This window comes from Cellulomonas carbonis (assembly GCF_014636275.1).
Taxonomy (GTDB): domain Bacteria; phylum Actinomycetota; class Actinomycetes; order Actinomycetales; family Cellulomonadaceae; genus Actinotalea; species Actinotalea carbonis.
Map to the genome: position 1 here is coordinate 56,326 of NZ_BMEB01000007.1, position 57,671 is coordinate 113,996.

A 57,671-nucleotide genomic window follows, 5' to 3' on the forward strand; every position below is an offset into this window, starting at 1 on the left:
GACGGTGAGGACCGTCGCCTCGGGTCCCACCCCGAGGGCGCCCGCCGCCGCCTCGCGGCTCGACTCGAGCACGAGCGCGTCGCGCGCGACGACGTCCGGGGCGCCCGTGGGCTCGGCATCGGATCCCGCCACGAGGTCGACCCGGTCGCCGGGGCGCAGGATCGCCGCGACGGCGGGGTCGGCGAGCCGCACCGGGACCACGACGCTCCCGTCCGGCGCGTCGACCGCGAAGCGGTCACCGGCCAGGAGGCCCTCGACGACCGCCAGCCCGGCGGGGACCGCGACGGCGACCTCGGAGCCGACCAGGGGACCCGGCGCGCCGCTCGCGCCCGACGGGACCAGCGCGCGCGGGACGCGGGCGACACGCAGGTCCGACGCGGTCAGGACGGTGCCGGCCGCGAGGTCGCGCGCCGCGACGACGGTCGGCAGCGTCGCGGGGGCCGGTGGGGCGGCGGCCCGTGCGACACCGAGGGCGACGAGCGCGAGCGCGCCGAGGAGGCACAGCCGTCGGATGCGCCACAGCACGATGCGGGCGCGCAGCAGCACGGGGAGGCGGGTCATGCCGGGACGCTAGGCACGATCGTCCCGCCGGTGACACCGCGTGCCGCCGAGCCTGTGGACGACGGTGCTGCGGCTCCCGGTTCTGGAGACCGGGTGCTCGAGACCGGGGTGCTGGAGACAGGGGTGCCGGCGACCGGGAGGCGGTGGACCGTGGTCGGGTCAGCCCGCGGCGGCGGCGCTGCCCGACGAGCCACCCGACGACGAGCCCGAGCCCGACGACGAGCCCGAGCCCGACGACGAGCCCGAGCCCGACGACGAGCCCGAGCCGGACGCCCCGGAGCCGCCGGACGAGCCGCTGCCCGAGCCGCTGCCCGAGCCCGAGCCCGACGAGCCTGAGCCCGAGCCCGACGGCACGGACGCCGTCGTCGACGACGAGCCCCCGCGCGAGTCGGTGCGGTAGAAGCCCGAGCCCTTGAAGACCACGCCGACCGAGCCGAAGAGCTTGCGCAGGCGGCCCTGGCACCGCGGGCACTCGGTGAGCGCGTCGTCGGTGAAGGACTGCTGGGCGTCGAAGCGGTGGTCGCACGCGGTGCAGGCGTAGCTGTAGGTGGGCAACGGGTCCTCCCGGGTCGTCAGTCCTGGGCGGGGCGCGTGACCTCGCGCGCGAGGCTGGCACTCGTCCCCACCGAGTGCCAATGGTAGGGGGACCGTGCGGTCGCGCGCACCACGGGTAGCCTCGCCACGTGCACCGTCGTCGTCCCCTGCGCTCAGCCCTCGTCGGCGTCGCCGCCGTCCTCGTGGTCCTTCTCGTCGCCGCCGTGGCGCTCGTCGGCACGGTCGTCCGGCGTCCGCTGCCCGACCACGGCGGGACCGCGACGCTCGACGGGCTCGAGGGTGAGGTGACCGTCCTGCGCGACGCGCGGGGCGTCCCCCAGCTGTACGCCGACACGGCCGAGGACCTGTTCCGGGCGCAGGGCTACGTGCACGCGCAGGACCGGTTCTTCGAGATGGACCTGCGCCGGCACACGACCGCGGGCCGGCTCGCCGAGCTCGTCGGCGGGGACGAGGCCGCGATCGAGGCCGACGCGGTCATCCGCACGTTCGGCTGGCGCGACGTCGCCGAGCAGGAGTGGGAGCTGCTCGACCCGCAGGCACGCGCCTGGCTCCAGGCCTACGCCGACGGCGTCAACGCGTACGTCCACGGCCGCGCCGTCGAGTCGCTGGGCGTCGAGTACACGCTGCTCGGCCTCCGCGTCGACGTCCCGGCGCCCGAGCCGTGGGACCCGGTGGACTCGCTGGCCTGGCTCAAGGCCATGGCGTGGGACCTGCGCGGGAACTACGACGAGGAGCTCGGACGCGCCGTCGTGCACGCGACCGTCCGCGACGTCGCGCGCGTCGAGGAGCTGTTCCCCCGCTTCCCGGACCGCGAGCGCGCCCCGATCCTCGGCGGCGTCCCCGAGCCCGCCTCGGCCGCCGTCGCACCGGCCCTTCCAGGCACGGGACCCGACGACGCGTCCGGTGCGGGCGCCGCACACCTGCTGGGTGAGGACCTCGAGGACGCGCTCGAGCGCACCCGGGTGGCGCTCGAGGCGGTCCCGCACCTGCTCGGCGAGGGCGAGGGCATCGGCTCCAACTCGTGGGTCGTCTCGGGCGAGCACACCGCATCGGGCCTCCCGGTCCTCGCCAACGACCCGCACCTGTCGATCTCCGCGCCGGGCATCTTCACCCAGGTGGGGCTGCACTGCCGCAGCGTCGGGCCCGAGTGCCCGTTCGACGTGGCCGGCTACTCGTTCGCCGGGTTCCCGGGCGTCGTCATCGGCCACAACGCCGACCTCGCGTGGGGGCTGACGAACCTCGGCGCCGACGTCACCGACTTCTTCCTCGAGCGCACCGACGCCGAGGAGGGCACCTACGAGCGCGACGGCGAGCAGCTGCCGCTGCGCGTCCGGACGGAGGTCATCGAGGTCAACGGCGGTGAGCCGGTCGAGATCGAGGTGCGCTCGACCGAGCACGGTCCCATCGTCTCCGACGTCCTCGACGTGGGTGGCGTCCGCTCGACCCCGACGGCCCAGGGCGCGCGCCGGTCGACCACCGAGGTGTCGCTCGCGTGGACCGCGCTCGAGCCGGGCCGGACGGCCGAGGCGGTGTTCGCGCTCAACACGGCGGCGACGCCCGAGGACGTCGCCGCGGCCGCCGCGCTGTTCGAGGTGCCGTCGCAGAACATCGTCTTCGCGACGACGGACGGACGGATCGGCTACCAGGCGCCGGGGCGGATCCCGCTGCGCGCCCGCGTCCCCGAGTCGCCGGTGCCGACCGACGGCACGTGGCCCCGCCCGGGCTGGGACTCGCGGTACGACTGGCAGGGCTGGGTGCCGGCCGCCGAGATGCCCGCCGTCGTCGACCCGGCCGAGGGCTTCCTCGTGGCGGCCAACCAGGCCGTCACGCCCGCGGGAGCGGGCCCGTTCCTCGCGCACGACTGGGACATGGGCTATCGCTCGCAGCGCATCCGGACCCTGCTGCAGGAGGCGATCGCGGCCGGCGAGCCGATCGACGTCGCCGCGACGCAGCGCATGCAGACGGACGACTGGAGCCCGTACGCCGAGGCGCTCGTCCCGTCGCTGCTCGCCGCCCCGGTCGGCGACGACTTCACGCGCGAGGGCGTCGAGCTGCTCGCGGAGTGGGAGTACGACCAGGAGCCGGACTCACCCGCTGCCGCGTACTTCGCCGCCGTCTGGGCGACGCTGCTCGAGCTGACCTTCTGGGACGACCTGCCCGAGTCGCAGTGGCCGAGCGGGGACAGCCGGTGGCTCGCCGTCGTCGAGGGTCTGCTCGAGGCGCCGTCGAGCCCGTGGTGGGACGACCGCCGCACCGTCAACGTGGTCGAGAGCCGCGACGAGATCCTGGCCCGCAGCCTCGAGACCGCACGCCTGGAGCTGACCGTCGAGCTCGGCAAGGACGCGGACGACTGGTCGTGGGGGAGGCTGCACACCGCGGCCCCCGAGCACCTGATCGGCGGCGAGAGCGCACCGGCGCTGGTGCGGAGGCTCGTGAACCCGGCGCCCCTGGGCGTGCCGGGCGGCTCGTCGATCGTGAACGCGACCGGCTGGGACGCCGCGTCGGGCAGCTTCGCGGTCACCACGGGTCCCGCGATGCGCATGGTCGTGGACCTCGGGGACCTCGACGCCTCGACCTGGGTCAACCAGACGGGCAGCTCGGCCCACCCGGGGAGCGTGCACTACACCGACCAGTTCCGGGCCTGGGCCGAGGGCGAGTACTTCCCGTGGCCGTTCACGCGCGCGGCCGTCGAGGAGGCCGCGACGCGCGAGCTCACGCTCCGGCCGTTGTCCTGAGGCGCTGCCAGCCGGAGGGCGTCGCGACGAGCGGCACCGTGACGTCGTGCGGCTCCTGCGGCAGCGGCCGCTCGTCGGCGTCGTAGAGCTCCTCCGCGAAGACCATCGCGACCAGGGGCGCCTCGGGGTCGGCGTGCGCGAGGACACGGTCGTACCACCCGCCGCCCTGACCGAGCCGTGCCCCGCGCGTGTCGACCGCGAGCGCGGGGACGACGACGGCCTGCGCCTGCGCGACGGCCTCCCCGCCGAGCGTGGGACCCGACGGCTCGGGCGGGCGTCCGGGGGCGCGGACCTGGAGGTCCTCGGTGCTCGTGTACCAGGCCCAGTCGCGCTGGAGACCCGCGCCGAGCACCGGGAGCAGCACCCGCACGCCACGTTGCGTGAGGCGCTCGACGAGGGGCACGGTTCCCGGCTCGGTGGGCCGCGAGACGTAGCACGCGACGACGTCGACGTTGCGCAGCTGGGGCATGTCGCCCACCACCTGGGCGAGGTTCTGCGCGGCGTGCAGCAGGGCCCGCGGCGAGCGCTTCTCGCGCTCGGCCCGGATCGCCCTGCGGAGCTGGTCCTTCGCCTCCGCGGGGCCCAGCCCGTGGGCCGACGGGAACGGCTGGACGATTTTGCTCATGGTCACATCATGGCAAAGGAACGGTCGAGCGCGCGGTACCGACAGGCGCCCGGCACGCTGCCATGATGGGCGTCCTATGAGATCCGTCCACGACCAGCTCGCCGCCGTGCTCGCGGCGGCGCGCCCCGTCGCACCCCTGGACGTCGTGCTCGGCGACTGCGTCGGGTGCGTGCTCGCCGAGACCGTCTCCGCGCCGTCCGACGTCCCGTCGGCGGACGTCGCGACGTGCGACGGCTACGCGGTGCGCACGGTCGACGTGGGGCTCGCGCCCGAGGCCCCGGCCGGTGGCGACGCGCCCGCCGACGCCGTCCTGCCGGTCGTCGAGGACGCCCCCGTGACGGCGGCGGCACCCGTGCGCCTCGTCGCGGGATCCGCCGTCCACGTCGCGTCCGGCGCCCCGCTCCCGCACGGCGCCGACGCCGTGGTCCCGCTCGAGCGCACCGACCGGGGGCGTGCGCGCGTCGTCGTCCGCGGCGGTGCGCGGCCCGGTGAGCACGTGCGCCGCGCCGGGCACGACGTCGCCGCGGGGCAGGTCCTGCTCGAGGAGGGCACCCGGCTCGGCGCGCGGCACCTCTCGGTCGCGGCGACCGCGGGGCGAGCCCGGCTGCGCGTGCACCCCCGCCCGCGCGTCGTCGTCGTCACGGTGGGCGACGAGCTCGTCGAGCCCGGGCGCCGGCGCGACGACGGCGGCGTGCACGACGCCGTCGGCAACGCGCTCGCGGCGGGCGTGGCCGAGGCGGGTGCGACCGCCGTGCGGGTCGGCCCCGTCGGCGACGACCGCGCGGCGCTGCGCGAGGTCATCGAGGACCAGCTCGTGCGTGCCGACCTGCTGCTCATCGCGGGTGGCCTGAGCACGGGCCCGTGGGACACCGTGACCGACGTGCTCGCGCCCCTCGGCACGGTGCGCTTCGACCACGTCGCGATGGTCCCGGGGGACCGCCAGGGCTTCGGCACGGTCGACGACGTGCCCGTGCTCGCGCTCCCCGGCAGGCCGGTCGCGGCGCTCGTCTCGTTCGAGGTGTTCGTCCGGCCCGCGCTGCGGGCCATGGCCGGCCACGCGGACCTCTTCCGCCCGTCGGTGCGCGCCGCGGTCACGCACCCGTGGCGCTCGCCCGCCGGCCTGCGGCAGTTCGTGCCCGCGACGGTCGCCGGCTCGCCGCTCGACGGGTACACGGTGACCCCGCTGGGGCGCGACGACGTCGCGCTGTCCGACGTCGCCCGCGCGAACGCGCTCGCAGTGGTCGGCGAGGACACGACGGTCGTGCGCGCGGGGGACACCCTCGCGTGCCTCGTGCTGGGGGACTGACGATGGCAGCGGGCTGGCCCGTGGTCCTGCGCGACGGCGAGGTCGTGCTGCGGCCCCTGCGGCGGTCGGACGGGCGCGCGTGGCTCGGGCTGCGCGTCCGCAACGCGGCGTGGCTCGAGCGCTGGGAGGCCACGTCGCCCGAGCCGGTGCCGGGGGCGCCGCCGACGTTCGGCCAGTTCGTGCGCGCGCTCGGCCAGCAGGCGAGGGCCGGCTCGGCACTGCCGTTCGCCGTCGAGTACCGCGGCGACCTCGTGGGGCAGCTCACCGTCGCGACGATCGTGCGCGGCTCGTTGTGCTCGGCGAGCATCGGGTACTGGGTCAGCGAGCACGTCGCGGGTCGGGGCATCACCCCGACCGCCGTCGCGCTCGCCGTCGACCACTGCTTCGGGCCGGTGGGCCTGCACCGTGTCGAGGTCAACATCCGGCCCGAGAACCATGCGAGCCTGCGCGTGGTCGAGAAGCTCGGTCTGCGCGACGAGGGTCTGCGCGAGCGCTACCTGCACATCCAGGGCGAGTGGTGCGATCACCGGACGTTCGCCGTCACGGCCGAGGAGGTCCCCGACGGCCTGCTCGCGCGGTACCGCGCGGCTCGCGACGCGAGCGCCTGACCCGCCGGGCGGGGCCCGGTCCGACCCGACGCCGACACGCCGTCCGGGCTGCGAGGACGCGGTGGTGGCCTCCCCTACCGTCGTTGCGTGAACCATGCGGGCGCCGTCCTCCTCGCGGTGGCGGCCCTCTGGATCGCGTACCTCGTGCCGCACCGGCTGCGCTTCCGGCAGCAGCTGCTCGAGTCACGCGCCGACGACCGCTTCTCCGAGGGGTTGCGGGTGCTCCGCGTGGCACGGCCCGCCCGGGCCGACGCGAGGCGAACCGAGCAGTCCACCCCGCGGGTGCTCCTGCACCCGCGACGAGCAGGAGGAGGCGGTCCCATGGACCGGCCGCACGGAGCCACGGACCGCGTCGTCGCCGACGCCGCGCGCCGGGTCGCCGCGGAGCGCGCGCACCGCGTCGCCCATCTCGCCCGCCGCCGTGCCGCGGCACGCCGTCGGGGGCTGCTCACCGCGGCCCTCCTCGTCGTCGCGGTCGTCACGTGGGTCGTCGTCGGTGTCGCGAGCGCCCCGGTGCTCGTGGCGGCCGCGCCCACGGCGGCGCTCGCCGGCGTCCTGCTGCTCGGCCGCCGCGCCGCCGTGCAGGCCGCGGCCGCCGACGCGGCGTGGGCCGAGGGTGCCGCGACCCGGGCCTCGCTGCCGTCCGTGACGGCCGGTGCGCGCACCGTCGGCCGGGCGGTCCGGCCGAGCGACGCCCAGACCGAGGTCATCCGCCGCGTCCCGTCGCGGCCCGCCTCGCGCAGCGACGCGCGCCTCGCCGACGAGCGCTCACGGCCCGCCGGGCGGACCGCGCCGCGGCCCGCCGCGGCCCATCCGACGGGACGCGACGCGCACGCGCCGGCCGCTCCCGACCGCGCGCCGTCGGCCACGCCGTCGGGCGCACCCTCGGTCCCTGAGCCCTCGGCGCCCTCGGCGCCCTCGGTGCGCGCCGCGTCGGCGACGACCGAGGCCGCGACGCCCGCCCCGGCGGGCGAGGCCGTCGCGCCGTCGCCGGCGACCTGGTCGCCCGTCCCGGTCCCGCGACCCGCGTACACGCTCAAGCCCTCCGCGCCCCGCCGCGAGCCCGCACCGCTGCCCGAGCCGACGCCGGCGACGGCAGAGCCCGCAGCGGCCCCGGCAGCAGCGACCGAGGACGTCGCGCCCGTGACGCGCGCCGACGCCGCGCCGGTCGCGCTCGACCTCGACGCGATCCTCGCCCGGAGGCGCGCCGCGGGGGAGTGAGCGGTCGTCCGGAGTGCAGGAGCACTCCGGACGGGTGCTACTCTTGTGCCCGCTCGAGGGGCTGTGGCGCAGTTGGTAGCGCGTCTCGTTCGCAATGAGAAGGTCAGGGGTTCGAATCCCCTCAGCTCCACCGAAGGACGGCCGGTCTGCATCCGCAGACCGGCCGTTCGCGTTCCCGCACCGTTCGTGGCGCCGCACCCTCCGCCTCCGCACTGCGCCGGACCGCGCTGCCGGACCGGGCTGCCGGACCGGGCTGCCGGACCGGGGCGGCGTCCCAGCACGTGGGAGCGCTGTTTCGGGGCTACGCTCTGGCCGACCCGAGCCGCGCGCACAGACCGGAGACCCGTGGATCCGCTCGGTGCACTCCCCGCACCCTTCGCCGTGACGCAGCACGCCGGCCGTGGCTTCGCCCTCGGCGCCGACGTCGAGGTCACCGTCGACGACGACCCCGCGGCCGTCGGCGTCGCCGTGCTCCTCGCCGAGCACCTCGGTCGCGTGACCGGGACGCCGGTCGCCGTGCGGCAGGACGGGGCCCGCACCGGCACGATCTGCCTGCGCCTCGTGGCCGCCGACCGGCTCGCGCTGCCGGGCCGGGCGGACGCGGCGTCGACCGCGGAGGCGTACCGCCTGGCCGTGGGCGCGACGTCGGTCGAGGTGCTCGCCGCGGGGCCCGCCGGTCTGGGTCACGCCGTGTCGACGCTCGTCCAGGCCGTCGAGCGTCGCCTGCCGGGGCCCGTCGTCCTGCCCGCCGTGACGGTCGTCGACCACCCGCGGCTCGCGCACCGCGGCGTCGTCGTCGACGCGGTCCGGGACGGGCTGGGACCCGACCGGCTCAAGTCCGTCGTCCAGGTGGCGGCGGGTCTCAAGCTCGACGTCGTCCGCGTCCGGCTCGCCGACGCGGGGACGTGGCTGCTGGAGGTCCCCGGCCGGCCCGGGCTCGCCGTGGCGGGAACGCCCTGGACCCAGGAGGCGTGGCGCGACCTCCTCGCCTACGCGGCCGCGCGCTGCGTCCAGGTCGTCCCCGAGCTCGACGTCGCCGACCACGCCGGGTGGGCCGGGCCCGACGCGCTCGGCGCCGTCGCGACCCAGATGCGCGGGGGCCACGTGCACGTCGGCGGCGCGCTCGCGCCCGGCGCGGACCCCGATGTCACGCGGGCGCTCGTCGGGATGGCCGCCGACGAGGTCGTCGCCGCCGGGGCGACCGTGATGGTCCACGAGGACGCCGCCGCCGCGCTCGCGGACGGGCGCGCCCCGGGGCACGTCGTCGAGGTGCATGCACGGCCCTCCGACGCGGCGGGTGGCCGCACCAGCCGGTTCGACCCCGACGCGCGCCTCGTGCTGGTGCTCGACGCGCCCCGCGCCACATCGCCCACCGACCCCTCGCTGCGCGGTCTCGTGGCGCACGACCTCCTGGCGGGGTCCGCGTGGCCGGATCGTGTCGGGCCGTCGGACGTGGCGTCGGGACGCGTCGTCGGCGCGGAGCTGGCGCTCGACGCGCGTGCCGTCGACGGCGGCCTGTCCTACGGGAGCCTCGCGGGCCTCGCCGCGGCGGCCGAGGCGTTCTGGTCCGTCCCGGGCGGGGCGGTCGACTCGTTCCCCGACCGGCTCGCGGCCGAGGTCGAGCGCTGGGCGGCCGCGGCACCCCTGGGCTGACCGGCCGCTCGCGGCACGTCGGACCGGTCGACCGCTCGGGACCGCCGGACCGGAGCCGTCAGACCCAGCCCGGCAGCCACATGTGCAGCTGCCAGAACCGGAACGGCACGACCTGGCCGGTCCACAGCGGCAGGAACCACGCCGAGACGCCCAGCACGACGACGAGCAGGCCCACGACCACCGCCCGGCGCACCAGCGGAGGGTCGGCGTCAGCGTGGGTGACGTGGGCAGTACGGGCACCGAGGGGACCGTCGGCGGGACCGCGGGCGCGCGTCGCCTCGCGCGCCACGTGCACGAGGCACAGCACGAGCCACGGGAGCACCACGACGGCGTAGAACGTGAAGATCGTGCGGTGCGCGTAGGCGAACCACGGCAGCCACCCCGCGGCGATGCCGGCCAGGGCCGCCAGGGCGACCTCGTCGCGCCGTCGCACGACCCACCAGGCGCACACCAGGACGGCGGCCGCGGCGAGCCACCACAGGACGGGGTTGCCGAGCGACGTCACGGTCTGCGAGCAGCGGTCGGCCGCGCACCACTGCTGCGCAGGCTCGGGCGACTCGTAGAAGAACGTCGTCGGGCGGAGCTGGAGGAGCCAGCCCGCCGGGTGCGCCGCGTAGGGGTGCTCCGCGGTGAGGCCCGTGTGGAAGCCCCACATGTCCTGGTGGTACTTCCACAGCGAGCGCAGGCCCTCCGGGAGCCACGTGACGCCCTCGCCCGGGTGGTCGCCGGCCCAGGTCCGGCCGTAGCCACCGGTCGTGCGCAGCCAGCCCGTCCACGACGCGACGTAGACGACCGCGGCGAGGCCCACGAGGGACGCGAAGGCCACGGGCGCGTCGCGCACCAGCGCGCCGGCCCACCACGACCGCACGCCCGCGCGGCGGCGCGCGAGCGCGTCCCAGCCGACCGAGAGCAGCCCGAGCGCGGCGACGAAGAACAGGGCAGACCACTTCGTGCCGACCGCGAGCCCCAGGAGCAGGCCCGCGACCAGGCGCCACGGCCGCACGCCGAGGCCCGGCCCGAGCGTCGTCGGCGCGCGCGGTGGCCCCGTGCGTCGCGCGAGGAGCGCGGCCGCGGCGTCCCGGTCGGCGACGAGCGCCGCGAAGGCGCCGAGCAGCAGCGTCATGAGGAGCCCGTCGAGGAGCGCGGTCCGCGAGTGCGCGATCGCCGAGCCGTCGACGGCGAGCAGGAGCGCGGCCGCGGCACCCGCCCACGTCGACCGCAGCAGCCGCCGCCCGACGCGCACCAGGACGAGCACCGCGACGACGCCCGCGACCGCGGTCGCGAGCCGCCACCCGATGGGCGTCCCGGCGCCGACGAGCCGCATGCCTGCGCCGATGAGGAGCTTCCCGACCGGCGGGTGGACGACGTAGCTGCCGCGCTCGTCGAAGCCGTCGACGTCGCCGGCCTCGAACGCCGCGTCCGCGCCGTCGGGCCACTCGCCCTCGTACCCGAGCGAGACGAGGGACCACGCGTCCTTGACGTAGTACGTCTCGTCGAAGACGAGGACACCGGGGCGGTCCAGGCCCGGGAGCCGCAGGGCGGCGGCGAGCGCGCCGACCAGCGCGGTGAGGGGCAGCGCGAGGCGACGGTCGGCGGCGCTGCCGTGCGGGGGGACGAGGCTCGCGAGCCACGTGGTCGCCGGCCCGGCCACCGCGTGGCGCGGGGAGGGGGCGACCTCGGCCGTCTCCGTCGACCCGGCGGGCGCGCCCTGCGGAGCGTGGCCGGCGCTCGCGGCCTCCTGCACGGGATCGAGCGGGGAGGTGTGCTCCCCGGTGCTCGCCACGCCGTCATCGTAGGTCGGCCCGCGTAGCCTGACGCGCATGACAGGTCGGGTCGTCCTCGCCGCCACCCCGATCGGCGACCCCGAGGACGCGTCGCCCCGCCTGCGTCGCCTCCTCGAGGAGGCCGACGTCGTCGCGGCCGAGGACACGCGGCGCCTGTCGGGCCTCGTGCAGCGGCTCGGCGTGCGCACGACCGGCCGGGTCGTGAGCCACCACGAGCACAACGAGGCCGCGCGCGTCGACGAGCTCCTCGACGTCGTCCGGGGTGGCGGGACGGTGCTGGTCGTGTCCGACGCGGGCATGCCGACGGTCTCGGACCCGGGCTTCACGCTCGTGCGGGCCGCCGTCGCCGCGGGCCTGCCGGTGACCGCCGCGCCCGGGCCGAGCGCGGTGCTCACCGCGCTCGCGGTGTCCGGGCTGCCGACAGACCGGTTCTGCTTCGAGGGGTTCCTGCCGCGCAAGGCGGGCGACCGCCGGCGCGCGCTCGAGGCGCTCGCCCGCGAGGAGCGCACGACGGTGTACTTCGAGGCGCCCCACCGGCTCGCCGAAACCCTCGCGGCGATGGCCGAGGTGCTCGGTGCGGACCGACCGGCCGCGGTCTGCCGCGAGCTCACCAAGACGTACGAGGAGGTCGTCCGCGCGCCGCTCGCCGAGCTCGCCGCGTGGGCGGCCGATCGCGAGGTCCGCGGCGAGGTGTGCGTCGTCGTCGGCGGGGCGCCGTCCGCGGGCCCGCGCGACGTGGCCGCGCTCGCGCCGGAGGTGCTCGCGCGCGCCGACGCGGGGGAGCGGCTCAAGGACGTCGTGGCCGACGTCGCGGCCGCGACGGGTGTCTCACGGCGCGAGCTGTACGCCGCGGCGCTCGACGCCCGCGCCGGCGGCTGACGCTCAGATCTCGCTGGACAGGACGACCTGCGCGCCCGCGGCCGTCATCGCGTCGCGCGCCGCGGCGCCGGACTCCACCGTGACGGGCACCGTGAGGTCCCTCAGCACGCGGGTCCGCAGGCCGGCCCGGATCGCGTCGAGGGCGGTCGCGCGCACGCAGTGCGACTCGGCGATCCCCACGACGTCGACGTCGGTGATGCCGGCGTCGTGCAGGAGGCTCGCGAGGTCGCGGCCCGACGCGTCGACGCCCTCGAAGCCCGAGTAGGCCGCGGCGTACGCGCCCTTCTTCACGCTCACGTCGGGCGCGAGGTCCGCGAGCGCGGGGTGGAGCTCGGCCTCGGGCGTCCCCGCGACGCCGTGCGGCGGCCACGTGTCCACGTAGTCGGGCTCGGTGCTGAAGTGGTCGCCCGGGTCGACGTGCCAGTCCTGCGTCGTCACCACGAGCGCGTAGTCGTCGCGTCGCGCCGCGGCGAACGCCGCGATCGCGTGCGCCACCGCGTCACCGCCCTCCACGGCGAGCGCGCCGCCCTCGCAGAAGGTGGGCTGCACGTCGACGACGACGAGGGCGCGGCGCTCGGGTCGGGTGTCGCTCATGGTCCCAGCGTAGGCACCGCGCACGACGTCGTGGCGGTCGCCGCGTGCGCACCGCGGTGTCCGGTGCGAGGGTGCTGGGGGTGCGGGTGGCGCCCGCGGCGAGGAGGAGCATGGCCGAGCGGATGCGGCGACGGCCCGGGTCGTGGGCCTGCTGCGCCGTGCTCGCCGCCGGGGCGAGCCTCGTCGGCTGCACGAGCCCCGAGGCCGGACGGACCCCGCAGGTCGTGACGCCGTCCGGGAGCGCCACCCCGTCGAGCCCCACCCCGTCGAGCCCCACCCCGTCCGGCGAGCCCACCCCCTCCGAGGAACCGACCCCGCCCGGCGTCCCGGGTCCCGCGCTGCCGGAGGCGACCGCCGAGCCGCAGGACGTGCTGACGGGCCTGGCGGCGCCGTGGGACCTGGCCTTCCTTCCGGGCGGCGCCGTCGTCGTCACGCAGCGCGACGCGGCCCAGGTCCTCCTCCTCACGGCCGACGGCGTCCGCACGCTCACCGGGCCCGGCGCGGACGAGCTGGTGGCGACCACGGCGACGCGCGGCGAGGGCGGCCTGCTGGGGGTCGCCGTCCCGCCGGACGACGCGGCGACGCTCCTGCTGTACCGGACGACACAGGGCGGGAACGAGGTCGTGCGGACGGCCCTGGACGCCGCCGCGGGGACGCTCGGGCCGCTCGCGCCCGTGCTCACGGGCATCCCGGCCGCCTCGAACCACGACGGCGGCCGGATCGCGTTCGGTCCCGACGGGATGCTGTACGTCGCGACCGGCGACGCGAGCGTCCCCGGGGCCGCCCAGGACCCCACGTCGCTCGCCGGCAAGATCCTGCGGGTCACGGCCGACGGCCGGCCCGCCCCCGGCAACCCGACGCCCGACAGCCCGGTCTGGAGCCTGGGTCACCGGAACGTCCAGGGTCTCGGGTGGGACGACGACGAGCGGCTCGTCGCGAGCGAGTTCGGCCAGAACCGGCTCGACGAGCTCAACGTCGTGGTGCCGGGCGCGAACCACGGCTGGCCCGAGGTCGAGGGGGCAGGCGGTGCGCCGACGTTCGCGGACCCCGTGGTGACGTGGACGACGGACGAGGCGTCGCCGAGCGGCCTCGCCGTGACCACCGGCTCGGTGTACGTCGCGGCGCTGCGCGGCGAGCGCCTGTGGGCGGTCCCGTGGGCCGACGGCGCGCCCGCGGGGGACCCGGTCGCCCACCTCGTGGGCGCGTTGGGCCGGCTCCGGCACGTCGCCGTGGGGCCGGACGGCGCGCTGTGGGTCCTGACGAACAACACCGACGGGCGCGGCGACCCGCGTTCGGGGGACGACCGGCTCGTGCGCCTGCTGCCGCCGTGAGCCGCCGTCAGGGGGCGAAGCGCTCGACGTAGCGGCGCTGGAGCAGCGTCTCCACGGCTCGCGGGTGGTAGTGCGCGCGCACCCAGGCGACCGCCGTGTCCGGCGGGACACCGTCCAGGACCGCGAGGCACGCGAGCGCCGTGCCCGTGCGCCCCCGGCCGCCCTGGCACGCGACCTCGACCCGCTCGCCGTCGGCGCGCCGCCACGTTTCGACGAGCGCGGCGTGCGCGTCCGGGCGGTCGGCCGGCGGCCGGAAGTCGGGCCAGCGGACCCAGCGCGACGGCCAGGCCGGTGCGGCGGACCCGACGGGCTCGCGAGCGAGCAGGTAGAGGCCGAACTGCGGGTCGGGCCCGGGGGGCGTGGGCCTGCGCAGACCTCGACCGCGCACGAGCCGGCCGCTCGGGAGCACGAGCACGCCCGCCCCGGTCCCGTCCCACGCGGTGTCCACGCGTCATGCTAGGCACGCCCGGTCGGCACCGGCAGCGCCGGGGTCCTCCGGCCGGCCGGGACGTCCGCCGGTCGGCGGGGACCCGCCCGCTCACTAGGATCGGGGCCCATGGCCCACATCCTCTCGGCGGTCGCGTGGCCGTACGCCAACGGCCCCCGCCACATCGGACACGTCGCCGGCTTCGGCGTCCCCTCGGACGTCTTCAGCCGGTACATGCGGATGGCGGGCCACGACGTCCTCATGGTCTCGGGCTCCGACGAGCACGGGACCCCCATCCTCATCGCGGCCGACGAGGCCGGTGTCACGCCGCAGGAGCTCGCGGACCGCAACCACCGCCTCATCGTCGAGGACTTCGTCGCGCTCGGCCTCGCCTATGACCTGTACACCCGGACGACGACGCGCAACCACCACGCCGTCGTGCAGGAGCTCTTCCGCGGGGTGCACGCCAACGGCTACGTCGTCGAGCAGACGACGATGGGCGCGATCTCGCCGTCGACGGGGCGCACGCTGCCCGACCGCTACATCGAGGGCACGTGCCCCATCTGCGGTGCCGAGGGTGCGCGCGGCGACCAGTGCGACACCTGCGGAAACCAGCTCGACCCGCAGGACCTGATCGACCCGCGCTCGAAGATCAACGGCGAGACCCCGCAGTTCATCGAGACGCAGCACTTCCTGCTCGACCTGCCGGCGCTCGCGCAGGCGCTCAGCGGGTGGCTCGACGAGCGCGAGGCGACGGGACTGTGGCGACCGAACGTCATCCGGTTCAGCCAGAACATCCTCGAGGAGATCCGCCCGCGCGCGATCACGCGCGACATCGACTGGGGCATCGCGATCCCGCTCGAGGGCTGGCGCGAGAACCCGAGCAAGAAGCTGTACGTGTGGTTCGACGCGGTCGTCGGCTACCTGTCCGCGTCGATCGAGTGGGCGCGGCGCATCGGGGACCCCGAGCGGTGGCGCGACTGGTGGAACGACCCCGAGGCGCTGTCGTACTACTTCATGGGGAAGGACAACATCACCTTCCACTCGCAGATCTGGCCCGCGGAGCTGCTCGCGTACGCCGGGCGCGGGGACAAGGGCGGCGAGCCCGGGACCTACGGTGAGCTCAACCTCCCGACCGAGGTCGTCTCGTCGGAGTTCCTCACGATGGAGGGACGCAAGTTCTCGTCCTCCAAGAAGGTCGTCATCTACGTGCGCGACATGCTCGCGCGCTACCAGGCGGACGCGTTCCGGTTCTTCGTGGCGTCCGCCGGCCCGGAGAACCAGGACTCGGACTTCACGTGGTCCGAGTTCGTGCGCCGCACCAACGACGAGCTGGTCGCGGGCTGGGGCAACCTCGTCAACCGGACCGCGAGCCTCGTGCACAAGAACTTCGGCGAGATCCCGCCCCTCGGGGAGCTCGAGCCCGCGGACGCCGCACTGCTCGAGCGCGTCGAGGGCACCTTCGACGTGGTCGGCGGGCTCATCGCCCGCAACCGCATGCGCCAGGCGGTCGGCGAGGCGATGCGCGCGGTCTCCGACGTCAACCGCTACGTGTCCGACACCGAGCCGTGGAAGCTCAAGGGCGAGGACGAGCGCGAGCGCCTCGGCACGGTGCTGCACGTGACGGCCCAGTGCGTCGCCGACCTCAACGTCGTGCTGTCCCCGTTCCTGCCGTCCTCGGCGAACGCGGTCGACGTCGCGCTCGGTGGTGCCGGCGACGTCCAGCCCATGCCGCGGATCGAGGAGGTCGAGGACCTCGACGGCGGCGCGCCGTACCCGATCATCACGGGCGAGTACTCGGACGCGACCCCGTGGCGTCGTCGTCCGCTCGTGCCGGGGACTCCCGTGGGCAAGCCCGTTCCCGTCTTCACCAAGCTCGACGCAGCGGTCGTCGAGGAGGAGCTCGCCCGGCTCGAGGGCGCCGGGGAGGGCTGACGTGGCCCGTCCGCGCGACCGCTCGTGGCCGCCGGCCCCCGAGCCGCTGCCGCACCCCCTCGTCGACGACCACACGCACCTCGACCACGCGGCGCCTGAGGCGGGCGGGTTCGACGGCGGGCCCGAGCCGCCGACCCTCGTCGAGCAGCTCGAGCGTGCCGCGTCCGTCGGCGTGACGCGCATGGTGCAGATCGGGTGCGACCTGCCCGCGGCGCGCTGGACGGACCGCGTGGTCCGCGAGCACCCGCAGCTCCTCGGCGGGGTCGCGCTGCACCCCAACGAGGTGCCCCTGCACGCGGGCGTGCGCGAGGTCGCGCCCGACGGGCTCGAGCCCGCCCCGCGGGAGCACCACGCCGTCGCGCTCGACGAGGCGATGGCCGAGGTCGCGGCGATCGCGGCGGGCAACGACCGGATCCGCGTGGTGGGGGAGACCGGCCTGGACTTCTTCCGTGCGGGCGACGAGGGGCGCCGGGTGCAGCGCGAGGCGTTCCGAGCGCACGTCGCGCTCGCGAAGGAGCTGGGCCTCGCGCTGCAGATCCACGACCGCGACGCGCACGACGACGTGCTCGCGGTGCTGCGCTCGGACGGGGCGCCCGAGCGCACGGTGTTCCACTGCTTCTCGGGCGACGCCGCGCTCGCGCGCGAGTGCGTCGCGGCCGGCTGGTACCTCTCGTTCGCGGGGACCGTGACGTTCGGCGGGTCGCGCGCGCTGCGCGAGGCGCTGCACGAGGTGCCGCTCGACCGGCTCCTGCTCGAGACCGATGCGCCGTACCTGACGCCGCACCCGTACCGCGGACGGCCCAACGCCCCGTACCTCGCGGCCGCGACGGCCCGCGCGGTGGCCGCCGAGCTCGACGTGGACCTCGCCGACCTGTGCGCGACGGTCTCGCGCACGGCCGAGGAGCTCTACGGGCCGTGGTGACGACGCGACACGCCGCGGCCCGCGGGTGAAACCGGGACCTGCCGACTACCCGTCGTCGTTGCAGTTCCGTTACCGTCGTCGGGGCCCCCGGGTGCCGACGCGTGCCGCGTCGCCGCCCAGGACGCCCCTCCTGCCCCCGACGGACGGACCCACCGTGCACCTGGCCTCGGCGCTCGCCCGCGCACCGCGCTGGTCCGACCGTGGCCGCCCCGTCGCACAGCTGGCCGTGCTGTCCCTCGTCGTCGGGGCGACGACCGCGTTCGCGGGTCTGCACAAGACCGTGACCGTCGAGGTCGACGGCGAGGCGACGACGGTGACGACGTTCGGGCGCACCGTCGGCGACGTGCTCGTCGCCGAGGGCGTCGAGGTGGGCGAGCACGACCTCGTGGTGCCCGCGCCGGGTGCGCTGGTCGCGGACGAGGGCGAGGTCGTCGTGCGGCGCGCCCGCGAGGTCGTCGTCGAGGTCGACGGTGAGGAGCGGACCGTCTGGACCACGGCCGAGACCGTCGGTGACGTGGTCGCGGAGCTGGGCCTGCGCGGCGAGATGCGGACGTCGGCGTCCCGCTCCGCGGCGCTCGGCCGGGCGCCCGTCGCGGTCGCGACGCCCAAGACCGTCCACGTGGCCGTGGACGGCACGACCACCGAGGTGCGCACCTCGGCGCTGACCGTCGCGGACGCGTTGCGGGAGGCCGGTGTCGTCCTCGGCGCCCACGACCGGGTCTCGGTGCCGCTCGACGCCACCGCGGTCGACGGGCTCGTCGTGGCGGTGGACCGCGTGGTGACCGAGGTGCGTTCGGAGCGCACGACCCAGCCGTTCGAGACGGTGCGCGAGGAGGACCCCCAGCTGCTCGTGGGCGCGGAGGTCGTGCGCAGCGCGGGCGTCGAGGGCGAGCGCATGGTGACGTACCGCGCGCACCTCGTCGACGGCGTCGAGGTCGGGCGCACGGCCCTGCTGGAGACGACGCTGCGCGAGCCCGTCCCTCAGGTCGTGCGGGTCGGGACGATGGTCGCGCCGCCGCCGTCCGCGGCCGTGGACCCAGGGACCGCGCGCGCGATCGCGCTCGAGATGGTCCTGGCCCGCGGGTGGGGCGAGGACCAGTTCTCGTGCCTGGACTCGCTGTGGATGAAGGAGAGCGGCTGGCGCGTCACCGCCGAGAACCCGTCGAGCGGGGCGTACGGCATCCCGCAGGCCCTCCCGGGCACGAAGATGGCGACCGCGGGCGCCGACTGGCGCACGAGCGCCGCGACGCAGATCACCTGGGGCCTGGGGTACATCTCGGCGCGCTACGGCACGCCGTGCGCCGCGTGGGCGCACTCGCAGGCACGCAACTGGTACTGACGCGTCGCGTCCCGTCCGTCCCGTCCCGTCCGTGTGACGTCCGCCACGACCCTTGGCTAGTGGTCACGAATGGGTTACGGTCGCATGTCGCTCCACCAGATGTGGGCCCCCGTGCGCTAATGCGCACCACATCCGGTGACGCGTCCGCCGACGGCGGGACACGGAGCGACGGCCGGCCCCCGGGCCGGTGCTGACGGCCGGATCAGGGACCGGACCCGGCGACGCCCGCCCCCGTGGCGGACGACGCCGAGCCGGGGTGGTGACCCGCAGCGCGGATCGCCCGCCTCGCCGCTCCCTGTGCCCGGGTAGGACGACGTCTGGAACCCCGTGACCTTCCCCTCCCTCGGCCGCGACCCGCGGCAGCAGACCACCCAGCAGACCTTCGAGCCCGTCTCGCGGCCCGACCCCTCGGGCGCGGGCCCCGCTGAGCCCTCAGCGCCCGCAGCGCCGGCAGCGCCTGACGTGCCCGCGGCCACCACGCCCCGCACCGCGCGCGCCCGCCGCCCCCTCCTCGTCGGAGGCCTGGCCGCGGCCCTCCTCCTGACCGGCGGCACCGTCGCGGTCGCCACCGCGCACAAGACCGTCACGCTCGACGTCGACGGCGCCACCACGCAGGTGTCGACCTTCGCGGGCAGCGTGGAGGGCGTCCTCGCCGAGCACGACCTCGAGCTCGGCCCGCGCGACGTCGTCGCCCCCGCGCCGGATGAGGCGCTGGCCAGCGGTGACGAGGTCGTGGTGCGCCGCGCGCGCCAGGTGGTCGCGCTCGTCGACGGCCAGGAGGACCACGTCTGGACGACCGCGCTGAGCGCCGACGAGGCCCTCGTGGCCCTCGCGAGCCGCGGGCAGGACGTCCGGCTCGTGGCCTCGCGCTCGGGCTCGCGCGCCGAGATCCCTGTCCAGCTCGACCTCGAGGGTCCCGTGGACGTCGTCGTCGACGGTCGGACCGAGCAGGTCGAGGACGGCTCCGCGGGCGTCGACGACGTCCTCGACGGCCTCGGCATCACGCTCGGCGACCTCGACCGCGTGTCGGTGCACCGCGCGACCGCCGACGGCGGGACGCGCGTGACCGTGACGGTCCAGCGCGTCGTGGCGCAGGAGCAGCCGACGGTCACCGAGATCCCGTTCGAGAGCACGAACGAGGAGACCGACGAGCTCTACGTCGGCCAGCGTCGCACCGCCGTCGAGGGTGTCGCCGGGGAGCGGACCGTCGTCCACCGCGTGATCCTCGTCGACGGCCAGGAGGAGTCGCGCGTGCAGCTCAGCGACACCGTGACGCGTGCCCCGGTCACCGAGGTGGTCCGGACCGGGACCAAGGAGCGGCCCAAGCCGGTGCCCGCCCCCGCGCCGCGCGCGTCCACGTCGTCCGGGTCGTCGTCCTCGCCTGCGCCCGTCGCGTCGACCGTCGGCGGTGACGTGTGGGCCGCGCTCGCGCAGTGCGAGTCCGGCGGCAACCCGACGATCGTCTCGAGCAACGGCCTCTACCACGGGCTGTACCAGTTCTCGGTCGGCACGTGGCAGTCGGTCGGCGGCTCGGGGCTCCCGTCCCAGGCGTCGCCGGACGAGCAGACCATGCGCGCGCAGATGCTCCAGGCCCGCTCGGGCTGGGGCCAGTGGCCCGCCTGCTCGCGCAAGCTCGGCCTGCGCTGACCGCTCACCCGGGCGCGTTCCCGGGCGAGCAGGACCGATCCACCCGCCGCCGCGGTCCCTCCGGGGGCCGCGGCGGTCGGCACGGGTCGGCACGGGTCGGCATCGTGGCGGCGGTTAGGCTCGCCCCCATGACAGACGCCCTCCTCGGTCCGGCCCAGGTCCGGGACCTCGCGGGGCGTCTCGGCATCCGCCCGACCAAGACGTGGGGGCAGAACTTCGTCGTCGACGCCGGGACGGTGCGCAAGATCGTCCGGACCGCGCGCGTCGAGCCCGGTGAGCGCGTGGTCGAGGTCGGGCCCGGGCTCGGCTCGCTGACCCTGGGGCTCCTCGAGGTCGGCGCGCACGTCGTCGCCGTCGAGATCGACCCCGCGCTCGCGCGGCAGCTGCCGTCGACCGTGGCCGAGCGGCTGCCCGAGGCGGCGGACCGGCTCGAGGTCATCGGCGCCGACGCCCTCACGGTCACCGAGCTCCCCGGCCCGCCCCCGACCGCGCTGGTCGCCAACCTCCCGTACAACGTCGCGGTGCCGGTCCTGCTGTCGTTCCTCGAGCGCTTCGACTCGCTCGAGCGCGTGCTCGTCATGGTCCAGGCGGAGGTCGCCGACCGGCTCGCGGCACCGCCCGGCTCGCGGACCTACGGGATCCCGTCCGCCAAGGCCGCCTGGTACGCCCATGCGCACCGCGCGGGCTCGATCGGCCGTGCCGTGTTCTGGCCCGTCCCGCGGGTCGACTCGGCGCTCGTCGCGCTCGAGCGGCGCGACCCGCCGACGACGACGGTGACCCGCGAGGAGGTGTTCCGCGTGGTCGACACCGCGTTCGCGCAGCGGCGCAAGACGCTCCGGTCGGCGCTCGCGGGGCTCGCCGGCTCGGGCGACGCGGCCGAGGCCGCGCTGCGGGCCGCCGGCGTCGACCCGAGCACGCGCGGTGAGCGCCTCGACGTCGTCGCGTTCGCCCGGGTGGCCGAGGCCCTCGCCGCGACGCGCGAGGCCGCGGGCGCGTGACGGCCCCGTCGAGGCGGCGGCGCGGTCGTGGCAGGGTTGAGCCGTGAGCCGATCCAGCAGCGAGGTCGTCGTCCGCGCGCCAGGGAAGATCAACCTGGCCCTCGGCGTCGGCCGTCGGCTGCCTGACGGCTTCCACCCGCTCGCGACGGTCTTCCAGGCCGTCTCGCTGCACGAGGAGGTCACGGCGCGCCCGGCGGACGGGTTCTCGCTCACGGTCGACGGCCTGCACGCGGACCGCGTGCCCACCGACGCGTCCAACTTGGCGCTGCGTGCGGCGCACCTCCTCGCCGATCACGTCGGGATCGACGACGGCGTCGCCCTGCACGTCCACAAGGGCGTCCCGGTCGCGGGCGGGATGGCCGGCGGGTCGGCCGACGCCGCGGCGACCCTGCTCGCGTGCGACGCGCTGTGGCGCACCGGGATGTCGCGCGACGAGCTCGGCGAGCTCGCGGCGACCCTCGGCTCCGACGTGCCGTTCTGCCTCGTCGGGCAGACCGCCGTCGGTCGCGGGCGCGGTGACCTGCTGACCCCCGCGCTGAGCCGGGGCGAGTACCACTGGGCGCTCGCGCTGCGCGACGCAGGACTCTCGACGCCCGAGGTGTTCCGCACGTTCGACGAGGTGGTCGGCGGCGTGGACGGCGAGCCCGAGCCGGACCGCCGGCTGCTCGCTGCCCTGCGCTCGGGCGACCCCGTCTCCGTGGGCGCGGCCCTCGACAACGACCTGCAGCCCGCGGCGCTCGAGCTCGCGCCCGAGCTCGCCGAGACGCTCGCGGTCGCCGAGGACGCGGGGGCGCTCGGTGTCGTCGTCAGCGGGTCGGGACCCACCGTCGCGGCGCTCGGTCGCAGCCGTCAGCACGCCGTCGCGATCGCCGCCGCGGTCACGGCGGCCGGCGTGGCCGACTCGGTGCTGACCGCGAGCGGACCCGTGCCGGGTGCGCGGCTCGTCGTCACGGAGCGCGCGAGCGTCGGGGACAGGGGCTGATGGCGCACCTGCTCGGCATGGACTCCGTGTCGTTCACCGTCGGTACGCGCACCCTCCTGGAGGACGTGAGCATCGGCGTCGACGACGGCATGCGGGTCGGCGTCGTCGGCCCGAACGGTGCGGGCAAGTCGACGCTCCTGCGCCTGCTGGCGCGTCGGCAGGAGCCCGACTCCGGCCGGGTGACGCACGCGGGCGGCGTGCGCGTCGGCCTCCTGGACCAGCGCGACGACCTGCCCGCCGGCACCACCGTGCGCGACGCCGTGCACGGTGCGGTGCCCGACCACACGTGGGCGCGCGACGCGCGGACCCGCGGCGTGCACGAGGGCCTCCTGGGGGACCTCGACCTGGAGGCCGACGTCGCGCGCCTGTCCGGCGGGCAGCGACGGCGCGTCGCGCTCGCCGGGCTGCTCGTGGCCGACCACGACGTCCTCATGCTCGACGAGCCGACGAACCACCTCGACGTCGAGGGCGTCGCGTGGCTCGCCGAGCACCTCGCGGACCGCTACGGCGGCGGCCGCTCGGCCGGGCAGGGCGCGCTGGTCGTCGTCACGCACGACCGGTGGTTCCTCGACGCCGTGTGCACGCGCATGTGGGAGGTCACGGGCAGCCGGCACGGCGACACGCGCGGCGGGACCGTGCTGCCCTACGAGGGCGGGTACGCCGCGTACGTCCTGGCCCGCGCGGAGCGCGCCCGTCAGGCGTCGGTGACCGCGGAGAAGCGCGACAACCTGCTGCGCAAGGAGCTCGCGTGGCTCCGCCGCGGCGCACCCGCCCGCACGAGCAAGCCGCGCTTCCGCCTCGACGCGGCAGCCGCGCTCATCGCGGACGAGCCGCCGCCGCGCGACAGCCTCGAGCTCGCGCGGATGGCGACGGCGCGCCTCGGCAAGCAGGTGCTCGACGTCGAGGACGTGACCGTCACGGTGCCCGTCCACGGCGACGTCGCCGAGCAGGATGGCGCGGTCCCCGACGGCGGGCCGCGCGAGCGCGTGCTGCTCGACGACGTCACCTGGCGCCTCGGCCCAGGGGACCGGTTCGGCCTCGTCGGAGTCAACGGTGCGGGCAAGACGACGCTCCTGCGCCTGCTCACCGGCGAGGTCACGCCGCGCTCGGGGCGCGTGCGGCGCGGCAAGACCGTCGTCGTCGCGACGCTGAGCCAGGACGTGACCGAGCTCGACGAGCTGGGCGACCTGCGGGCCGTCGAGGTCGTCGAGCGCGAGCGGCGAACGACGGCGGTGGGCGGCAAGGAGGTCACGGCGTCGCAGCTCGTCGAGCGGCTTGGGTTCGCGCGCGAGCGCGCGCAGACCCTCGTGCGGGACCTCTCGGGCGGCGAGCGGCGACGTCTCCAGCTGCTGCGGCTGCTCGTGGGCGAGCCCAACGTCCTGCTCTTGGACGAGCCGACCAACGACCTCGACACCGACACCCTGGCGGCCGTGGAGGACCTCCTCGACGGGTGGCCCGGCACGCTCGTCGTCGTCTCGCACGACCGCTACCTGCTCGAGCGCGTGTGCGACCGCCAGTACGCGCTCCTCGGCGACGGCGGGGTCCGCGACCTGCCCGGCGGCGTCGAGCAGTACCTCGAGCTGCGTCGCGCGGCCCGGTCGGCGCCCGCCGGCGGGGCGTCGTCGTCGGCGGCGCCCGGAGGTCGCGCCGCGTCGGCCGCACCCTCGGCGGGACCGTCGGCCACGCCGGACCCGGCCGACGGCGCAGCGCCCCAGCCCAGCCAGGCCGAGGTGCGGGCGGCACGCAAGGAGGTCGCGCGCATCGAACGGCGCCTCCAGCGGATCAGCGAGCAGGAGGCGCGCGTCCACGCCGAGATGGCCGCGGTGGCGACCGACCACACGGCCGTCCAGCGGCTCGACGCCGACCTGCGCGCGCTCGCGGCCGAGCGCGAGCAGCTCGAGGAGGAGTGGCTGCTCGCCGCCGAGGTCGCCGGGTAGGCGGGCACGGCGCACCGCCGCGGCGGGTGGGTCGGCGGTGGGCTGTCGGTGGGCCGGCGGTGGGGTGGGCGTCAGGCGTCGAACGGCGCGACGAGCGTGCGCAGCAGTGCCGCGAGCGTCTCGCGGTCCCGCTCGGGGAGGTCGCCGAGCAGCTCGCGCTCGACGCGCAGCAGGTCCTCGAGGGCCGCGTCGACCCGCGTGAGCCCCGCCGGGGTCAGCCGCACCAGCACGCCGCGTCGGTCGGCCGGCGCCGGCCGGCGCTCGACGAGGCCGCGCGCCGCGAGGCGGTCGATGCGGTTCGTCATCGTCCCGCTCGTGACGAGCGTCTGCGTCACGAGCGTCCCGGGCGAGAGCTGGTAGGGCTCACCCGCACGGCGCAGCGCCGACAGGACGTCGAACTCCCACAGCTCGAGGTCGTGGCGGTCGAACGCGGTGCGCCGCGCGAGGTCCAGGTGCCGCGCGAGGCGGCTCACGCGCGAGAGGACCTCGAGCGGGGCGACGTCGAGGTCGGGGCGCTCGCGGCGCCACGACTCGACGATGCGGTCGACCTCGTCGGTCACGACGGGCTCTCGTCGCCCAGCAGCGTGGGGTTGCGCTGGAGGTTCGACAGGCCGTTCCACGCGAGGTTGACCAGGTGCGCGGCCACCTCCGTCTTGGCCGGCCTGCGCGCGTCGAGCCAGTACTGCCCCGTGAGCGCGACCATGCCGACGAGCATCTGCGCGTAGATCGGCGCGGTGCGGGGGTCGAGGCCGCGCTTGGTGAACTGGCCGGCCAGCAGGTGCTCGACCTGCATCGCGACGTCGCCGATGAGGCTCGAGAACGTGCCCGTCGTCTGCGCGACGGGCGAGTCGCGCACGAGGATGCGGAACCCGTCGGTCGAGGACTCGATGTAGTCCAGTAGCGCGAGCGCGGTGCGCTCGACGAGCGCCTCGGGGTGGCCGCCCTGCTCGAGCGCGCGCGTGAGGGTCCCCGTGAGCGCCTGGATCTCGCGGTCGACGACGACCGCGTACATGCCCTCCTTGCCTCCGAAGTGCTCGTAGACGACGGGCTTGGACACCTGCGCGCGCGACGCGATCTCCTCGACGCTCGTCCCCTCGAACCCCTTCTCCGCGAAGAGCTGCCGGCTCACGTCGAGGAGCTGCTCGCGTCGCTGCGTGCCCGTCATCCGGGCGCGCGGGGATCGCTTGGAGGTGGCCACGGCCCCCATCATGCCGTGCGGCGCGTCACACCCTTCGCCCGGGCGGACGCGTGCCGGGCTGCTGGCAGACTGGGCGGCGCGCCGACCGGGCCGACCGGACGGCGCTGGTCCGCCCTGGTGTAACGGCAGCACGCAGGCCTTTGGAGCCTTGCGGTCCAGGTTCGAATCCTGGGGGCGGAGCGCGGCCCCACGCGGGTCGACCGTCCCGGGCGGGGCCCGGTCCGACGGTAGAGTGGCGCATCGCCAGGCCCATCCGCCGTCGGCCGCTGGACCAGCGCGCCGCAGGACGGCACACCCGACGGGAGCCCGAGTGACCACCCCACGCCCCGCCGCCGTCGTCGTGCTCGCCGCAGGCGAGGGGACCCGCATGCGGTCCGCGACGCCCAAGGTGCTCCACACGCTCGCCGGCCGCTCGATGCTCGGCCACGCGCTCGCCGCGGCGAGGTCGCTCGACCCCGAGCTGCTCGCGGTCGTCGTGCGGCACGAGCGCGACCTCGTCGCCGCCCACGCGCGCGAGGTGGACCCGCAGGTGCTCGTCGCCGACCAGGACGAGGTGCCCGGGACGGGCCGCGCGGTCCAGTGCGGGCTCGCCGTCGTCGACGCGGCCGCGCACGCACGCGCAGCGCACGACGGGCGCGAGGGTCGCGGGCTCGACGTCGTCGACGGACCCGTGGTGGTGCTCGCGGGCGACATCCCCCTGCTCGACGGCGGGACGCTCGCCGAGCTGCTGTCCGCGCACGTCGCGGACGGCAACGCGGTCACGGTCCTGACCACCGAGGTCGAGGACCCGACGGGCTACGGCCGCGTCCTCCGCGAGGAGGGCACGGGGGCGGTGCTCGGCGTCGTGGAGCACAAGGACGCCGACGACGCGCAGCGCGCGATCCGCGAGATCAACTCCTCGGTCTACGTGTTCGACGCCGCCGTCCTGCGCTCGGCGCTCGGTCGCCTGGGCCGCGACAACGCGCAGGGCGAGGTCTACCTGACGGACGTGCTCGCGATCGCGCGCGCCGACGGCGGGGCGGTGCGCGCCGTGCGCGTCGACGACCCGGTGCTGGTCGAGGGCGCCAACGACCGCGCGCAGCTCGCGGTGCTGCGCGCCGAGCTCAACCGACGGGTCGTCACCGAGTGGATGCTCGCGGGCGTGACCGTCGTCGACCCCGCGACGACGTGGGTCGACGTCGAGGTCGAGCTCGCGCAGGACGTCACGGTCCTCCCGGGGACGCAGCTGCTGGGCCGCACGCGCGTCGGCCGCGGCGCCGTCGTCGGGCCCGACACGACCCTCACGGACGTCGAGGTCGGTGAGGACGCCACGGTCGTCCGGACGCACGGGTCGTCGTCGCGCATCGGCGCGGGCGCGACCGTCGGGCCCTTCTCCTACCTGCGGCCCGGGACGGTGCTGGGCGATGCCGGCAAGATCGGCGCGTACGTCGAGACCAAGAACGCCGAGATCGGCGCGCACTCGAAGGTCCCGCACCTGTCGTACGTCGGCGACGCGACGATCGGCGACCACAGCAACGTCGGCGCCGGGACGATCTTCGTCAACTACGACGGCGTGGCGAAGAGCCGGTCGACCGTCGGCTCGCACGTGCGGATCGGCTCGGACAACGCGATCGTCGCGCCGGTCGAGATCGGCGACGGCGCCTACACCGGGGCGGGCTCGGTCATCCGGCACGACGTCCCCGCGGGCGCCCTCGGCATCAACACCGCACCGCAGCGCACGATCGAGCGCTGGGTGCTGCGGCGTCGGCCGGACACAGGCTCCGCGGACGCCGCCCGCGCCGCTCTCGGCTCGTTCGACGACGAGCCCGAGCTGTCCCCCCAGGCCCAGCAGGAGCTCGCTCGCGGCCAGGCCGCGGGCCAGGACCGCTGACACGTCGTCCGACCCGCACGAGAGAAGGCTCCGAGCACATGACCGGGATCACGAGCAGCGACGGCGAGAAGCGACTCGTCCTGATGTCCGGACGGGCGCACCCCGAGCTGGCCGAGGACGTGGCCCGGGAGCTCGGCGTCGAGCTGCTGCCGACGACGGCGTACGACTTCGCCAACGGCGAGATCTACGTGCGGTTCTCCGAGAGCGTGCGCGGGACGGACGCGTTCGTCCTGCAGAGCCACACCGCGCCGATCAACCAGTGGATCATGGAGCAGCTGCTCATGGTCGACGCGCTCAAGCGCGCCTCGGCCAAGACCATCACGGTCGTGCTGCCGTTCTACGGCTACTCGCGCCAGGACAAGAAGCACCGCGGCCGCGAGCCGATCTCGGCCCGCCTCGTCGCGGACCTGTTCAAGACCGCGGGCGCCGACCGGCTCATGAGCGTGGACCTCCACGCGGCGCAGACGCAGGGCTTCTTCGACGGCCCCGTCGACCACCTCTGGGCGATGCCGCTCCTGGTCGACTACGTCCGCACGCGCGTGGACCCGACGAACGTCGCGGTGGTCTCGCCCGACGCGGGACGCATCCGCGTCGCGGAGCAGTGGGCCGCGAAGCTCGGCGGCTGCCCGCTGGCCTTCATCCACAAGACGCGCGACATCCGCCAGCCCAACAAGGCGGTCGCCAACCGCGTCGTGGGCGAGGTCGAGGGGCGCACGTGCATCCTCACCGACGACCTCATCGACACCGGCGGCACGATCGCCGAGGCCGTCCGGGTCCTGCTCTCCGCGGGTGCGCGCGACGTGATCGTCGCGGCGACCCACGGCGTGCTGTCCGACCCCGCGGCCCACCGGCTCCAGGAGTGCGGGGCACGCGAGATCGTCGTGACGGACACCCTGCCGATCAGCGAGGACCGCCAGTTCGACAAGCTGACCGTGCTGTCGATCGCGCCGCTCCTCGCGCGCGCGATCCGCGAGGTGTTCGACGACGGCTCCGTCACGTCGCTGTTCGACGGCGCCTCCTGACGCTCGCCCCCGGCACGGGCGGCCGGGGGGAGCCTGGGTCGCTCCCCGGCCCGGTCCGGCCGGACGGCATGCGGTAGGCTCGTGGGCTGTTGCCTCGGCGAGGGACGTCGGACGGCCGGGCGGAGCGCGGCACCAGCAGGACCGGTGCGCGACCGCCGACGAGCCACCACCGCACAGCGGGACCGACTCCGTGATTGACGCGGCGGTCGTCCTGCGCGTCCGTCCTGCGTCCCGCGCCGAGGCCACCGCCGCGTACCGCCCCGGTGCCGGCGACCACCGTCACCGCTCGCGCCGCCGGCACCGACCGTGCCGTCCGAACCACCAGGAGCCACCGTGTCCGAGACCAAGCTGACCGCCAGCACCCGCACCGAGTTCGGCAAGGGCGCCGCGCGCCGCATCCGCCGCGCGCACCAGATCCCCGCCGTGGTCTACGGCCACGGCGAGGAGCCGCTGCACATCACGCTCCCCGGCCACGAGACGATGCTCGCGCTCAAGCACGCGAACGCGCTGCTCGCGATCGACCTCGACGGCTCGACGCAGCTCGCCATCGCGAAGGACGTCCAGCGCGACCCGGTCAAGAACGTCATCGAGCACGTCGACCTCCTCGCGGTCCGCAAGGGCGAGAAGATCTCGGTCGAGGTCCCGGTGCACGTCGTCGGGGAGGCCGCCGGCGGCGCGCTCGCGATGGTGGAGTCGCAGACGCTGCACGTCGAGGCCGAGGCCACGCACCTGCCCGAGGGCTTCGAGGTGTCGGTCGAGGGTCTCGAGGCCGGTGCGTCCGTCACCGCCGGTGAGGTCTCCCTCCCGTCGGGCGTGACCCTCCTGACGGACCCCGAGACGGCCGTCGTCGTGCTCAGCGCGCCGCAGGTCGACGAGGGTGCCGAGGAGGGCGAGGCGGAGGCCGAGTCCGGCGCCGCCGAGCCGGCCGAGGCCGCCGAGGAGGCCGGCGAGGAGGCCTGATCCCCTCCCGCACCCGTCGCGACGCCCGGCCCCCGGTGGGGTCCGGGCGTCGCCTGCTGATCCAGGAGGCACGTGCATGAGCGGACCGACCGGACAGAGCACCCCGGGCACCCCGGGCACCCCGGGCGTCGCGGGGGCCTCTGGCGCCCCGTGGCTCGTCGTCGGGCTCGGCAACCCCGGACCGGGGTACGCGGGCAACCGGCACAACGTGGGTCAGATGGTCCTCGACGAGCTCGCGCGCCGGACGAGGGGCACGTTCGGCAACCACCGCAGCCGCGCCCAGGTCGCCGACGTGCGGCTCGGCGTGCTTCCGGGCGGTGTCCCGGGGCCGCGCGTCCTGCTCGCCAAGCCGACGTCGTACATGAACGTCTCGGGCGGGCCGGTCGCCTCGCTGGTGCAGTACCTCCAGGTCCCCGTGGACCGCGTCGTCGTCGTGCACGACGAGCTCGACATCCCGTTCGCGCAGGTCCGCCTCAAGTCCGGCGGCGGCGAGGGCGGCCACAACGGCCTGCGCAGCATCTCGTCGGCGCTGGGGACCAAGGACTACGTCCGGGTGCGCGTCGGCATCGGCCGCCCGCCCGGTCGGACGGACCCCGCCGACTTCGTCCTCAAGGACTTCGGGACGGTCGAGCGCAAGGAGCTCCCGTGGCTCCTGGACGCCGCGGCCGACGCCGTGGAGATGGTCGTCACCGACGGCCTCACGGCGGCGCAGCAGCGCTTCCACTCGCCGGCATGAGCCGGCCGCCGGCCCGCGGGAACCGCCCGCGGACCGGTCAGGAGCCCGACGTGGGTTCCGTCACACCTGTGTGCCAACCGGGTGAAATCCGGACAACCAGGGTGTCTCGGGCGATTGCCCAGGTATAGCCTCGGAGCGCTCGAAGGACCGCTGGGAAGGGGAGGCCGAGTGACGCTCGCCGTCGACCGCGAAGCAGTCCTGGACGGCCAGGACCGCCGCGCCCGCGCTGTGGAGCCCCGGAGGTCGTGGGCCTCCGCGCAGCCGTTCGAGATGCGGCAGACGCCGCACAACGTCCCGCACGCCGTCCGGCGGTGGGCGGACGTCGCCGTCGGCTACCGGCTCCGCGTGCTGCTGACCGACGCCGCCGTGGCGACCGGTGTCGCCGGCGCGCTCCTGCCCGGTCTGTACGGCGTCACGCCACGGACCGTCGGTCTGGTCGTCGCGACCGCGCTCGGGTTCTGCGTGCTCGTCATGCTCGGCAAGGGCTACGACCTCCGTCACCTCGGCGACGGACCGACCGAGTTCCAGGCGCTGCTGCGCGCCGGTGCCGGCAGCGCGGTGCTCCTCATGGCCGGCAGCTACAGCATCAAGGCGGAGATCCCGCGGACCCTCGTGTTCGTGGGCGTCCCGCTCATCGCGCTCCTCGCGTTCGCGGCGCGCTACGCGCTGCGCAAGGTGCTGCACCGCGCACGCGTCGAGGGTGACTGCATGAAGCGCACCGTCGTCGTGGGCGACCCGGTGGCGGTCGGTCGCGTCGTCGCGGACCTCGCGCGGGAGCCGTACCACGGCTACCACGTGACGGGCGTGTGCCTGCCGGGCATCGACGACGACGCCGTGCAGCCCGACGTGCCCGTCGTGGGGGCGATCGCGGACGTGCCGCAGGTCGTCGCCGACCGTGCCGTCGAGGTCGTCGTCGTGGCCGGGTCCCCGCTGAGCGGCGAGGCGCTGCGGCGCCTGTCGTGGGCGCTCGACCGGGCGGGTGCGCAGCTCGTCGTCGCACCCGACCTGCAGGAGGTCACGAGCCCGCGGCTCAGCGTCCGGCCGGCGGCCGGCCTGTCGCTGCTCGAGGTCGAGGTCGGCGCACCGCGCGGCCGGATGGTCGGCAAGACGCTGGTCGACCGCACGCTCGGCACGATGTTCCTGCTCGCGGCCGCGCTGCCCCTCGGTGTCGCGGCGCTGCTCGTCCGCCTCACGTCGCCCGGTCCCGCGTTCTACACGCAGACCCGCGTCGGCGTGGACGGCGTGCCCTTCACCCTCTACAAGCTCCGCAGCATGTACGTCGACGCGGACGCCCGGCGTGCGCGGCTCGCGGACCAGGACGAGGGCGCGGGCGTGCTGTTCAAGATGAAGCACGACCCGCGCGTCACGCCGATCGGCCGCGTCCTGCGTCGGTTCTCGATCGACGAGCTGCCCCAGCTGTTCAACGTCGTGCGGGGTGACATGTCGCTCGTCGGGCCCCGTCCGCCGCTCCTCGAGGAGGTCGCGCGGTACGAGGACCCGGTCCAGCGCCGGCTGCGCGTGAAGCCCGGTCTGACCGGCCTCTGGCAGGTCTCGGGCCGCTCGGACCTGTCGTGGGAGGAGTCGGTGCGGCTCGACCTGCGCTACGTCGACAACTGGTCCCTCGCGATGGACCTCATGATCCTCTGGAAGACCGCTCGCGCCGTCGTCACGGGGTCAGGGGCCTACTGAGAACCCGCGCACCGGACGCCCGATCACCGTCCCCCGTGGTCGGGCGTCCGTGTGCGTCGCCGTTGCTCCGATCGGGTGACGACGATCACGTCTGACGCGCACCGGGGGCGAGAGTGGTGCCGTGAGGCACCGACGCAGCAGCAGCCCGGCGGCAAAGGGGCCGGCGGAAGACGGAGGCACGGCTGTGAGGATCGCGCTGGTCGGCACGCGAGGTGTGCCGGCCCGGTACGGCGGCTTCGAGACGTGCGTCGAGGAGGTCGGCAGCCGCCTCGCGGCCCGCGGGCACGAGGTCACCGTCTACTGCCGGCGCGTCGAGGGTGAGGACGACCGTGCGGAGCACCTGGGCATGCGGCTCGTGCACCTCGCGGCCGTGCGCAGCCGCTCGCTCGAGACGCTGAGCCACACCGGCCTGTCGGTCGCGCACCTCGCGCGCCACGGCGCCGACGCGGCGATCGTGTTCAACGCCGCGAACGCCCCGTGGCTGCCCGTGGTGCGCGCGGCCCGGATCCCGGTGGCCACGCACGTGGACGGCCTGGAGTGGAAACGCGCGAAGTGGGGCGGGGCCGGCAAGCGGTACTACCGCCGCGCCGAGGCGCTCGCCGTGCGCTGGTCCGACGCGCTCATCGCCGACGCGCAGGGCATCCAGGACTACTACCGCGAGCGCTTCGACGTCCCCACCGACCTCATCACGTACGGCGCCCCCGCCGTGCCCCAGGTGTCGGACCGGCTGGTCGAGCTCGACCTCGTCGCCGACGCGTACCACCTCGTCGTCGCGCGCTTCGAGCCCGAGAACCACGTCGACGTGATCGTGGACGGCTACCGGCGCAGCGGCGCGCGCCTGCCGCTGGTCGTCGTGGGCTCGGACCCCTACTCGGACACGTACACCGCACAGGTCCACGCGCTCGCCGACGAGCGGGTCCGGTTCCTCGGCGGCGTCTGGGACCAGGAGCTGCTGGACCAGCTCTACGCGAACGCGCGCACCTACCTGCACGGTCACTCCGTCGGGGGCACCAACCCGTCGCTCCTGCGCGCGCTCGGCGCGGGCACCGCGACGACGGCGTTCGACGTGTCCTTCAACCGCGAGGTGCTCGGTGCGAGCGGGCGCTGGTTCACCACGCCCGAGGACGTCGCGCGCGAGGTCGAGCTGGCCGAGGAGGACGTCGCCGGGACGCGGCGGCGCGCGGCCGCGGCGCTCGTCGAGGCTGCGCGGTACGACTGGGACGACGTCGCGTCCCGCTACGAGGACCTGTGCCGCCGGCTCGCCGGGGGCGCGGCCGACGACGGCACGGCGCGCCGGACGCCGTCGGTCACGAGGGGAGCGTGAGGACGGTGCGCATCTCGCACGAGCAGGCAGGGACCGAGCCGGGGCGGGTCGCCACCGCGGCACCGGGCGGGGCCGCCGGGACGGCAGCGGGCGGCAGGACGGGCCGGGCGACCGCCGACGGGGACAGGTCCGCCGCGGGCCGCGAGTCCTACCGCGACGTGGTGCGCCGCCTCGCGTCGGCGCAGAAGGCCGCGGCACCCGGGGCGCCCGCGTACTCGATCCTCGTCAACCGGCCGCTCGGCCGGCTCCTCGCGGCGTGGGCGTACCGGCGCGGGCTGACGCCCGACGCGGTCACCGGCATCAGCGCCGCGTTCACGTTCACCGGCATCGCGCTCGTCGCGCTCGTCGGCCCGGGCCTGCTCACGGCCGTCCTCGTGCCGCTCGCGCTCGTCGTCGGCTACGCGTTCGACTCGGCCGACGGGCAGGTCGCGCGGCTGCGGGGCGGCGGGAGCGTCGCGGGCGAGTGGCTCGACCACGTCGTCGACAGCATCAAGATCTCGACGCTCCACCTCGCGGTCCTCGTCATGGCGTACCGCTTCCTCGACCTGCCGTCCGAGGCGTGGCTCCTCGTGCCCGTCGGGTTCACGGCGGTCGGGGCGGTCTCGTTCTTCGCGATGATCCTCAACGAGCAGCTCAAGCGCGGCGTCGCGGCGCGGACGGGCGTCCCGACGCCCCCGCCGGCACCCGTCCCGCTGCTGCGGCGGCTGCTCGTGCTGCCGACGGACTACGGGATCCTCTGCCTGGCGTTCGTGCTGCTCGCCATCCCGCAGGCGTTCTTCTGGGCGTACACGCTGCTGTTCGCCGGTTCCGCGGGACACCTCGTCCTCGCGCTGCTCAAGTGGCGCCGCGACATGGTGCGCCTGGCCCAGACGGTGACGTCCGGTGCGTGACGTCCGGCGCGCCGCCGCGCTGCTCGTCGCGGCCCTGCTGCTCGCGGGCTGCACGACGGACGAGCCCGGGGCCGAGCCGAGCCCGTCGTCGTCCGGGTCGCCGTCGGTGACGTCGCGCCCCGACGCGAGCGAGGAGCCCGAGGAGACCGAGGAGCCGGACGAGCTCGGCGAGGACGCGGGAGGCGACACGGGGGGCGACACGGGAGGCGACACGGGAGGTTCCGGCGCCACGGGCGGTGACTCGCCCGACGGCGTGCTGCCCACCGCCGAGCCGGTCCCGCTTGAGGAGACCGCCGACTTCGGGACGGGCGTCACGTCCCAGCTCGCCGCGGTCGAGGCGATCACGGCCGAGGCGCAGGGGCCCGGCGAGCGGTCGGGCCCGGCGCTCTCGTTCACCGTCGAGCTCACGAACTCGACCGGTGCCGCCGTCGACCTGGGCGCCGTCACGGTCAACCTCACCGACGACGAGGGCAACCCCGGGCTGCCGATGCTCGGCCCGCCGTCGGACCCGTTCTCGGGCACCCTCGGCGCCGGCGACTCCGTCACGGGGGTCTACGTGTTCGCCGTCGACGAGGGGTCGCGCTCGACCGTGGCCCTCGAGGTCAGCTACTCGACGCAGGCGCCGGTCGTCGTGTTCCGGGGCAGCCCCGCCGACGTCTGACGGAGGACGTCGGGAAACGCGCCTCGGCATGCCGGGTGAAAACCCGTCGACCGCGCGACCGGTGTCCGAAAGGTCTGGATCGACCGTTTCGTCAGGGTTACGGTGGCCCGAGCGGGACCAGCGCCGGTCCCGCGGCCGGATCGAGGTCGCCATGCGCACCACCCCGTCGCTCCGCGCCCCGAGGGCCCTCGCCCTCGCCGCCGCTGCCGCCCTCCTGCTCGCCCTGGTCCAGGTCGGGTCGGGTCCACCCGCGAGCGCCGACACGCGACCCTCGGTCGCGGGGGAGCCGGTCACGGTCTCGGCCGACCCGCTGCCGACGGTGCAGATCGACGGGGTCGTGTGGAGCCAGGTCGTCGTCGGGACGACCGTCTACGCGGCGGGCAGCTTCTCGACCGCCAGGCCCGCAGGCGCAGCGCCCGGGACGTCGACGGTCTCCCGGGCGAACCTGGTGGCGTACGACATCCGCACGGGCCAGCTCGTCACGTCGTGGGCGCCGCGGACGAACGCGCAGGTCATGGCGATCACCGCGTCGCCCGACGGCTCGCGCCTGTACATCGGCGGCGACTTCACGCAGGTCAACGGCGCGGGCGTGTGGCGCGTCGCGGCGCTCGACCGCGCGACCGGCGCGCTCGTGACCTCGTTCCTGCCGCGGCCGGACTACCGCGTGCGCGCGATCGTCGCGACGGCGTCGACGGTGTACCTGGGCGGCGGGTTCAGCGCGGTGGGCTCGTCGGCGCGCGGCCGGCTCGCCGCGGTGCGGGCCTCCGACGGCGGCCTGCTGCCCTGGGCGCCGACGGCGGCCGGCGGGAGCGGCGTGCACGCGATGGTCATGTCGCCCGACGGGTCGCGGCTCGTCGTCGGCGGGTCCTTCACGAGCCTCAACGGCTCCTCGAACCCGGGCTACGGGCTCGCGGCGCTGTCGCCGTCCACGGGCGCGAGCCTGCCGTTCGCGGTCAACTCCCTCATCCGCAACGGCGGGACGAACGGTGCGATCACGTCGCTGTCGGGTGACGCGGGCCTCGTCTACGGGACGGGGTACACCGTGGGTCGCGCCGGCGGGACGCTCGAGGGCACGTTCGCCGCGACCTGGGACGGGGCGCTGCACTGGGTCGAGGACTGCCATGGCGACACCTACTCGGCGTGGCCGGTGGGCGACGTCGTGTACCAGGCGAGCCACAAGCACTACTGCGGCAACATCGGGGGCTTCCCGCAGACCGTCCCGTGGCCGTACCAGCACGGCACGGTCGTGACGCGCGCGGTCGCCGGCACGGCGACGCGCGAGCAGTTCGGCTACACCAACTACGAGGGGCGGCCGGTCCCCGCGATGCTCGCGTGGTACCCGAACTTCCAGATCGGCACCTACACCGGCCAGAACCAGGGTCCGTGGCACGTGACGGCCGCGGGGGACCACGTCGTCATGGGCGGGGAGTTCCGGTCGATCAACGGCGTGCCGCAGCAGGGGCTCGTGCGCTTCGCCGTGGCCTCCGTCGCGCCGAACCGGACGGGACCGCTCGTGTCGGCCGGGAAGATCGACCTCAACGGGCACTCGCCCTCGTCGGGCACGGTGCGCGTGCAGTGGACCGCCAACCACGACCCGGACAACCGGGACCTGACGTACACGCTCGTGCGCAACAGCGACACGGCCAACCCCGTGCTGCGTCAGGTCCAGCGCTCGACGTGGTTCCAGCGACCGCCCATGGGGTTCGTCGACACGGGCCTGCCGGTCGGCAGCACGCAGCGCTACCGGCTCAGCGTCGCGGACCCGTACGGCAACCTGGTGTGGTCCGACTCGATCAACGTCGTCGTCTCGGGGGCGACCGCGGTGCGCGACGCGTACGGCGACGCCGTCGCGGCGCACGGTGCGACGAGCCACTGGCGGCTCGGCGAGAGCTCTGGCGCGCGCGCGTACGACGCGGTCGGCTGGAACGACATGACGGTCCCGTCCGGTGTCACGCGCGGCACGTCCGGCGCGCTCGCGTCGGGCGGCACGGCCTACACGTTCGACGGCACCAGCGCGGAGTACACCGCGACACGGACGTACATGCGCGTGGGCGACGTGCTGAGCCTCGAGGCGTGGTTCCGCACGACGTCGACGCGCGGCGGGAAGATCCTCGGGTTCGGCGACGCGGCGACCGGGGACTCGATCCTGCTCGACCGGCACCTGTACCTCGACAACGGCGGGCGCGTGTTCTTCGGCGTCCGGCCCGCGGCCGCCCTGACGGTGAACAGCCCGTCGTCGTACAACAACGGCCAGTGGCACCACGTCGTCGGGACGCTCTCGCCGGCGGGCATGCGGCTGTACGTCGACGGCGTGCGTGTCGCGTCGCGCACGGACGTGACGCGAGCGGCCCCGACCGACGGCTACTGGCGCATCGGCGGCGACCGGCTCACGGGCTGGAACGGGCAGCCCTCGAGCTTCTACCTCGCCGGCAGCATCGACGAGGTCGCGGTGTACCCGCGGGCGCTGACCGACACGGAGGTCGCGCAGCACAACCAGCTCGGGCGCACGACGTCGGCGAACGTCGCGCCGACCGCGTCGTTCACCGCCACCGCGTCCGGGCTGACCGCCTCGCTGGACGGCCGGGGCTCGAGCGACCCGGACGGCACCGTGACCGCCTGGTCCTGGGACCTCGGCGACGGCACGACGGCGACGGGGTCGACGGTGACGAAGCAGTACGCGTCGGCCGGGACGCGCACCGTCCGGCTCACCGTGACCGACGACGACGGCGCCGTGGGCACGACGACGCGGCAGGTCACGGTCGACTCGCCGCCCCCCGCGGGAGTCGTGGCGACCGACACGTTCTCCCGCACGGTCACGAACGGCTGGGGACCGGCGGAGGTCGGCGGCGCCTGGACGACCCAGGGGCCGGCGGACCGCTTCTCGGTCTCCTCGGGCGCGGGCCGCATCCGGGTGCCGAGCGCCGGGACCGGGGGCGGGGCCGTCCTCGGCGCGGTGAGCGCGACGTCCGCGACGACGACCGCCGTGCTGTCCCTGGACCGCCTGCCGGCCGGCGGCACGGCGTTCGTGTCGGTCGCCGGGCGCCGCGTCGGCACGGCCGAGCTGCGGGCGAAGGTGCGCGTGGCGGCCAACGGGTCGCTCCTGCTCTACCTGGTGCGGACGGCGTCGGGCGCCGAGACGACGCTCGCCTCGACCGCGGTGCCGGGCGTGCTCACCGCGGGGGAGGCGCTCACGGTCAGGCTCGAGCTCGTCGGCACGTCGCCGACGACGCTGCGCGCGACGGCGTGGGAGGCCGGGACCGCGCCGCCGACGACGCCGCAGCTCACGGCGACGGACACGGCGACCGGCCTCCAGCAGGCCGGGAGCGTCGGTGTGCTGGTGCACCTGGCGTCGTCGACGACGGCGGTGCCGCTCACGGTCGCGTTCGACGAGGTGCGGGTCGTGGCGCCCTGACCGTCGCCGTCCCGATACGCGATCGATGTCCCGATTTCACCCGTTCGGTGCCGGTGTGGGGTGGGTCGTCCGACGTACCGTTGTCCGTCCGCGCGGCTTCCCCGGCCGCCGCCAGCGTGAGGTCCTGAGATGTCGTTGCCGTCCCGCCGTCCCCTGACCCGTCTGCTCGCAGCGCTGACCGGGGCCGGCCTGGTGCTCGCCGGCACGGTGCTGCCCGCAGCCGCCGACACGATGCCCGCCGACCCCGCCGAACCCGTCACGGTCTCGGCCGACGCGCTGCCCACGGTGCAGGTGGACGGCGTCGTCTGGCAGCAGGTCGTCGTCGGCGACACGGTGTACGCGGCCGGCGAGTTCACGACGGCGCGGCCCGCGGGTGCGGCGCCCGGAGTGAACACGGTCCCGCGGAGCAACCTCCTCGCGTACGACCTGCGGACCGGAGGCCTCATCGCCTCGTTCGCGCCGACGACGAACGCCCAGGTGCTCTCGATCGCGGCGTCGCCCGACGGACGCACGCTGTACATCGGCGGTGACTTCACGCAGGTCAACGGCGCGTCGGTGTGGCGCATCGCGGCGATCGACGCCACCACCGGCGCGCTCGACACGTCGTTCCTGCCCAAGCCCGACGCGAAGGTCCGCGCGATCGTCGCGCACGGCGACACGGTCTGGTTCGGCGGGCTGTTCAACGCCGTGGGCACGGAGTCCCGCGCACGGCTCGCCGCGGTGCGGGCGACCGACGGCTCGCTGCTGCCGTGGGCGCCGTCCGCGGCCGGCGGCAGCGGCGTCAACGCCATGGTGCTCTCGCCCGACGCGTCGAAGATCGTCGCGGCAGGGTCGTTCACGAGCCTCAACGGCTCGACCAACCCGGGCTACGGCGTCGGTGCGGTCGACGCCACGACGGGCGCGCTGCTCCCGTTCGCGGCCAACTCGATCGTGCGCAACGGCGGGACGACGGCGTCGTTCACGTCGCTGGCGAGCGACGGCGAGCTCGTCTACGGCACGGGCTACACCTACGGGCGCAACGAGGGGAACCTCGAGGGCACGTTCGCGGCCGAGTGGGACGGTGGCGCGCTGCGCTGGCTCGAGGACTGCCACGGCGACACCTACGGCGTGTGGCCGGTGGGCGACGTCGTCTACCAGGCGAGCCACAAGCACTACTGCGCCAACATCGGGGGCTTCCCGCAGACCGAGCCGTGGAGCTTCGCACCGGCGACGGCGATGACGAAGGCGGCGACGGGCGTCGCCACGCGCGAGCAGTACGGGTACGCGAACTTCCAGGGGCGGCCCACCCCGTCGCTGCTCAACTGGTTCCCGACGATGGAGCCCGGCGACCACACGGGGCAGAACCAGGGGCCCTGGACCGTGACGGCGGCCGACGGCTACGTCCTCATGGCCGGGGAGTTCACGGACGTCAACGGCACGGCCCAGCAGGGCCTCGTCCGCTTCGTGACGCGCGAGGTCGCTCCGAACGCCCAGGGTCCCGTCCTCACGGGCGGCAAGTTCGAGCTCACGGCCACGTCCACCGAGTCGGGCCAGGTCCGCCTGTCGTGGCTCGCGAACCACGACCGCGACAACCGCGAGCTGCGCTACGAGCTCATCCGCAACAGCAACACCGCGTCGCCGGTGTACACGACGGTCCAGCCGTCCACGTTCTACCAGCGTCCCCCGATGGGCTTCCTCGACACCGGCCTCACGCCGGGCGCCGAGTACCGGTACCGCCTGCGAGCGATCGACCCCTACGGCAACATCGCGTGGGGCGACACGGTGACGATCACGGCATCGGGTGCCGCGCCGGTCCCGAGCTCGTACCGCGACGAGGTGCTCACCGACGAGCCCGCCTCGGTCTGGAGCCTCGGCGAGACCGGTGCCGGGACGCGCTTCGAGGACGGCGCGGGCTGGAACGACCTCGCGCCCGGGACGGGCGTGACGCGCGGAGCGGCGGGCGTGGTCCCGGGCTCGGCGGGCGCCGCGACGTTCGACGGCACGGCCAACGGCATCGCGGTCACGCGCACCGACGCGTGGGGCGAGAACGAGCTGACCGTCGAGGCGTGGTTCCGGACGACGACGACGCGCGGAGGCGGCATCGTCGCGTTCGGCAACCTGCCGTCGGGGAACTCGCCGCTGACGGACCGGCACGTCTACATGGACAACAACGGCCGGTTGAACTGGGGCACGCGCGGCGGCTCCTCGGGCCTCGCGCTCACCAGCGCGTCGTCCTACAACGACGGCCAGTGGCACCACGTCGCGGCGACCCTCGGGTCCAACGGCATGCGCCTGTACGTCGACGGTCAGCGCGTCGGGTCGCGCGGCGACGCCACCACCGGGCGCCCCGCGTACGGCTTCTGGCGCGTCGGCGGGGACAACCTCGCCGGATGGGCCAACCGCCCCCTGAGCAACTACTTCGCGGGCACCATCGACGAGGTCGCGATCTACCACAGCGAGCTCACCCACGCCCGCATCGCCGCCCACTACGCGGCGGGCGGGCGCACGTCGCCGCTCCCGCCGACCCCGGCCGATGCGTACGGCAAGGCCGTGCAGGAGCTCGGCCCCGAGCTGTACTGGCGCACCGACGAGACCACGGGCACCACGGCCGCGGACGCGTCGTTCTACGCGACGCCCGGCACCTACCGTGGCGGCTACACGCTCGGTGCACCTGACGCGCTCGTGGGCGTGCCAGGGTCGGCCGTGACGTTCGACGGCTCGAACGGCCTCCTCGTGAGCACGCGTCAGGTCACCAACCCGCGGATCTACTCGGTCGAGGCGTGGTTCCGCACGACGACGACCGCGGGCGGCACGATCGCGAGCTTCGGCGCGTCGGCCACCGGTCTGTCGGTGAACCGCGACCGCCAGATCGTCATGGAGCCCGACGGCCGGGTCGGCTTCGGCGTCGGCAACAACGGCACGACGGTCATCCGCTCGAGCGCGGCCTACAACGACGACGCGTGGCACCACGTCGTCGCGTCGCAGTCCGGGGCCGGCATGCGGCTCTACGTCGACGGCGTCGAGGTGGCCGCCGAGCCGTCTGTCACGGTCGCGCCGAGCTACGCGGGGTACTGGAAGGTCGGCGGCGAGCGATCGTGGGTCTCGCAGCCGTACTTCGCGGGCACGATCGACGAGGTCGCGGTCTACGCGTCGGCCCTGACGCCCGCGCAGGTCGCGCTGCACGACGAGCTGGGCCGCGGGCCGCTCAACCAGCGCCCGACGGCCGCGTTCACCGAGTCGGTCGAGGACCTCTCCGTGGCCGTCGACGGGTCGACGTCGACGGACCCGGACGGGGCCGTCGAGTCGTGGGCCTGGGAGTTCGGGGACGGCGCCACCGCGAGCGGTGCCACGGCGTCGCACACGTACGCCGCCGCAGGGGACTACGAGGTCCGCCTCACGGTCACGGATGACCGGGGCGCGACGGCGACCACGTCGCGGACGGTCACGGTGACCGACCCGCCGCCGGCCGGCGTGATCGCGTCCGACGCGTTCAGCCGGACGGAGTCGAACGGCTGGGGGACCGCCGACGTCGGCGGCGCGTGGGAGTACATCGGCGCGCTCAGCCGGTTCTCCGTCGCGGACGGCGTCGGGTGGCACACGCTCCCGGTCGCCGGCGGTGGCGCGGCGTCCTACCTCCCGGTCTCCGCGACGGACACCGACCTGCGCGCGACCGTGTCGCTCGACAAGCTCCCGAACGCGGGCGCCGTGCTCGCCTCGCTGACCGGCCGGCGCGTCGGCAACGACGAGTACCGGTCGCGCGTGCGGGTCGGGGCGGCCGGCGACGTGACGCTCTCGATCACGCGGCTCGCCTCCGGGTCCGAGCTGACGCTCGCCTCGGGAACGGTCCAGGGCCTGACGTACCGCGTGGGTGACCGCCTCCGGACGCGGTTCGAGGTGACGGGCACGTCGCCCACGACCCTGCGGACCGTCGTCTGGAAGGACGGCGAGCCCGAGCCGGCCGCGTGGCGCCTCGAGGTCACGAACTCGACGACGAGCCTCCAGTCCGCCGGTGGCGTCGGCCTCGTGACGTACCTGAGCGCGTCGACGACCAACGTCCCCGTGACGGTGCGCCTCGACGACCTGACGGCCGTCGTCCCGGGCACCGAGCCGCCGGGCGAGGAGGAGCCGCCGCCGCCCGCGAACGTGGCTCCGGTCGCGGCGTTCACCGAGCAGGTCGCGGACCTGGCGGTGCAGGTCGACGGGTCGTCGTCGTCGGACAGCGACGGGACGGTCGCGTCGTGGGCGTGGACGTTCGGTGACGGTGCCACCGCGACGGGTGCGACGGCGTCGCACACCTACGCGACGGCGGGGACCTACCCGGTGACGCTCACGGTGACGGACGACGACGGTGCGACCGCGAGCGTGACCCGTCAGGTCACGGTCACGGCCCCCGCGCCCGACCCGGACCCGGACCCCGAGCCCGGCGTGCTCGCGCAGGACGCGTTCGCCCGCACGGTCTCGGGCGGCTGGGGCGCGGCCGACAGCGGCGGGCAGTGGAGCCTCGTGGGCGCGGCGCAGCGGTTCTCGGTCGGTGACGGCGTGGGCCGGATGTCGGTCCCGGTCGGCGGCAGCGGGGCCGCGGCCTACCTCGACGGCGTGCAGTCGGACCAGTCCGACGTGCAGGCGGTGCTCGGCTTCCCGGCGCTGCCCGACGCCGGCGCCGTGGTCGTCTCCCTGACCGGCCGGAAGGTCGGCGCCGAGGAGTACCGCACCAAGCTGCGCGTGGGCGCGGACGGTGGCGTCATCCTCTACCTCACGCGCGTCTCGGGCGGCGAGATCACGCTCTCCAGCACGAGCGTCGCGGGCCTGACCGTCGCGGCGGGGGACCGGCTGCGCGTGCGGATGTCCGTCGAGGGCACGGGCACGACGACGTTGCGCGGCAAGGTGTGGAAGGACGGCCAGGCGGAGCCGGACTGGCAGCGCACGACGACCAACACCCTGGCGGGTCTCCAGGCGCCCGGTGGCGTCGGCCTCGTGACGTACGTGTCGGCCTCGACGACCAACCTGCCGTACGTCTTCACGGTCGACGACCTCGTGGCCGTCGGGCCGGGCGGGCAGCCGCCCGCCGAGGAGGAGCCCCCGGGCGAGGAGGAGCCGCCGCCGCCCGCGAACGTGGCTCCGGTCGCGGCGTTCACCGAGCAGGTCGCGGACCTGGCGGTGCAGGTCGACGGGTCGTCGTCGTCCGACTCGGACGGCACGGTCGCGTCGTGGGCGTGGACGTTCGGTGACGGTGCCACCGCGACGGGTGCGACGGCGTCGCACACCTACGCGACGGCGGGGACCTACCCCGTGACGCTCACGGTGACGGACGACGACGGTGCGACCGCGAGCGTGACCCGTCAGGTCACGGTCACGGCCCCCGCGCCGGACCCGGACCCGGAGCCCGACCCCGACCCGGAGCCCGACCCGGCGGCGCTCGCGCAGGACGCGTTCGCGCGGACTGTGGCCGGCGGCTGGGGCTCGGCCGACGCCGGTGGCGCGTGGAGCCTCGTCGGCGCGGCGCAGCGGTTCTCGGTCGGTGACGGGGTCGGCCGGATGTCGGTCCCCGTGGCCGGCGGCGGGGCCGCGGCCTACCTCGACGGCGTGCAGTCCGACCGGACCGACGTGCAGGCGGTGCTCGGGTTCCCGGCGCTGCCGGACGCGGGCGCCGTGGTGGTCTCCCTGACCGGCCGGAAGGTCGGCGCCGAGGAGTACCGGACCAAGCTGCGCGTGGGTGCGGACGGCGCCGTCACGCTGTACCTGACGCGCGTCTCGGGCGGCGAGATCACGTTGGCGAGCACGAGCGTCGCGGGCCTGACCGTCGCGGCGGGGGACCGGCTGCGCGTGCGGATGTCCGTCGAGGGCACGGGCACGACGACGCTGCGCGGCAAGGTGTGGAAGGACGGCCAGGCAGAGCCCGACTGGCAGCGCACGACGACCAACACGCTCGCCGGTCTCCAGGCGCCCGGTGGTGTGGGCCTCGTGACGTACGTGTCGGCGTCGACGACGAACCTGCCGTACGTCTTCACGGTCGACGACCTCGTGGCGGTCACGCCGACCCCCTGACGCGTCGCCGAGGGACCGCTGACGGCTCCGCACGACGGGCCGGCACCGCACGGTGCCGGCCCGTCGTCGTGATCACGGTCGGGACTCCGCGTCCGATTTCACCCGTTCGGCCCCGGTACGCGGTGGTTCGTCCTTCCTATCCTGTCCGGAGGCGTGCTCCCCCCAGCGCGCCCCTGATGAGGACCGAAGGGGTTCCCCATGCAGCTGACCCTCCGTCGCGCACTCGCCCGCGGCACCGCCGTCCTCGCCGGGCTCGCACTGGCCCTGGCACCCGTCGTCCCCGCTGCGGCCGACACGATGCCGTCGGACCCGACGGAACCGGTCACGGTCGCGGCCGACTCGCTGCCCACCGTCCAGGTCGACGGGGTGGTCTGGCAGCAGGTCGTCGTGGGCAACACGGTCTACGTCGCGGGGTCGTTCGCGACGGCGCGACCGGCCGGTGCGGCGCCGGGGGTGAGCACCGTGCCGCGCGCGAACCTGCTCGCGTACGACATCCGCACGGGGAACCTCATCACCTCGTGGGCGCCGCGGACCAACGCGCAGGTGCTGACGATCGCCGCGTCGCCCGACGGCAGCCGGATCTACATCGGCGGCGACTTCACGCAGGTCAACGGTGCGACGGTGTGGCGCATCGCCGCGGTCGACGCCGCGACGGGCGCACTGATCCCGTCGTTCACGCCGCGCGCGGACGCCAAGGTGCGCTCGGTCGTCGCGACGGCGGACACCGTGTACTTCGGGGGCCTGTTCAGCGCGGTGGGCGGCCAGGTCCGCACCCGCCTGGCCGCAGCACGCGCGTCCGACGGCGCGCTGCTGCCGTGGGCCCCGCCCGCGGCGGGCGGCAGCGGCGTCAACGCGATGGTGATCTCGCCCGACGGGTCCAAGCTCGTCGTCGGCGGCTCGTTCACGAGCCTGGTCGGCTCGTCGAACCCCGGCTACGGCCTGGGCGCGGTGAGCGCGACGACGGGTGAGCTGCTCCCGTGGGCGGTCAACGGCCTCATCCGCAACGGCGGCCGCGACGCGGCCATCACGGGCCTCTCGGCGGACGGCGACACCGTCTACGGCACGGGGTACGTCTTCGGCTCGGGCGGCAACCTCGAGGGGACCTTCGCCGCGGACTGGGCTGACGGCGCACTGCGCTGGGTCGAGGACTGCCACGGCGACACGTACGCGGCGTGGCCCGTGGGCGACGTCGTCTACCAGGCGAGCCACAAGCACTACTGCGGCAACATCGGCGGCTTCCCGCAGACCGAGCCGTGGACGTTCTACCTCGCGACCGCGGTCACGAAGGCCGCGACGCAGACGGTCACGAACGACCCGTACGGGTACTTCAACTTCGCGGGCAACCCCGCGCCGACGATGCTCAACTGGTACCCGAGGATGAACTTCGGCACCTACACGGGTCAGAACCAGGGGCCCTGGACCGTGACGGGCACGTCGCAGTACGTCCTGATGGGCGGCGAGTTCACAGCGGTCAACGGTGCCGGCCAGCAGGGCCTCGCCCGCTACGCGGTGCGCGAGATCGCGCCGAACGACGTCGGCCCGCAGCTCACGGGCGGCAAGGTCGACCTCTCCGCCGTGTCGCCCGAGCGCGGGACCGTGCGCGTGCGCTGGACCGCGAACTACGACTGGGACAACGAGGACCTCACCTACACGCTCATCCGGAACAGCAACGCCGCCGCGCCCGTGATGGAGGCGGTCGAGTCCTCGACGTTCTGGCAGCGGCCGGGGATGGGCTTCGTCGACACCGGCCTCACACCGGGCGTCGAGTACCGCTACCGGCTCCGGATCACCGACCCGTACGGCAACAGCGTCCTCTCCGACACCGTGTGGATCACCGCGAGCGACCAGCCGGCCGCCGAGAGCGACTACGCCGGACGCGTGCTCGCGGACGAGCCCTCGTACTTCTGGCGCCTCGGTGAGCCCGGGGGGCCCACGGCGATCGACTACGCCGGCTGGGACGACGCGAACGTCGGGCCCGCCGTGACGCGCGGCACGACGGGTGCCGTGATCGGCGACCCGAACACCGCGTCGACCTTCCCGGGCAGCGCCGACGGGATCGCCGTGTCGCCGTCGTCGGAGGCCGGCACCGACCGGTTCACGGTCGAGGCCTGGGTCCGCACGACGTCGACGAGCGGCGGCAAGATCATCGGCTTCGGCAACGCGGCGACCGGCACGTCCGGCAGCTACGACCGCCACGTCTACATGGACGGCTCGGGACGCATCTGGTTCGGCGTCTACCCCGGCGGCGTCCGGACCGTGACGAGCACCGCGTCCTACAACGACGGCGAGTGGCACCACGTCGTGGCGTCCCTCGGCGACACCGGCATGAACCTCTACGTCGACGGCCGACGCGTCGCGAGCCGGGGTGACACGACCACGGCGCAGGCGTACGCGGGCTACTGGCGGATCGGCGGCGACAACCTCGGCGGCTGGCCGAGCCGTCCGTCCAACGACTTCTTCGTCGGCTCGATCGACGAGGTCGCCGTCTACCCGACCGCGCTCGCGTACGCGGACGTCGTCGACCACTTCCGCTCGTCGGGCCGTGAGCTCGACCTGCCGACGCGGCCGGCCGACGCCTACGGCGCCGCCGTCTACGACGCCGAGCCGGACCTCTTCTGGCGCCTCGACGAGACGTCGGGCACGACGGCCGCCGACGCGGGCCTCACGGGCACGACGGGCACGTTCCGTCGTGGCGTGACCCTCGGCGCCGAGGGCCTGCGCGCGGGCGGCACGGCCGTCACGTTCGACGGTGCGGGCGGCCTCCTCTCGAGCGACCGCAGCTTCACCGACCCGCGCGTCTACTCGACCGAGCTCTGGTTCCGGACGACGACGACCACGGGCGGCAAGCTCATCGGCTTCGGGTCGAACCAGGAGGACCTGTCGGGCAACTACGACCGGCACGTCTACATGGAGGACGACGGCAGGCTCACGTACGGCGTGTGGACAGGGCAGACGAACACGATCACCTCGCCCGCGGCGTACAACGACGGTCAGTGGCACCACGTCGTCGCGACCCAGGGCCCGGGCGGCATGGTCCTCTACGTCGACGGGCAGGCCGTCGGCACCCACCCGCAGACCGGTGCCCAGGCGTACACGGGGTACTGGAAGGTCGGCAGCGACACGACGTGGGGTCCGCAGCCGCACTTCGCGGGCACCGTCGACGAGGTCGCCGTGTACTCGCGTGCGCTCTCGGCCACCGAGGTCGCGTCGCACCACGCGCTCGGGACGGGTGCGCCCGAGCCCGAGAACGAGGTCCCTGCGGCCGCCTTCACCGCCACGACGGCGGACCTCACGGTCACCGTGGACGGCTCGGCGTCGAGCGACCCCGACGGCACCGTCGTCGCCCACGCGTGGGACTTCGGCGACGGCGCGACCGCGTCGGGCGCGACGGCCGAGCACGCGTACGACGCGGCGGGCACCTATGACGTCACGCTCACCGTGACCGACGACGACGGCGCGACCGGGTCGACCACCCAGCAGGTCACCGTCACGGCACCGCCGAACCAGCTCCCCGTCGCGGCGTTCACGGCCGCCGTCGAGGGGCTCGAGCTCACGGCGGACGGTACGACGTCGTCCGACCCGGACGGCACCGTCGCCGCGTACGCGTGGGACTTCGGCGACGGCGAGACGGCGACCGGCGCGACGGCCGGGCACGTCTACGCGGCGGCGGGCACGTACGACGTGACGCTCACCGTGACCGATGACGACGGCGCGACCGCCTCCTCGACGCAGCAGGTGACGGTCGCGGAGCCGCCCGCGGGCGTGCTCGCGCAGGACGCGTTCGGGCGGAGCGTGACGGGCGGGTGGGGCACGGCCGACGTCGGCGGTCCCTGGTCGACGACGGGTGCCGCCTCGGCGTTCTCCGTCGCCGGCGGCGAGGGCCGGATGACGATCACGCGCGCGGGCGGCGGGCTCATGACCGTGCTCGGCGGCGTGGCGTCGACCTCGACGGACGTGAGCGCGACCGTCACGCCGAGCACGGTGGTGAACGGCGGCGGCGCGTTCGTGTCGCTGATCGGGCGCCGCGTCGGGACGGCCGACTACCGCGGCAAGATCAAGGTCGCGGCCAACGGTGCGGTGACGCTCTACCTCAACCGCAGCTCGGGTGCCGAGAACACGCTCGCGGCGGCGGCGGTCCCCGGCGTGTCGTTCCAGGCGGGCGACCGGCTCCGGATGCGCGTCGAGGTCACGGGCACGGCCCCGACGACCCTGCGCGCCAAGGTGTGGGAGGCCGGGCAGGCCGAGCCGGGCTGGCAGCTCACCGCGACGGACTCCACCGCGGGGCTCCAGACCGCGGGCGGTGTGGGCCTCATGCCGTACGTGTCGGCCAGCGCGACGAACGTCCCGGTGACCTTCGCGGTCGACGACCTCGTGGCCGTCACCCCGGGTGCCGCGCCGCCCGCGAACACCCCGCCCGTGGCGGCGTTCGAGGCGGCGACCGACGGCCTCATGGTCACCGTCGACGCGTCGGGCTCGTCCGACCCCGACGGCTCGGTGACGGGCTACGCCTGGGCGTTCGGCGACGGCGGCGAGGCGACGGGTGCGACGGCGTCGCACACGTTCGCGACGGGAGGCACGTTCGACGTCACGCTCACCGTGACCGACGACGACGGCGCGACCGCGACGGCGACGCAGCAGGTCACCGTCTCGGCGCCGCCGCCCGAGGACAACGACGCCCCGGTCGCCGCGTTCACGGTGACGCCCGAGGGGCTGACCGTCGCCGTCGACGGGACCGGCTCGACCGACCCCGACGGCACCGTCGCGGCGCACGCGTGGGACTTCGGCGACGGGTCCACGGCGACGGGCGCGACCGCGTCGCACACGTACGCGGCGGGCGGGACGTTCGAGATCACGCTCACCGTGACCGACGACGCCGGTGCGACGGCCACCGCGACGCAGCAGGTCACCGTCGAGGCGCCTGAGGGCGTCCTCGCCGCGGACGCCTTCGGCCGCACGGTCGCGGGCGGCTGGGGGACCGCGGACGTCGGTGGTCCGTGGACGACCGTGGGGCCGGGCTCGGCGTTCTCGGTCGCGGACGGCGTCGCCCGGATGACGATCCCGCGCGCCGGCGCCGGCCTCACGGCCCTGCTCCCGGGCGTGTCCTCGACCGAGACCGACACGACGGCGGTCCTGACCACGACGCCGATGGCCGACGGCGGCGGGAGCTTCCTGTCGCTCATCGGGCGGCGGGTCGGCGCGGCCGACTACCGCGCCAAGGTCCGGGTCGCTCCCAACGGCACGCTCACGCTGTACGCGACGCGCGTCGACGGCGGCGAGACGAACCTCGCCACCGCGACCGTGCCGGGCGTGACGCTCACGGCGGGTGAGGCGCTCGCGATCCGGGTCCAGGTCACGGGCACCTCGCCGACGACGGTCCGGGTCAAGGCGTGGGAGGCCGCGACGCCCGAGCCGGCCGACTGGCGGATCACGACGACCGACGCGGCGTCCGCGCTCCAGACGGCGGGCGGGGTCGGGGTCATGGCGTACGTCTCCGGCTCCGCGGGCAACGCGCCCGTGACGGTGACCGTCGACGACCTCGTCGCACGGCGCCCCTGACGCCCGAGGGCGACGGGCGGGCGCCCGCCCGTCGCCCGCGGCCCCCGACCGTCGTCGATGTCCGGTTTCACCCGTTCGGAGCCGGTTTCCGGACAGATGTCCTCGTAGGGTGGTGGCGCGGCAGGACACCCCTGCCCCCGTCGTCCCCGGAGCGAGACAGCCATGCCCCTGAAGCACCACCTGCGCCGTGCGACCGCCGTCCTCGCAGGTACCGGTCTCGCACTCGTGGGCGTGGTCGCCCAGCTCGACGCGTCGGACGCGCCGGCCGAGGCCGCGGTCCCGTCGACCGTCGTCGCAGGGGCCGGCCAGGGGGTCCGCGCGACGGCGGGTCGCGTCGCGCCGGCGACGCGTGCGGCTGCCGCGCCCGCGGCGACGTCGTCGTCCCCGGGTGCAGCGGGTGCCGCGAGCGGTGCGACGCAGGCCGCTCCTCCCCTCCCGGCGCAGGACCGTCGCGCCGCGTCGCCGTCGTCGTCGCCCGCCGTGCCCGAGGCGGGTGCTCCCGCGACGGCAGCCCCCGCGGCGGCGCCGGCCTACCCGGGCTCGCCCGCCGCCGACCCCGACCCGGCGCCCACGCCGGCGGCCACCGCGTTCGCCGCCGACGCGTTCGGGCGCTCGCTGGGCCGCGGGTGGGGGACCGCCGACGTCGGCGGCGCCTGGGCGCTCGTCGGCCCGTCGTCGTCGTTCTCCGTGGCGGCCGGGGCCGGCCGCATGACCCTTCCGCGGGCGGGTGCGGGGCTGACCGCGACGCTGCCCGTGTCGTCGACGTCGACCGACCTCACGGCGCGCATCGCGCCCGCGCGTCTGGCGGACGGCGGAGGCCTGTTCGCGTCGCTCCTGGGGCGCCGGGTGGGCACGGCCGACTACCGCGCCAAGGTCAAGGTGGCCCCGTCCGGCGCCGTGACCCTCTACCTCAACCGCGCCGCGGGCGCCGAGACGACCCTCGGTGCGATCACCGTCCCCGGCGTCCGCTTCACCCCGGGCGACGCGCTGCGCGTCCGGCTCACGGTCACGGGGACCTCGCCGACCACGCTCCAAGCGCGTGCGTGGGAGGACGGGAACCCCGAGCCGACAGGCTGGCAGCTCACGGCGGCCGACGCGACGCCCGCGCTCCAGACCGCGGGCGGCGTCGGCGTCATGACGTACCTGTCGGCGTCGTCGGCGAGCGCGCCGCTCGTGGTCACGGTCGACGACGTCCTCGCGACGCCGGTCGACGGTCCGCCGCCCGTGCTCAACGAGCCGCCCGCCCCGGCGTTCGTCAGCACGGTCGACGGGCTCACCGCGGCGTTCGACGCCACAGGGACGACCGACACCGACGGCACCGTCGTCCTGCACGGGTGGGACTTCGGCGACGGGACGCTCGGCACGGGCGCGACGCCGACCCACGCGTACGCCGCCCCCGGCACCTACTCGGTCACGCTCACCGCGACCGACGACGACGGCGACGCCGCGTCGGTGACGCACCCGGTCACGGTCGGCGGGCCGCCGCCGACCCAGGAGGCCCCGGTCGCGGCGTTCGACGCGGTCGTGGACGGCCTCGACGTCGAGGTCGACGGCTCGTCGTCGACCGACGCGGACGGCTCGGTCGCCGGGTGGGAGTGGGACTTCGGTGACGGCAGCACGGCTTCGGGCCGCACCGCGTCGCACACCTACGCCGTGCCGGGCGAGTACACGATCATGCTCGTCACGACCGACGACGACGGGCTGTCGTCGTCCGCGTCGCAGGTCGTCCTCGTCGACGAGGCGCCCGTCCCGGCGCGCGAGGTGGCGCAGGACGACTTCGCGCGCGACGTCGTCGGCGGGTGGGGGAGCGCGCCGACCGGGGGTGCCTGGACGCTCGCCGGTCCGGCGTCGGCGTTCTCGACGGCCGACGGTCAGGGCCGGATGACGCTCGCGCGCCCCGGGTCCGGCGTCGCGGCGTCCCTCGGCGTCTCCGCGCTCGACACCGACGTCCGGGTCACCGTCGCGGCGACGCCCGTCGCCGACGGCGGCGGCACCTACGTGTCGGTCGCCGGGCGCCGCACCGCCGCGGGCGACCAGCGCGCCAAGGTCCGCGTCGGTGCGGACGGCGCCGTGACGCTGCAGCTCACGTCCGTGTCCGGCGGCTCCGAGACGAGCCTCGCGGGTGCGCGCGTGCCGGGTCTGGTCGTCGCTGCGGGTGAGCGGCTGCACGTCCGTCTCCAGCTCACGGGCACCGCCCCTACGACGCTCCGTGCCCGCGTGTGGGCCGAGGGCACGCACGAGCCCACGTCGTGGCAGGTCACCGCGACCGACGCGGCCACCGCGCTCCAGCAGGCCGGTGGGGTCGCCCTCGTGGCCTACGTCTCCGGCTCGGCGACCACGACGCCCGTCGTCGTCGCCTTCGACGACCTCACCGTCGGGCCGGTCCGGCCGGTCGAGCCGTGAGCGGCGCGCCCGTGGGCAGCGCGCGCCCGAGCGGTGCGGCTCGACGGGACGGCGTGCGCACCGTGCTGGTCGCTCACCCCGGGGCCGAGCTGTACGGCTCGGACCGCGTGATGCTCGAGAGCGTCGCCGGGTTCCGCGAGGCAGGGTGGCGGGTCGTCGTCACGCTGTGCGACGACGGTCCGCTGGTCGGCGAGCTCGAGGCCCTCGGCGCCCGGGTGGTCCGCACGCGCACGCCCGTCCTGCGCAAGAGCGCGCTGCGCCCCGCGGGGTTCGTGCGGCTCGTCGCCGACACGCTCGTCGGTGCCGTGCGGGGGCTGTCGCTCGTGCGGCGCACCGGTGCCGACGCGCTCTACGTGAGCACGGTGACGGTCCCGCTGTGGACGCTCCTGGGGCGCCTCGCACGGCGACCGGTCCTCCTCCACGTCCACGAGGCCGAGGCGAGCGCGCCCGCGCTCGTCCGGCGTGCGCTGGCCCTGCCGGTTCTCGCGGCGACCGGCGTGGTCGCGAACAGCGAGTTCAGCGTCGGGGTGCTGCGTGGGGCGCTGCCCGCGACGGTCCGACGCGCGACGGTCGTGCACAACGGCGTCCCGGGACCCGGGCACGCGACGCCCGCACGCGAGCGCCTCGACGGCCCGGTGCGGATGCTCTACGTCGGGCGGCTGTCCGCGCGCAAGGGCGTCGACGTCGCCGTCGAGGCGCTCGGCGAGCTCGTCGCGGGGGGCTGCCCCGCCGAGCTCGACGTGGTCGGTGCGGTGTACCCCGGCTACGAGTGGTTCGAGCAGCAGCTCCGTGACCGCGTCGCCGAGCTCGGGCTCAGCGACGCCGTGCGGTTCCACGGCTTCCATCCGTCGGTGTGGGCCTTCCTCGCCGACGCGGACGTCGCCGTCGTGCCGTCCGTCGTCGACGAGCCGTTCGGGAACACCGCGGTCGAGGCGGTCCTCGCGGCCCGCCCGCTCGTCGTGAGCGCGACCAGCGGGCTCCGCGAGGCCGCCGCCGGCTACGCGTCCGCGCAGCGCGTGCCGCCCGGTGACGCCGCGGCCATCGCCGACGCCGTGCGACGCATCCGCGACGACTGGGCGCACGTGCGCGCCGCCGCCCTCGAGGACGCCGCGCTCGCGGCGGACCGGCACGCACCCGAGCTGTACCGGCGCCGGGTCGCGGCCGCGCTCGCGGACGTGGCGGGCGGCGTGTGAGGGCGGACGACGTGACGGCGCGCGACGCGGCCGACGACGCCCAGCCCGACGGTGCCCAGCCCGACGGTGCCCGACCCGACGATGATCCGACGACGCGCCCGCTGGCCGCGGGGGCGGCCGCGTCGGCGGTGCAGTGGAACTCGATCGCCGTCGCGGGGCGGCAGCTGTTCCTCGTCGCGTCGAGCATCGTGCTCGCGCGCGTGCTCGGCCCCGAGACGTACGGCGTCATCAGCGCCGCGACGATCTACGTCACGTTCACGACCCTCCTGCTCGACCAGGGCCTCGCGTCGGCGCTGATCCAGCGGCCGGCGCTGAGCCGGTGGGCCGCGGGCGCGGTCGCGAGCGCGAACGTCGTCTCGGGCGTGCTGCTCGCGGTGGCGACGTGGTTCGCCGCCCCGTGGGTCGCCGACTTCTTCTCGGTCGACGAGCTCGTGCCCGTGCTGCGGTGGCTGGGCCTCGGCCTCGTGGTCAAGTCGGTCGCGATCGCGCCGCGCGCGATGCAGGCCCGCACGCTGACGTTCCGCTCGATCGCCGTGGCCGACGTCGCGGGCGCCGCCGTCGGAGCCGTCGCGGGCGTCGTCGCGGCGATGCTGGGCGCGGGCCCGGCCGCGATCGTGTTCCAGGTGGTCGCGCTCGACCTCGTCGTCGCCGCCGTGCTCGTGCGCGCCGAGCGCGGACCCGTGCCGAACCTGCACGTCCGCGAGCTGCGGGACCTGCTGGGGTTCGGTGTCCGCGTGATGGCCACCAACGGCATCGCGTACTTCTCGCGCAACGCGGACAACATCCTCGTCGGGCGCGTGCTCGGTGTCGTCGCGCTGTCGTACTACGGCATGGCGTACCGCGTGCTCGTCATCCCCGTGCAGATGATCGGGCAGACGGTGTCGCGCGTCATGTTCCCGGTGTTCTCGAGGCTCGCCGACCGCCGCGACCTCCTCGGCGACAACCTCCTCAAGGCGATGGAGATGCTCGCGGTCGTGACCCTGCCGCTCATGGGTCTCCTCGCGGCGGCGTCGCACGAGGTCGTCACCGTGGTGCTCGGGACCGAGTGGCTGCCCGCCGCACCGCTGCTGACGGTCCTCGCCGTCGCCGGCGCACGCGAGACAGTGGTGTACGTCTCGGGGCCGCTCATGAAGGCGACCGGGCGGGTGAGGCTGCTCGTGCGCTACGAGCTCCTCGCGACCGCGGTCCAGGTGGGCGGCATCGTGCTGGGGCTCCGCTGGGGGGTCCTCGGGGTCGCGGTGGGGTACACGGTCGCCGGGTTCCTCCTGACGCCCGTGCTGCTCGTGATCCAGCGGCGGCTCGCGGGCGTGTCGGCCCGGCAGCAGGCCGCCGCGGTGCTCCCGTCGCTGCACGGTGCGGTGTGGGGCGTCGTCGCGTACCTGCTGGTGACGCTCACGGACCTCGGCCCGCTCGCGACCCTGCTCCTCGGGTCCGCCGCGTACGTCGCGGCGACCGCGGCGGTCCTGGCCGCGGTCCACCGCGCGGCGACGGTGCGCGCGCTGCGTCGCCTCGCCACCGTCCTGCCCGGGCGGCGCCGCAGGGGCCCGGGGACGACCGCGTGACGCACGCGAGCGCGACGACGGGGACGACCGCGTCCGCGGTACCGTCGTCGCCCGACGACGAGGGAGGCCGCTGCGTGGGTGGGACGACCGGGACGGCCGCGACGACGGGTGGGGCCGGGGACGACGTACCGGACACGGACGCGCAGCCGACGGCCCGCGCCGCGGTGGCGGGCGAGGGATCCGTCACCGTCGCCGTGCTCACCTACCGACGCCCCGAGGACCTGACGGCCGTCCTGCCGCAGCTCCTCGATCAGCTCCCCGACGCGCTCGCCGAGGTGCTCGTCGTCGACAACGACCCGGACGCGAGCGGACGCCCGACCGTCCTGGCCGTGCCGGACGCGCGCGTGCGCTACGTGCACGAACCGGTCCCGGGCATCGCCGCCGCGCGCAACCGCGCGCTCGCCGAGTCGTCCGCGGACGTCCTGGTCTTCATCGACGACGACGAGCGCCCGTCGCCCGGGTGGCTCGACGCGCTCCTGCGGGTGCACGCGGCCGAGGGCTCGGCCGCGGTCGTCGGGCCCGTCGTCTCGGAGTTCGAGGTCGAGCCCGAGCCGTGGATCCGCGACGGCGGCTTCTTCGAGCGGCGACGGCCGCCGACCGGTGCGGTCGTCGAGGCGGCCGCGACCAACAACCTGCTGCTCGACATGCGCGTCGTGCGGCGGCTCGGGCTGACGTTCGACGAGCGCTTCGGGCTCACGGGCGGGTCCGACACGCTGTTCACGCGTCGGCTGACCCGCGCGGGGGAGCGCATCGTGTGGTGCGCCGAGGCGCCCGTCGTCGACGTCGTGCCGCGCCAGCGCCTGACGCGGCGGTGGGTCCTGCAGAAGGCGCTGCGCTCCGGCAACTCGTGGAGCCGCACGTCGCTCGAGCTGGCCGACGGCCCGGTCGAGCGGTCGGGGGAGCGCGTCCGCCTCGCGCTGCGGGGGGCTGTGCGCGTCGGCGGGGGCGCGGCGCGCCTCGTGCTGGGTGCCGTGACGCGGGACCGCGCGCACCGCGCGCGGGGGGCCCGGACGCTCGCGCGCGGGCTCGGGCTCGCCTCGGGTGCCTTCGGGTACGTCTACGTCGAGTACCGGCGCACGGCGGCTCGCGCGACCACCTCGTCGTAGACCTCCTCGAGCCGCGCCGTCTGCGTGCGGACGTCGAAGTCGCGCAGCACGCGTGCCCGACCTGCCGCCCCGAGCGTCGCGGCGCGGGCCGGGTCTGCGAGCAGCGACCCGAGGTGCGCGGCGAGCGCGTCGACGTCGCCCTCGGGCGCGAGGAGCCCGGTGACCCCGTCGACGACGGCCTCGGGGACCCCGCCGTGGCGGTAGGCGACCACGGGGAGCCCGTGGAGCGCGGCCTCGAGGAACACGATGCCGAACGCCTCCTCCTGACCCTCCGCCGTCGTCCGGGACGGTCCGCAGAAGACCGCGGCCCGCGCGAGCTCGGCCGCCACGTGCGGCGACGGCAGCCGTCCCAGCAGCTCGAGGTGGACGCCGGCCGCGGTCGCGTCGTCGGCGAGGACGCGCGCGAGCGGACCGTCACCGACCACCCGGACGGGGACGCCGCGGTACGGCTCGGGCAGTCGGGCCGCGGCCGCGACGAGGTCGCGCGGACCCTTGACGTCGACGAGCCGGCCGACGAGGACGACGCCGTCGCGCACGGTCACCGGCGGCGCGGCCGCCTCGACCGGTATCCCGACGTGGTGGACCCGCACCTTGTGCTCCGGTGCACCGAGGTCGACGAGGCGCCCGGCGAGGTGGTCGGACACCGCGAGGAGCGTGTCGGCGTACGCGAAGACGTCGCGCAGGCGCTCGACGTAGCGCGCACCCGCGGCACCCCGCCCGGGTTCGCGCGTGACGTCGTAGCCGTGGAAGGTCACGACGAGGGGGAGGCCGAGCCGCCGCGCGACGGGCAGCACGCCGACGGCGCTCGTGCCGAAGTGGGCGTGGACCAGCCGTGCTCCGCGCTCGCGCAGGACGCGGTCGTAGACGCCGCGGTGCCCGGTCGCCGCACTGAGCCGGTGGGCGGCCCGGCCGACGCGGCCGGGGCCGAACGGTGCCCGGTCGGCGTGGACGAGCGCGTCCGGGACGTCGCGGACCCCGAGGCGGAGGGGGGCCCACCGCGTCATCGCCGCGAGCTGGTCCCGGACGAAGGTCTGGGACGGCGGGAGCCAGGTCGACTTCCACACCGCGACGACGGGTCGGGGCTCGCTCAGGGTGCCTCTCCTCCGGCCGGCGCGGCGCGTCCCGCGGCGTGATCTGATCGTGACCAAACTGTGACTCGGGTCACATTCGGGGCGGTGCGGACCTGGGCGAACCGGACGTTCCGACCCTGCCGGGCGAGGGTAGCAATGCGCCTGCGGCCTGCGGGAAGGCCCGCGCCCGCGTCCTCCTCGAAGCGTTAGCACCCGACGCGGAGGCGTGCACGTCGGCCGGGCGGGGGCTGTTGACGGATCACTCGATTGGCCTAACCTCTGACCCGACAGACGGCAGGCGCGCTGGTCCGACGGCCGCACCAGCGCGTGCCCCTCCTGCAGTCCGGCCCCGCGCAGCGTGCGACCACCTCGGTCGTGGCCTGCCCGCAGCCAGGCGCGGGAAGGGGGCCTGCGGACTCTGGTGCTCGGCCGGGACGGTCGTGTGCCGCACGCGACGCACGGAGGAGATGGTCGATGCGGATCGACGTCGGACTGACGAGAGGGCTGCGCCGTGGCGCGACAGCCGCAGCAGTGCTGGTGGTGGCGATGACCGGGGGTGCGCTCCCGGCGACCGCCGCACCCGCTCCAGCGGCACCCGCCCCCACCGGCGCGACCGCCGCAGCGGTCGTGCCGACCGTCGCGGCGGAGGACCTCCTCGGGGACGGCTCGACGCTCGCACCCGTGGTGCCGCGCCGCGTCGTGAGCAGCGCGATCCTCGGCCCGGGCAAGTCGGTGACGGTCACGCTGCCGTCCATCCCGGCCGGCTCACGGGGAGCGGTGCTCAACGTGACAGCGGCCGACGCGACCGCGCGCACGACGCTCACCTCGTGCCTGACCGGCACCCCCTGCCCCGTGACGGCGAAGCTCACCACGGCGCCGGGTCCCGTGACCCCGGGACAGCTCGTCGCGCCGCTCGTCGGTGCGGACAAGAACAAGGTCAAGATCACGAACAGCAG

The 57,671-nt window shown here is 75.5% G+C and carries 39 protein-coding genes and 2 tRNA genes (2 of these 41 only partly in view); 32 read left to right on the plus strand and 9 right to left on the minus strand.

Translation table 11 applies throughout. From position 1 onward, the window contains the following. Both IEV86_RS16000 and IEV86_RS16005 read right to left on the minus strand, forming a co-directional pair. A protein-coding gene (locus IEV86_RS16000; RefSeq protein WP_052426547.1) for an SAF domain-containing protein crosses the window boundary here: on the minus strand, positions 1 to 561 show its 5' portion. It extends 81 nt beyond the left edge of the window; 561 of the gene's 642 nt are visible here — the first part of the coding sequence; the start codon lies at positions 559 to 561; the stop codon falls past the left edge of the window. Positions 562 to 720: 159 nt separating this feature from the next. After that, on the minus strand, positions 721 to 1,116 hold the full coding sequence (locus IEV86_RS16005) for an FmdB family zinc ribbon protein (RefSeq protein ID WP_188484753.1): 396 nt from the start codon (positions 1,114 to 1,116) through the stop codon (positions 721 to 723). A 128-nt stretch (positions 1,117 to 1,244) separates the two neighbouring features. Between IEV86_RS16005 and IEV86_RS16010 the strand changes: the two genes are divergently transcribed. After that, positions 1,245 to 3,851 (plus strand): penicillin acylase family protein, encoded by a 2,607-nt coding sequence (locus IEV86_RS16010; protein WP_043609929.1) that lies wholly within the window; start codon positions 1,245 to 1,247, stop codon positions 3,849 to 3,851. Here the strand turns inward: IEV86_RS16010 and IEV86_RS16015 are convergent. Continuing rightward, the gene (locus tag IEV86_RS16015) at positions 3,829 to 4,476 is read right to left on the minus strand and encodes a 5-formyltetrahydrofolate cyclo-ligase (RefSeq protein ID WP_043609930.1); all 648 of its coding nucleotides are present in this window, start codon (positions 4,474 to 4,476) and stop codon (positions 3,829 to 3,831) included. The genes IEV86_RS16010 and IEV86_RS16015 overlap by 23 nt on opposite strands. Before the next feature lie 76 nt (positions 4,477 to 4,552). Between IEV86_RS16015 and IEV86_RS16020 the strand changes: the two genes are divergently transcribed. The 5 genes from IEV86_RS16020 to IEV86_RS16040 all read left to right on the plus strand — a co-directional run bounded on the left by IEV86_RS16020 (position 4,553) and on the right by IEV86_RS16040 (position 9,264). Next, on the plus strand, positions 4,553 to 5,782 hold the full coding sequence (locus tag IEV86_RS16020) for a molybdopterin molybdotransferase MoeA (RefSeq protein WP_188484754.1): 1,230 nt from the start codon (positions 4,553 to 4,555) through the stop codon (positions 5,780 to 5,782). 2 nt (positions 5,783 to 5,784) lie between these two features. Beyond that, a complete protein-coding gene (locus IEV86_RS16025; RefSeq protein WP_043610515.1) occupies positions 5,785 to 6,390 on the plus strand; it encodes a GNAT family N-acetyltransferase in 606 nt (201 codons plus the stop codon). 87 nt (positions 6,391 to 6,477) lie between these two features. Further along, positions 6,478 to 7,611 carry a hypothetical protein gene (locus tag IEV86_RS16030; protein ID WP_188484755.1) on the plus strand — a complete coding sequence of 378 codons (1,134 nt, stop codon included), beginning with the start codon at positions 6,478 to 6,480 and terminating at the stop codon, positions 7,609 to 7,611. Between the two features lie 57 nt (positions 7,612 to 7,668). Beyond that, a tRNA-Ala gene (locus IEV86_RS16035) sits at positions 7,669 to 7,741 on the plus strand. A gap of 215 nt (positions 7,742 to 7,956) precedes the next feature. After that, positions 7,957 to 9,264, plus strand: a complete 1,308-nt coding sequence (locus tag IEV86_RS16040; RefSeq protein ID WP_043605568.1) for a glycoside hydrolase family 20 zincin-like fold domain-containing protein — start codon at positions 7,957 to 7,959, stop codon at positions 9,262 to 9,264. A gap of 58 nt (positions 9,265 to 9,322) precedes the next feature. Here the strand turns inward: IEV86_RS16040 and IEV86_RS16045 are convergent, their stop codons facing one another. Beyond that, on the minus strand, positions 9,323 to 11,047 hold the full coding sequence (locus IEV86_RS16045) for a dolichyl-phosphate-mannose--protein mannosyltransferase (protein ID WP_052426127.1): 1,725 nt from the start codon (positions 11,045 to 11,047) through the stop codon (positions 9,323 to 9,325). 37 nt (positions 11,048 to 11,084) lie between these two features. Between IEV86_RS16045 and rsmI the strand changes: the two genes are divergently transcribed. Further along, the gene (gene rsmI / locus IEV86_RS16050; protein ID WP_052426128.1) at positions 11,085 to 11,927 is read left to right on the plus strand and encodes a 16S rRNA (cytidine(1402)-2'-O)-methyltransferase; all 843 of its coding nucleotides are present in this window, start codon (positions 11,085 to 11,087) and stop codon (positions 11,925 to 11,927) included. Between the two features lie 3 nt (positions 11,928 to 11,930). Here rsmI and IEV86_RS16055 read toward each other — a convergent pair whose 3' ends face one another. Continuing rightward, complete coding sequence (locus IEV86_RS16055) at positions 11,931 to 12,521, minus strand: isochorismatase family protein (RefSeq protein ID WP_043605571.1); 591 nt, start codon at positions 12,519 to 12,521, stop codon at positions 11,931 to 11,933. 110 nt (positions 12,522 to 12,631) lie between these two features. Here IEV86_RS16055 and IEV86_RS16060 point away from each other — a divergent pair, with 110 nt between their 5' ends. Beyond that, the gene (locus IEV86_RS16060; protein WP_043605573.1) at positions 12,632 to 13,852 is read left to right on the plus strand and encodes a PQQ-dependent sugar dehydrogenase; all 1,221 of its coding nucleotides are present in this window, start codon (positions 12,632 to 12,634) and stop codon (positions 13,850 to 13,852) included. Positions 13,853 to 13,859: 7 nt separating this feature from the next. Here the strand turns inward: IEV86_RS16060 and IEV86_RS16065 are convergent, their stop codons facing one another. Then, entirely contained in the window at positions 13,860 to 14,300 is a 441-nt protein-coding gene (locus IEV86_RS16065) for a protein-tyrosine phosphatase family protein (protein ID WP_043605575.1), read from the minus strand. Between the two features lie 108 nt (positions 14,301 to 14,408). Here IEV86_RS16065 and metG point away from each other — a divergent pair, with 108 nt between their 5' ends. From metG to IEV86_RS16100, 7 genes are all read left to right on the plus strand, one after another. Then, the gene (metG, locus tag IEV86_RS16070) at positions 14,409 to 16,214 is read left to right on the plus strand and encodes a methionine--tRNA ligase (protein WP_043605577.1); all 1,806 of its coding nucleotides are present in this window, start codon (positions 14,409 to 14,411) and stop codon (positions 16,212 to 16,214) included. A gap of 1 nt (position 16,215) precedes the next feature. Then, on the plus strand, positions 16,216 to 17,136 hold the full coding sequence (locus IEV86_RS16075) for a TatD family hydrolase (protein WP_043605579.1): 921 nt from the start codon (positions 16,216 to 16,218) through the stop codon (positions 17,134 to 17,136). A 154-nt stretch (positions 17,137 to 17,290) separates the two neighbouring features. Further along, positions 17,291 to 18,475 (plus strand): resuscitation-promoting factor, encoded by a 1,185-nt coding sequence (locus IEV86_RS16080; protein ID WP_229734698.1) that lies wholly within the window; start codon positions 17,291 to 17,293, stop codon positions 18,473 to 18,475. A gap of 327 nt (positions 18,476 to 18,802) precedes the next feature. Next, positions 18,803 to 20,122, plus strand: a complete 1,320-nt coding sequence (locus IEV86_RS16085) for a resuscitation-promoting factor (RefSeq protein ID WP_081978668.1) — start codon at positions 18,803 to 18,805, stop codon at positions 20,120 to 20,122. Between the two features lie 128 nt (positions 20,123 to 20,250). Then, entirely contained in the window at positions 20,251 to 21,120 is an 870-nt protein-coding gene (gene rsmA, locus IEV86_RS16090) for a 16S rRNA (adenine(1518)-N(6)/adenine(1519)-N(6))-dimethyltransferase RsmA (RefSeq protein WP_043605581.1), read from the plus strand. Positions 21,121 to 21,163: 43 nt separating this feature from the next. Further along, positions 21,164 to 22,102, plus strand: coding sequence for a 4-(cytidine 5'-diphospho)-2-C-methyl-D-erythritol kinase (locus IEV86_RS16095; RefSeq protein ID WP_043605583.1), 939 nt, complete (start codon positions 21,164 to 21,166; stop codon positions 22,100 to 22,102). Beyond that, the gene (locus IEV86_RS16100; RefSeq protein ID WP_043605584.1) at positions 22,102 to 24,039 is read left to right on the plus strand and encodes an ABC-F family ATP-binding cassette domain-containing protein; all 1,938 of its coding nucleotides are present in this window, start codon (positions 22,102 to 22,104) and stop codon (positions 24,037 to 24,039) included. Before IEV86_RS16095 ends, IEV86_RS16100 begins: the two co-directional genes overlap by 1 nt. 71 nt (positions 24,040 to 24,110) lie before the next feature. Here IEV86_RS16100 and IEV86_RS16105 read toward each other — a convergent pair whose 3' ends face one another. Both IEV86_RS16105 and IEV86_RS16110 read right to left on the minus strand, forming a co-directional pair. Continuing rightward, positions 24,111 to 24,599, minus strand: coding sequence for a MarR family winged helix-turn-helix transcriptional regulator (locus IEV86_RS16105; RefSeq protein ID WP_043605585.1), 489 nt, complete (start codon positions 24,597 to 24,599; stop codon positions 24,111 to 24,113). Beyond that, positions 24,596 to 25,204: a TetR/AcrR family transcriptional regulator gene (locus tag IEV86_RS16110; protein WP_043605586.1), complete on the minus strand. Its 609-nt coding sequence runs from the start codon at positions 25,202 to 25,204 to the stop codon at positions 24,596 to 24,598. Before IEV86_RS16110 ends, IEV86_RS16105 begins: the two co-directional genes overlap by 4 nt. 141 nt (positions 25,205 to 25,345) lie before the next feature. Between IEV86_RS16110 and IEV86_RS16115 the strand changes: the two genes are divergently transcribed. From IEV86_RS16115 to IEV86_RS16190, 16 genes are all read left to right on the plus strand, one after another. After that, a tRNA-Gln gene (locus IEV86_RS16115) sits at positions 25,346 to 25,417 on the plus strand. 130 nt (positions 25,418 to 25,547) lie between these two features. Beyond that, entirely contained in the window at positions 25,548 to 27,107 is a 1,560-nt protein-coding gene (gene glmU, locus IEV86_RS16120; protein ID WP_043605587.1) for a bifunctional UDP-N-acetylglucosamine diphosphorylase/glucosamine-1-phosphate N-acetyltransferase GlmU, read from the plus strand. 38 nt (positions 27,108 to 27,145) lie between these two features. Continuing rightward, positions 27,146 to 28,129, plus strand: coding sequence for a ribose-phosphate diphosphokinase (locus IEV86_RS16125; RefSeq protein WP_043605589.1), 984 nt, complete (start codon positions 27,146 to 27,148; stop codon positions 28,127 to 28,129). A 333-nt stretch (positions 28,130 to 28,462) separates the two neighbouring features. Then, positions 28,463 to 29,089 (plus strand): 50S ribosomal protein L25/general stress protein Ctc, encoded by a 627-nt coding sequence (locus IEV86_RS16130; RefSeq protein WP_043605591.1) that lies wholly within the window; start codon positions 28,463 to 28,465, stop codon positions 29,087 to 29,089. 76 nt (positions 29,090 to 29,165) lie between these two features. After that, on the plus strand, positions 29,166 to 29,825 hold the full coding sequence (gene pth / locus IEV86_RS16135; RefSeq protein WP_081978670.1) for an aminoacyl-tRNA hydrolase: 660 nt from the start codon (positions 29,166 to 29,168) through the stop codon (positions 29,823 to 29,825). Between the two features lie 168 nt (positions 29,826 to 29,993). Then, positions 29,994 to 31,514 carry a sugar transferase gene (locus tag IEV86_RS16140; RefSeq protein WP_043605593.1) on the plus strand — a complete coding sequence of 507 codons (1,521 nt, stop codon included), beginning with the start codon at positions 29,994 to 29,996 and terminating at the stop codon, positions 31,512 to 31,514. A 184-nt stretch (positions 31,515 to 31,698) separates the two neighbouring features. Continuing rightward, the gene (locus tag IEV86_RS16145) at positions 31,699 to 32,838 is read left to right on the plus strand and encodes a DUF1972 domain-containing protein (protein ID WP_043605594.1); all 1,140 of its coding nucleotides are present in this window, start codon (positions 31,699 to 31,701) and stop codon (positions 32,836 to 32,838) included. A gap of 5 nt (positions 32,839 to 32,843) precedes the next feature. Then, on the plus strand, positions 32,844 to 33,728 hold the full coding sequence (locus IEV86_RS16150) for a CDP-alcohol phosphatidyltransferase family protein (RefSeq protein ID WP_229734699.1): 885 nt from the start codon (positions 32,844 to 32,846) through the stop codon (positions 33,726 to 33,728). Next, a complete protein-coding gene (locus IEV86_RS16155) occupies positions 33,721 to 34,389 on the plus strand; it encodes a hypothetical protein (protein WP_052426129.1) in 669 nt (222 codons plus the stop codon). Before IEV86_RS16150 ends, IEV86_RS16155 begins: the two co-directional genes overlap by 8 nt. A gap of 151 nt (positions 34,390 to 34,540) precedes the next feature. Continuing rightward, entirely contained in the window at positions 34,541 to 37,801 is a 3,261-nt protein-coding gene (locus tag IEV86_RS16160) for a LamG-like jellyroll fold domain-containing protein (protein ID WP_052426130.1), read from the plus strand. Between the two features lie 129 nt (positions 37,802 to 37,930). Continuing rightward, positions 37,931 to 43,825: a PKD domain-containing protein gene (locus tag IEV86_RS16165; protein ID WP_188484756.1), complete on the plus strand. Its 5,895-nt coding sequence runs from the start codon at positions 37,931 to 37,933 to the stop codon at positions 43,823 to 43,825. Positions 43,826 to 44,023: 198 nt separating this feature from the next. Beyond that, entirely contained in the window at positions 44,024 to 49,381 is a 5,358-nt protein-coding gene (locus IEV86_RS16170; protein ID WP_043609577.1) for a PKD domain-containing protein, read from the plus strand. 162 nt (positions 49,382 to 49,543) lie between these two features. Further along, on the plus strand, positions 49,544 to 51,784 hold the full coding sequence (locus tag IEV86_RS16175; RefSeq protein WP_188484757.1) for a PKD domain-containing protein: 2,241 nt from the start codon (positions 49,544 to 49,546) through the stop codon (positions 51,782 to 51,784). After that, positions 51,781 to 52,977, plus strand: coding sequence for a glycosyltransferase family 4 protein (locus IEV86_RS16180; protein WP_229734700.1), 1,197 nt, complete (start codon positions 51,781 to 51,783; stop codon positions 52,975 to 52,977). Before IEV86_RS16175 ends, IEV86_RS16180 begins: the two co-directional genes overlap by 4 nt. An 11-nt stretch (positions 52,978 to 52,988) precedes the next feature. Further along, complete coding sequence (locus tag IEV86_RS16185; RefSeq protein WP_161784076.1) at positions 52,989 to 54,539, plus strand: lipopolysaccharide biosynthesis protein; 1,551 nt, start codon at positions 52,989 to 52,991, stop codon at positions 54,537 to 54,539. A 74-nt stretch (positions 54,540 to 54,613) separates the two neighbouring features. Beyond that, positions 54,614 to 55,645 carry a glycosyltransferase family 2 protein gene (locus IEV86_RS16190; RefSeq protein WP_188484758.1) on the plus strand — a complete coding sequence of 344 codons (1,032 nt, stop codon included), beginning with the start codon at positions 54,614 to 54,616 and terminating at the stop codon, positions 55,643 to 55,645. Here the strand turns inward: IEV86_RS16190 and IEV86_RS16195 are convergent. Then, positions 55,597 to 56,709 (minus strand): glycosyltransferase, encoded by a 1,113-nt coding sequence (locus tag IEV86_RS16195; protein ID WP_052426471.1) that lies wholly within the window; start codon positions 56,707 to 56,709, stop codon positions 55,597 to 55,599. The genes IEV86_RS16190 and IEV86_RS16195 overlap by 49 nt on opposite strands. A gap of 480 nt (positions 56,710 to 57,189) precedes the next feature. Here IEV86_RS16195 and IEV86_RS16200 point away from each other — a divergent pair, with 480 nt between their 5' ends. Continuing rightward, positions 57,190 to 57,671 carry the start of a right-handed parallel beta-helix repeat-containing protein gene (locus IEV86_RS16200; protein ID WP_152605731.1) on the plus strand. It continues 1,789 nt past the right edge of the window, so only the first 482 of its 2,271 coding nucleotides appear in the window; the start codon lies at positions 57,190 to 57,192; its stop codon lies beyond the right edge, outside the window.

Coding starts and splice junctions, on each gene's coding strand:
- IEV86_RS16015 (WP_043609930.1), bottom strand. CDS start 4,476: ATGAGCAAAATCGTCCAGCCGTTCCCGTCGGCCCACGGGCTGGGCCCC.
- IEV86_RS16020 (WP_188484754.1), top strand. CDS start 4,553: ATGAGATCCGTCCACGACCAGCTCGCCGCCGTGCTCGCGGCGGCGCGC.
- IEV86_RS16025 (WP_043610515.1), top strand. CDS start 5,785: ATGGCAGCGGGCTGGCCCGTGGTCCTGCGCGACGGCGAGGTCGTGCTG.
- rsmI (WP_052426128.1), top strand. CDS start 11,085: ATGACAGGTCGGGTCGTCCTCGCCGCCACCCCGATCGGCGACCCCGAG.
- IEV86_RS16055 (WP_043605571.1), bottom strand. CDS start 12,521: ATGAGCGACACCCGACCCGAGCGCCGCGCCCTCGTCGTCGTCGACGTG.
- IEV86_RS16060 (WP_043605573.1), top strand. CDS start 12,632: ATGGCCGAGCGGATGCGGCGACGGCCCGGGTCGTGGGCCTGCTGCGCC.
- metG (WP_043605577.1), top strand. CDS start 14,409: ATGGCCCACATCCTCTCGGCGGTCGCGTGGCCGTACGCCAACGGCCCC.
- rsmA (WP_043605581.1), top strand. CDS start 20,251: ATGACAGACGCCCTCCTCGGTCCGGCCCAGGTCCGGGACCTCGCGGGG.
- IEV86_RS16100 (WP_043605584.1), top strand. CDS start 22,102: ATGGCGCACCTGCTCGGCATGGACTCCGTGTCGTTCACCGTCGGTACG.
- IEV86_RS16110 (WP_043605586.1), bottom strand. CDS start 25,204: ATGACGGGCACGCAGCGACGCGAGCAGCTCCTCGACGTGAGCCGGCAG.
- IEV86_RS16125 (WP_043605589.1), top strand. CDS start 27,146: ATGACCGGGATCACGAGCAGCGACGGCGAGAAGCGACTCGTCCTGATG.
- pth (WP_081978670.1), top strand. CDS start 29,166: ATGAGCGGACCGACCGGACAGAGCACCCCGGGCACCCCGGGCACCCCG.
- IEV86_RS16160 (WP_052426130.1), top strand. CDS start 34,541: ATGCGCACCACCCCGTCGCTCCGCGCCCCGAGGGCCCTCGCCCTCGCC.
- IEV86_RS16165 (WP_188484756.1), top strand. CDS start 37,931: ATGTCGTTGCCGTCCCGCCGTCCCCTGACCCGTCTGCTCGCAGCGCTG.
- IEV86_RS16170 (WP_043609577.1), top strand. CDS start 44,024: ATGCAGCTGACCCTCCGTCGCGCACTCGCCCGCGGCACCGCCGTCCTC.
- IEV86_RS16175 (WP_188484757.1), top strand. CDS start 49,544: ATGCCCCTGAAGCACCACCTGCGCCGTGCGACCGCCGTCCTCGCAGGT.